55 protein-coding genes and 1 pseudogene (2 of these 56 cut by a window edge) are annotated in these 57,671 nt (G+C 44.3%); 30 read left to right on the plus strand and 26 right to left on the minus strand.

All coding sequences use genetic code 11. The features are described from left to right. On the plus strand, window positions 1-1,875 hold the 3' portion of the coding sequence (locus tag MD535_RS13080; protein ID WP_265675468.1) for a Lon protease family protein. 486 nt of this gene lie to the left of the window's left edge; 1,875 of the gene's 2,361 nt are visible here — the last part of the coding sequence; its start codon lies beyond the left edge, outside the window; it ends in the stop codon at window positions 1,873-1,875. A 96-nt stretch (window positions 1,876-1,971) separates the two neighbouring features. On the opposite strand, the gene MD535_RS13085 is transcribed toward MD535_RS13080, so the two are convergent. Next, the gene (locus tag MD535_RS13085) at window positions 1,972-2,211 is read right to left on the minus strand and encodes an RNA recognition motif domain-containing protein (RefSeq protein WP_265675469.1); all 240 of its coding nucleotides are present in this window, start codon (window positions 2,209-2,211) and stop codon (window positions 1,972-1,974) included. Between the two features lie 198 nt (window positions 2,212-2,409). Between MD535_RS13085 and MD535_RS13090 the strand changes: the two genes are divergently transcribed. The 3 genes from MD535_RS13090 to MD535_RS13100 are packed head-to-tail and all read left to right on the plus strand — an operon-like array spanning window position 2,410 to window position 4,750. After that, window positions 2,410-2,685 (plus strand): hypothetical protein, encoded by a 276-nt coding sequence (locus tag MD535_RS13090; RefSeq protein WP_265675470.1) that lies wholly within the window; start codon window positions 2,410-2,412, stop codon window positions 2,683-2,685. Window positions 2,686-2,725: 40 nt separating this feature from the next. Continuing rightward, window positions 2,726-3,517 (plus strand): metallophosphoesterase family protein, encoded by a 792-nt coding sequence (locus tag MD535_RS13095; RefSeq protein ID WP_265675471.1) that lies wholly within the window; start codon window positions 2,726-2,728, stop codon window positions 3,515-3,517. Between the two features lie 60 nt (window positions 3,518-3,577). After that, window positions 3,578-4,750, plus strand: coding sequence for a winged helix-turn-helix domain-containing protein (locus tag MD535_RS13100; RefSeq protein WP_265675472.1), 1,173 nt, complete (start codon window positions 3,578-3,580; stop codon window positions 4,748-4,750). Window positions 4,751-5,118: 368 nt separating this feature from the next. Here MD535_RS13100 and MD535_RS13105 read toward each other — a convergent pair whose 3' ends face one another. Next, window positions 5,119-6,099 (minus strand): hypothetical protein, encoded by a 981-nt coding sequence (locus tag MD535_RS13105; RefSeq protein ID WP_265675473.1) that lies wholly within the window; start codon window positions 6,097-6,099, stop codon window positions 5,119-5,121. A 282-nt stretch (window positions 6,100-6,381) separates the two neighbouring features. Here MD535_RS13105 and ahpC (MD535_RS13110) point away from each other — a divergent pair, with 282 nt between their 5' ends. Beyond that, window positions 6,382-6,939 carry an alkyl hydroperoxide reductase subunit C gene (ahpC, locus tag MD535_RS13110; protein ID WP_265675474.1) on the plus strand — a complete coding sequence of 186 codons (558 nt, stop codon included), beginning with the start codon at window positions 6,382-6,384 and terminating at the stop codon, window positions 6,937-6,939. Between the two features lie 258 nt (window positions 6,940-7,197). Further along, a pseudogene (locus MD535_RS13115) lies at window positions 7,198-7,536 on the plus strand (HopJ type III effector protein). 511 nt (window positions 7,537-8,047) lie between these two features. On the opposite strand, the gene MD535_RS13120 reads toward MD535_RS13115, so the two are convergent. Continuing rightward, window positions 8,048-8,698, minus strand: coding sequence for a hypothetical protein (locus MD535_RS13120; RefSeq protein ID WP_265675475.1), 651 nt, complete (start codon window positions 8,696-8,698; stop codon window positions 8,048-8,050). A 300-nt stretch (window positions 8,699-8,998) separates the two neighbouring features. Next, the gene (locus tag MD535_RS13125; protein WP_265675476.1) at window positions 8,999-9,619 is read right to left on the minus strand and encodes a hypothetical protein; all 621 of its coding nucleotides are present in this window, start codon (window positions 9,617-9,619) and stop codon (window positions 8,999-9,001) included. A 390-nt stretch (window positions 9,620-10,009) separates the two neighbouring features. On the opposite strand from MD535_RS13125, the gene ahpC (MD535_RS13130) reads away from it, so the two are divergent. Both ahpC (MD535_RS13130) and ahpF read left to right on the plus strand, forming a co-directional pair. Then, window positions 10,010-10,567 carry an alkyl hydroperoxide reductase subunit C gene (gene ahpC / locus MD535_RS13130; protein WP_265675474.1) on the plus strand — a complete coding sequence of 186 codons (558 nt, stop codon included), beginning with the start codon at window positions 10,010-10,012 and terminating at the stop codon, window positions 10,565-10,567. A 260-nt stretch (window positions 10,568-10,827) separates the two neighbouring features. Continuing rightward, window positions 10,828-12,420: an alkyl hydroperoxide reductase subunit F gene (ahpF, locus tag MD535_RS13135; RefSeq protein WP_265675477.1), complete on the plus strand. Its 1,593-nt coding sequence runs from the start codon at window positions 10,828-10,830 to the stop codon at window positions 12,418-12,420. A gap of 89 nt (window positions 12,421-12,509) precedes the next feature. Here the strand turns inward: ahpF and MD535_RS13140 are convergent, their stop codons facing one another. Next, window positions 12,510-13,478, minus strand: a complete 969-nt coding sequence (locus tag MD535_RS13140; RefSeq protein WP_265675478.1) for a chromosome partitioning protein ParA — start codon at window positions 13,476-13,478, stop codon at window positions 12,510-12,512. Beyond that, entirely contained in the window at window positions 13,475-14,803 is a 1,329-nt protein-coding gene (locus tag MD535_RS13145; RefSeq protein WP_265675479.1) for a sphingomyelin phosphodiesterase, read from the minus strand. Before MD535_RS13145 ends, MD535_RS13140 begins: the two co-directional genes overlap by 4 nt. A gap of 384 nt (window positions 14,804-15,187) precedes the next feature. Between MD535_RS13145 and MD535_RS13150 the strand changes: the two genes are divergently transcribed. From MD535_RS13150 to MD535_RS13160, 3 genes are all read left to right on the plus strand, one after another. Then, a complete protein-coding gene (locus MD535_RS13150) occupies window positions 15,188-16,120 on the plus strand; it encodes a lipase family alpha/beta hydrolase (RefSeq protein ID WP_265675480.1) in 933 nt (310 codons plus the stop codon). 3 nt (window positions 16,121-16,123) lie between these two features. Further along, window positions 16,124-16,996, plus strand: a complete 873-nt coding sequence (locus tag MD535_RS13155) for a lipase secretion chaperone (RefSeq protein WP_265675519.1) — start codon at window positions 16,124-16,126, stop codon at window positions 16,994-16,996. A 117-nt stretch (window positions 16,997-17,113) separates the two neighbouring features. Then, window positions 17,114-17,545, plus strand: coding sequence for a DUF3010 family protein (locus tag MD535_RS13160; protein ID WP_265675481.1), 432 nt, complete (start codon window positions 17,114-17,116; stop codon window positions 17,543-17,545). A 168-nt stretch (window positions 17,546-17,713) separates the two neighbouring features. On the opposite strand, the gene MD535_RS13165 is transcribed toward MD535_RS13160, so the two are convergent. From MD535_RS13165 to nagB, 5 genes are all read right to left on the minus strand, one after another. Next, window positions 17,714-18,559, minus strand: coding sequence for a universal stress protein (locus MD535_RS13165; RefSeq protein ID WP_265675482.1), 846 nt, complete (start codon window positions 18,557-18,559; stop codon window positions 17,714-17,716). Window positions 18,560-18,569: 10 nt separating this feature from the next. After that, the gene (locus MD535_RS13170; RefSeq protein WP_265675483.1) at window positions 18,570-20,057 is read right to left on the minus strand and encodes a SulP family inorganic anion transporter; all 1,488 of its coding nucleotides are present in this window, start codon (window positions 20,055-20,057) and stop codon (window positions 18,570-18,572) included. Window positions 20,058-20,550: 493 nt separating this feature from the next. Beyond that, window positions 20,551-22,683: a DNA helicase RecQ gene (gene recQ, locus MD535_RS13175; protein WP_265675484.1), complete on the minus strand. Its 2,133-nt coding sequence runs from the start codon at window positions 22,681-22,683 to the stop codon at window positions 20,551-20,553. A 186-nt stretch (window positions 22,684-22,869) separates the two neighbouring features. After that, window positions 22,870-23,247 carry a hypothetical protein gene (locus tag MD535_RS13180; protein WP_265675485.1) on the minus strand — a complete coding sequence of 126 codons (378 nt, stop codon included), beginning with the start codon at window positions 23,245-23,247 and terminating at the stop codon, window positions 22,870-22,872. 247 nt (window positions 23,248-23,494) lie between these two features. Continuing rightward, window positions 23,495-24,295, minus strand: a complete 801-nt coding sequence (gene nagB / locus MD535_RS13185) for a glucosamine-6-phosphate deaminase (RefSeq protein WP_265675486.1) — start codon at window positions 24,293-24,295, stop codon at window positions 23,495-23,497. A gap of 329 nt (window positions 24,296-24,624) precedes the next feature. Here nagB and MD535_RS13190 point away from each other — a divergent pair, with 329 nt between their 5' ends. Further along, window positions 24,625-25,122, plus strand: a complete 498-nt coding sequence (locus MD535_RS13190; RefSeq protein WP_265675487.1) for a fasciclin domain-containing protein — start codon at window positions 24,625-24,627, stop codon at window positions 25,120-25,122. Window positions 25,123-25,254: 132 nt separating this feature from the next. Here the strand turns inward: MD535_RS13190 and MD535_RS13195 are convergent, their stop codons facing one another. Next, window positions 25,255-25,677: an organic hydroperoxide resistance protein gene (locus MD535_RS13195; RefSeq protein WP_265675488.1), complete on the minus strand. Its 423-nt coding sequence runs from the start codon at window positions 25,675-25,677 to the stop codon at window positions 25,255-25,257. Between the two features lie 124 nt (window positions 25,678-25,801). On the opposite strand from MD535_RS13195, the gene MD535_RS13200 reads away from it, so the two are divergent. The 3 genes from MD535_RS13200 (at window position 25,802) to MD535_RS13210 (ending at window position 28,505) form a co-directional block, all read left to right on the plus strand. Beyond that, a complete protein-coding gene (locus MD535_RS13200; RefSeq protein WP_265675489.1) occupies window positions 25,802-26,245 on the plus strand; it encodes a MarR family winged helix-turn-helix transcriptional regulator in 444 nt (147 codons plus the stop codon). Between the two features lie 3 nt (window positions 26,246-26,248). Beyond that, complete coding sequence (locus MD535_RS13205) at window positions 26,249-27,184, plus strand: LysR family transcriptional regulator (protein WP_265675490.1); 936 nt, start codon at window positions 26,249-26,251, stop codon at window positions 27,182-27,184. A 403-nt stretch (window positions 27,185-27,587) separates the two neighbouring features. Next, window positions 27,588-28,505 carry a DMT family transporter gene (locus tag MD535_RS13210; RefSeq protein WP_265675520.1) on the plus strand — a complete coding sequence of 306 codons (918 nt, stop codon included), beginning with the start codon at window positions 27,588-27,590 and terminating at the stop codon, window positions 28,503-28,505. A 68-nt stretch (window positions 28,506-28,573) separates the two neighbouring features. Here the strand turns inward: MD535_RS13210 and MD535_RS13215 are convergent, their stop codons facing one another. Both MD535_RS13215 and MD535_RS13220 read right to left on the minus strand, forming a co-directional pair. Further along, a complete protein-coding gene (locus tag MD535_RS13215; protein WP_265675491.1) occupies window positions 28,574-29,710 on the minus strand; it encodes a BamA/TamA family outer membrane protein in 1,137 nt (378 codons plus the stop codon). A gap of 247 nt (window positions 29,711-29,957) precedes the next feature. Continuing rightward, the gene (locus tag MD535_RS13220) at window positions 29,958-31,424 is read right to left on the minus strand and encodes an aminotransferase-like domain-containing protein (protein WP_265675492.1); all 1,467 of its coding nucleotides are present in this window, start codon (window positions 31,422-31,424) and stop codon (window positions 29,958-29,960) included. 151 nt (window positions 31,425-31,575) lie between these two features. Between MD535_RS13220 and MD535_RS13225 the strand changes: the two genes are divergently transcribed. The 3 genes from MD535_RS13225 (at window position 31,576) to sigZ (ending at window position 34,286) form a co-directional block, all read left to right on the plus strand. After that, on the plus strand, window positions 31,576-32,529 hold the full coding sequence (locus MD535_RS13225) for a DMT family transporter (protein ID WP_265675493.1): 954 nt from the start codon (window positions 31,576-31,578) through the stop codon (window positions 32,527-32,529). Window positions 32,530-32,566: 37 nt separating this feature from the next. Continuing rightward, complete coding sequence (gene rarD, locus MD535_RS13230) at window positions 32,567-33,502, plus strand: EamA family transporter RarD (RefSeq protein ID WP_265675494.1); 936 nt, start codon at window positions 32,567-32,569, stop codon at window positions 33,500-33,502. A gap of 241 nt (window positions 33,503-33,743) precedes the next feature. Beyond that, a complete protein-coding gene (gene sigZ / locus MD535_RS13235; RefSeq protein ID WP_265675495.1) occupies window positions 33,744-34,286 on the plus strand; it encodes an RNA polymerase sigma factor SigZ in 543 nt (180 codons plus the stop codon). Between the two features lie 158 nt (window positions 34,287-34,444). On the opposite strand, the gene MD535_RS13240 is transcribed toward sigZ, so the two are convergent. The 3 genes from MD535_RS13240 to MD535_RS13250 form a co-directional block, all read right to left on the minus strand. After that, the gene (locus tag MD535_RS13240) at window positions 34,445-35,593 is read right to left on the minus strand and encodes an iron-containing alcohol dehydrogenase (RefSeq protein ID WP_265675496.1); all 1,149 of its coding nucleotides are present in this window, start codon (window positions 35,591-35,593) and stop codon (window positions 34,445-34,447) included. Window positions 35,594-35,807: 214 nt separating this feature from the next. Continuing rightward, the gene (locus tag MD535_RS13245; protein ID WP_265675497.1) at window positions 35,808-36,146 is read right to left on the minus strand and encodes a hypothetical protein; all 339 of its coding nucleotides are present in this window, start codon (window positions 36,144-36,146) and stop codon (window positions 35,808-35,810) included. Between the two features lie 199 nt (window positions 36,147-36,345). After that, window positions 36,346-36,840, minus strand: coding sequence for an NUDIX domain-containing protein (locus MD535_RS13250; protein WP_265675521.1), 495 nt, complete (start codon window positions 36,838-36,840; stop codon window positions 36,346-36,348). 586 nt (window positions 36,841-37,426) lie between these two features. Here MD535_RS13250 and MD535_RS13255 point away from each other — a divergent pair. Next, entirely contained in the window at window positions 37,427-38,281 is an 855-nt protein-coding gene (locus MD535_RS13255; protein ID WP_265675498.1) for an SMP-30/gluconolactonase/LRE family protein, read from the plus strand. Window positions 38,282-38,325: 44 nt separating this feature from the next. On the opposite strand, the gene MD535_RS13260 is transcribed toward MD535_RS13255, so the two are convergent. The 4 genes from MD535_RS13260 to MD535_RS13275 form a co-directional block, all read right to left on the minus strand. Next, the gene (locus MD535_RS13260) at window positions 38,326-38,571 is read right to left on the minus strand and encodes a hypothetical protein (RefSeq protein ID WP_265675499.1); all 246 of its coding nucleotides are present in this window, start codon (window positions 38,569-38,571) and stop codon (window positions 38,326-38,328) included. A 485-nt stretch (window positions 38,572-39,056) separates the two neighbouring features. Further along, a complete protein-coding gene (locus tag MD535_RS13265; RefSeq protein ID WP_265675522.1) occupies window positions 39,057-39,725 on the minus strand; it encodes a carbonic anhydrase in 669 nt (222 codons plus the stop codon). Between the two features lie 381 nt (window positions 39,726-40,106). Beyond that, entirely contained in the window at window positions 40,107-40,604 is a 498-nt protein-coding gene (locus tag MD535_RS13270) for a GNAT family N-acetyltransferase (protein WP_265675500.1), read from the minus strand. A gap of 72 nt (window positions 40,605-40,676) precedes the next feature. Further along, window positions 40,677-41,723, minus strand: coding sequence for an endonuclease/exonuclease/phosphatase family protein (locus MD535_RS13275; protein WP_265675501.1), 1,047 nt, complete (start codon window positions 41,721-41,723; stop codon window positions 40,677-40,679). Between the two features lie 35 nt (window positions 41,724-41,758). Between MD535_RS13275 and MD535_RS13280 the strand changes: the two genes are divergently transcribed. The 3 genes from MD535_RS13280 (at window position 41,759) to MD535_RS13290 (ending at window position 44,904) form a co-directional block, all read left to right on the plus strand. After that, window positions 41,759-42,946 (plus strand): MFS transporter, encoded by a 1,188-nt coding sequence (locus tag MD535_RS13280; RefSeq protein WP_265675502.1) that lies wholly within the window; start codon window positions 41,759-41,761, stop codon window positions 42,944-42,946. Window positions 42,947-43,338: 392 nt separating this feature from the next. Then, on the plus strand, window positions 43,339-44,268 hold the full coding sequence (gene kdgK / locus MD535_RS13285; protein ID WP_265675503.1) for a 2-dehydro-3-deoxygluconokinase: 930 nt from the start codon (window positions 43,339-43,341) through the stop codon (window positions 44,266-44,268). Window positions 44,269-44,280: 12 nt separating this feature from the next. Beyond that, on the plus strand, window positions 44,281-44,904 hold the full coding sequence (locus MD535_RS13290; RefSeq protein ID WP_265675504.1) for a bifunctional 4-hydroxy-2-oxoglutarate aldolase/2-dehydro-3-deoxy-phosphogluconate aldolase: 624 nt from the start codon (window positions 44,281-44,283) through the stop codon (window positions 44,902-44,904). A 199-nt stretch (window positions 44,905-45,103) separates the two neighbouring features. Here the strand turns inward: MD535_RS13290 and kdgR are convergent, their stop codons facing one another. Next, complete coding sequence (gene kdgR / locus MD535_RS13295) at window positions 45,104-45,886, minus strand: DNA-binding transcriptional regulator KdgR (protein ID WP_265675505.1); 783 nt, start codon at window positions 45,884-45,886, stop codon at window positions 45,104-45,106. Window positions 45,887-46,130: 244 nt separating this feature from the next. Here kdgR and kduD point away from each other — a divergent pair, with 244 nt between their 5' ends. From kduD to MD535_RS13310, 3 genes are all read left to right on the plus strand, one after another. Next, entirely contained in the window at window positions 46,131-46,892 is a 762-nt protein-coding gene (gene kduD / locus MD535_RS13300; RefSeq protein ID WP_265675506.1) for a 2-dehydro-3-deoxy-D-gluconate 5-dehydrogenase KduD, read from the plus strand. A gap of 21 nt (window positions 46,893-46,913) precedes the next feature. Continuing rightward, entirely contained in the window at window positions 46,914-47,432 is a 519-nt protein-coding gene (locus MD535_RS13305; RefSeq protein ID WP_265675507.1) for a YgjV family protein, read from the plus strand. A 351-nt stretch (window positions 47,433-47,783) separates the two neighbouring features. Next, on the plus strand, window positions 47,784-48,425 hold the full coding sequence (locus tag MD535_RS13310; protein WP_265675508.1) for an RpiB/LacA/LacB family sugar-phosphate isomerase: 642 nt from the start codon (window positions 47,784-47,786) through the stop codon (window positions 48,423-48,425). A gap of 220 nt (window positions 48,426-48,645) precedes the next feature. Here the strand turns inward: MD535_RS13310 and MD535_RS13315 are convergent, their stop codons facing one another. Together MD535_RS13315 and MD535_RS13320 are read right to left on the minus strand one after the other, a co-directional pair. Continuing rightward, on the minus strand, window positions 48,646-49,776 hold the full coding sequence (locus MD535_RS13315) for an HlyD family secretion protein (protein WP_265675509.1): 1,131 nt from the start codon (window positions 49,774-49,776) through the stop codon (window positions 48,646-48,648). Between the two features lie 3 nt (window positions 49,777-49,779). Beyond that, the gene (locus MD535_RS13320; protein WP_265675510.1) at window positions 49,780-50,154 is read right to left on the minus strand and encodes a DUF3302 domain-containing protein; all 375 of its coding nucleotides are present in this window, start codon (window positions 50,152-50,154) and stop codon (window positions 49,780-49,782) included. Window positions 50,155-50,264: 110 nt separating this feature from the next. Here MD535_RS13320 and MD535_RS13325 point away from each other — a divergent pair, with 110 nt between their 5' ends. Beyond that, window positions 50,265-51,155 (plus strand): DMT family transporter, encoded by an 891-nt coding sequence (locus MD535_RS13325; RefSeq protein WP_265675511.1) that lies wholly within the window; start codon window positions 50,265-50,267, stop codon window positions 51,153-51,155. 28 nt (window positions 51,156-51,183) lie between these two features. On the opposite strand, the gene MD535_RS13330 is transcribed toward MD535_RS13325, so the two are convergent. Both MD535_RS13330 and deoD read right to left on the minus strand, forming a co-directional pair. Then, the gene (locus MD535_RS13330; RefSeq protein ID WP_265675512.1) at window positions 51,184-52,752 is read right to left on the minus strand and encodes a lactate dehydrogenase; all 1,569 of its coding nucleotides are present in this window, start codon (window positions 52,750-52,752) and stop codon (window positions 51,184-51,186) included. 121 nt (window positions 52,753-52,873) lie between these two features. Then, window positions 52,874-53,584: a purine-nucleoside phosphorylase gene (gene deoD, locus MD535_RS13335; RefSeq protein WP_250618054.1), complete on the minus strand. Its 711-nt coding sequence runs from the start codon at window positions 53,582-53,584 to the stop codon at window positions 52,874-52,876. A gap of 328 nt (window positions 53,585-53,912) precedes the next feature. On the opposite strand from deoD, the gene MD535_RS13340 reads away from it, so the two are divergent. The 4 genes in view from MD535_RS13340 to MD535_RS13355 are tightly spaced (at most 20 nt apart) and all read left to right on the plus strand, a layout consistent with a single transcriptional unit that may run on beyond the window. Then, window positions 53,913-54,866 (plus strand): YbgA family protein, encoded by a 954-nt coding sequence (locus tag MD535_RS13340; protein ID WP_265675513.1) that lies wholly within the window; start codon window positions 53,913-53,915, stop codon window positions 54,864-54,866. After that, window positions 54,856-55,671, plus strand: a complete 816-nt coding sequence (locus tag MD535_RS13345; RefSeq protein ID WP_265675514.1) for a MerR family transcriptional regulator — start codon at window positions 54,856-54,858, stop codon at window positions 55,669-55,671. Before MD535_RS13340 ends, MD535_RS13345 begins: the two co-directional genes overlap by 11 nt. 20 nt (window positions 55,672-55,691) lie before the next feature. Continuing rightward, on the plus strand, window positions 55,692-57,116 hold the full coding sequence (gene phrB, locus MD535_RS13350; protein ID WP_265675515.1) for a deoxyribodipyrimidine photo-lyase: 1,425 nt from the start codon (window positions 55,692-55,694) through the stop codon (window positions 57,114-57,116). Continuing rightward, window positions 57,116-57,671: the 5' portion of a L,D-transpeptidase family protein gene (locus tag MD535_RS13355; RefSeq protein ID WP_265675516.1), read on the plus strand. The gene runs 356 nt beyond the window's last position; 556 of the gene's 912 nt are visible here — the first part of the coding sequence; the start codon lies at window positions 57,116-57,118; the stop codon falls past the right edge of the window. Before phrB ends, MD535_RS13355 begins: the two co-directional genes overlap by 1 nt.

Below are 57,671 nucleotides of genomic sequence, written 5' to 3' on the forward strand. Positions count from 1 at the left end.
GCTAAAGCGAAAGGGATTAGCTTAACCATTACTCCGCAAGGTGATTACCAATTTGTCGCTCTGAATGGTGAAGATCTGCATAGTGAAGAGTCATTCGATGAACTGCCTGAAGAGGAGCAGACTCGTTTTGGCGCTAACATCGACGAGCTAGAAATTAGTTTACGTGGTATGGCGCGTGAATTAACAGCGCTTGAAGAGACGTACACCGATAACATTCAGAAATTGAATGACGAGGTGACGCTAGGCGTGATTGCTCATCTCATTAAAAAGTTGAAAAAAGGCTACAATGGTTACACTGAAATCAAGCAGTACCTGACAGAGCTTCAAAAGGATATTTGTGAAAACGTCGATATCTTTCTTGAGGAAGGCAATGAGCAGGGTGAAATTGCTACTGCGTCACTGGATAAAAACTTCCCTCGTCGCTATAAAGTGAATGTGTTAGTGAAGCAGACCAGCGAAGAACTGCCCATCATCGTTGAAGAAAACCCTAACTACCATTCGCTGTTTGGGTATATTGAAACCGCAACGTACAAAGGGACGGTATTCACCGATTTCTCGCTAATTCGCGCAGGTAGCCTACATAAAGCGAATGGTGGTGTATTGTTGATGGACGCAGTAAAAGTGTTAGAACAGCCCTATGTTTGGGATGGTTTGAAGCGAGCATTGCGCTCAAGGCAACTGAGCTTTACTTCATTAGAAAAAGAGGTCACGTTGACGGGCGCGGTGTCATTAGATCCTCAACCAATCCCTCTTGATGTGAAGATCATATTATTTGGTGATTACCGAACTTACCAACTATTGCAACACTATGATCCAGAGTTCAGTGAGCTATTTAAAGTGACCGCGGATTTTGAAGATGAGATGAAGCGAACCGCTGATTCCGAGCTGCATTATGCGCGTTTTATTTCCAGTATTATTCACGACAACAACATGCTGCATTGCGATAGGAAAGCCATCGCGCGGATTATTGAGCACAGCTCTCGCCTATCGGGGGATCAAAAGAAACTGTCGTTGCATTCAGCCCACATCGCCAATCTATTGCGAGAGTCAAATTACGTGGCTCGAAATGCCAAGTCTAACCTGATTCGTGTCGGGCATGTTGAGCAAGCCTTGAGTTATCAGCAAATGCGAGTCAATCGCCTCCAAGATAGCGTAATGGAAGGGTTTACTAACGGTACAACGTTGATTCATACCCAAGGCGAAGCGGTTGGACAAGTCAATGCTTTATCGGTATTGAGTACCAGCGACCATATGTTCGGCGCGCCTAATCGCATTACTGCAACGACATCTTATGGTGAAGGTGATGTGATCGATATAGAACGTAGCGTCGATCTTGGCGGCAGTATTCACTCTAAAGGGGTGATGATCCTTACCGCGTATTTGTCTTCCGTATTCGGCAAAACAGCGAAAGTACCGCTGACCACAACGATTACGTTTGAACAATCATACGGCGGTGTAGACGGGGATAGTGCCAGCATGGCAGAGTTTTGTGCCGTGGTGTCGGCGTTTTCCGGCCAAGCTAACCGACAAGACATTGCCATTACTGGCTCTATGAATCAGTTTGGCGAGTCTCAGCCCATAGGTGGAGTAAATGAGAAAATAGAGGGCTTTTTTGACGTTTGTGAGATTAAGGGGCGACACTCCGAGCAGGGCGTCATCATTCCTCGCTCTAATGTCCATAATCTCATGTTACGCGCTGATATTGTTAAAGCTGTCGAAAAAGGTGAGTTCCATATTTGGGCCATTGACCATGTGACAGAAGCCGTTGAGCTATTTACTGGTAAGCAAGCGGGCACGCCATCGCTGGAAGGAAGCTATCCCATCGATACGGTATTTGGAATTGCCCAAGCACGTCTTAATGCTCTAAGAAAGTAACCGCAATACGTTGATAAAAAATGCCACGTTCTACACGTGGCATTTTTTTGTTTGGTATCTTGCCAACTGTCTTGCTGGCACAAGGTGACCTTAACGTTAACCTTCGGCGCGTTTTACTCGGATTTTGCTTTTGGCTACGTCGCTAAGATTCAGTGCCGCGATAGCTGCTTTCGCTTCATCGTCGTTTGGCATTTCAACAAAAGCAAAGCCCTTCGATTGACCCGTTTCTTGGTCTAGAACGAGTGTGCATTCGCCCACTGAGCCATGAGTTGAAAAAAGAACACGGATTTCATGCTCTGTCGTGGTGCGCGCAAGATTGCGAACTAAAAGTTTCATAATGAACCGTTTGATATAAGGATTACACGAGCGATTGTCTCAGGTTAGCCGGTGCAAACCAAGGGATTATTCATACCCGCCCCGTTTTATTATTCTGACTCTCGAAAGCGGACGGTTATTTTTGAGCAATGGCTTATCTCAGAGTAGACTGTCTCCTATGAGATTTTTGATAAAACGACAGATTCGAAAGGGGAACAGGTGAGTATTCATCGTCATAATATCGTGGGTGGGCTTTTTGCACTGATTGCCCTGTTTTTGAGTGTCTTTTTTATTGTAGAGGGCTCTCAGTTTCCTATTTACCAATGGATCCCAGAGGCGTTTAATGGCTTGGTATTTAGTTTTGTTTGGGGATTTGGCGTGTCGAAGTGGGTAGGCAGTGCTTATGCTGTGATGAGTTTTGTCACCATTGCTGTCGTGAGCTTTGCTTGCGGACATAAAGTCAGTCGTATGCTGAGTTCTGATCAAGTTGAATAGTCCGTGCTAAGGTAGGCGCAGAAACACAAGGAGTGTGTTGTTGAAAAAATTTGCAGTGATATCAGATATACACAGTAATGTGTATGCCTTAAAAGCAGTAGTCGCCGATGCTCGCGCTAAAGGAATAAGCGAGTTTATTAACTTGGGCGATATACTTTATGGGCCTATCGCACCTCGTGAAACGTATGAATATTTACGGACATTGAACGCACTGACAATTTGCGGTAACCAAGATCGTCAGATCTTTCAAGCGACAGACAGTGAAGTGCAAGCCAATCCAACCATGCAGTTTATCTTGGATGACTTAGGGGCAGAGCCATTAGCGTGGATGCAGCAGCTCCCTTTTGATACACATGCTTTTCCTGACACATCAACTCCTCCCAATACCTTCTCCCTGCCCAGTGGCATTTATGCCTGTCATGGCACGCCTAGCGATGATCTTACCTACTTGTTAGAGGACGCTTCTTCTGGACGTGCCGTCGTTCGCGCTGATGGTGACATCATTGAGCTATTGGCTGGTGTGACCGCGCCTATCGTTCTTTGTGGGCATACTCATTTGCCACGATGTGTTCAATTATCGACAGGGCAATGCGTTGTGAATCCGGGAAGTGTCGGTTTGCCTGCTTATGAAGATGATGAGCCCTTTTCTCATGCGATGGAAACGTATTCCTCTATGGCGTCTTACGCAATGCTTACCCAAGCTGAAGATGGGGGCTGGAATGTGTCATTGAATAAAGTGGTTTATGACGTATCGAAAGCCGTCGCCGCTGCTCGTGAACAAGGGCGTATGGACTGGGTTCACTTTCTGACAACAGGGCGTCGTCAGGAGTGAGGGAGGGCTCACTCGCATTATATTTACGTTAACGTCGAGTCCTTGGACTTTGCGGCCACAATGAAAGGAGCACATGTGGTTTATTCTGAGAAATTATCGATATCAGAGGCACAAAAGTTGGTGCTACTGTCACAGTGGCTGCCTGCTAAATATCAAAAGGGTAAAGCGCATGACGCGACTCTGTCAGCGATTGAACATCTAGGTTATGTTCAGATTGATACCATATCGGTAGTTCAACGTGCCCATCACCATACCTTGTGGAACAGAAATCGCCGCTATTTGCCAGAGCATATTGACCAACTCACCCAACAACGCGCGATTTTTGAATACTGGGCTCACGCCGCCGCGTATCTGCCAATGCGTGATTATCGTTTCAGCTTATTTCGCAAACAAGCATTTAAAGAAGGGCGTTTGCGCCATTGGTATAACCACGACCGAGCGTTAATGGAACAGGTACTGGAGAGAATTAGAGAAGAAGGTCCCTTAATGGCAAAGGATTTTTCGGGGGCCAGCAATAACAGCAAAGGTTGGGGGAGTAAGCCTACTAAGCAAGCGCTCGAGTGCTTGTTTATGCAAGGCGATTTGATGGTTAGCGAACGGCGTAATTTTCATAAAGTCTACGATTTGACGGAACGAGTGATCCCCATAGATACTGACGTGAGCGTCCCATCGGAGCAAGAGTATGCGCGCTTTTTGGTCACTCAATATTTGCGGGCTAACGGTCTTGGACGCGTTTCTGAAATGACCTATTTACTCAAAGGATTAAAAACGGCGGTCTGCGGCGTGATTGATGACATGCTCGAAGAGCAAACGCTGGTCACCATTGAGGTAGAAGGACATCATTATGTCGCGTGCCTCGGTGCTATTGACCAATTGAAGCGTCCAATATCACGAACGAAGGCCGTTATTTTATCCCCCTTCGACAATTGCCTTATTCAACGTCAGCGTCTAAAAATGTTATTTAATTTTGATTATCTTCTTGAGTGCTATGTGCCAAAAGAAAAGCGCCAGTTTGGCTATTTTTGTTTACCAATATTGTGGGCGGGAGAGCTGGTGGCAAGAGCGGATTGTAAGGTCAATAAAGCAACCGCAACGCTTGAAGTACTGCATTTAGCCTTAGAGCCAAAGTTAGTAGAAAAAGCGGCCTTTATGGAGGCGATTGAGCAGGAACTACAGCAATTTGCTCGCTTTAATGCGTGTGATACGTTCAAAATCATACGGGTCACTCCGTAAAGCTTATCACTTGAGCACTTTTCAATAGCAAAAAAAAACGCAGCGGGTTAGCGCTGCGGAATATAAAGATAGTAATCAAAACCAGAGGGCTGAGTTTCCGGTTGAATTCTCTATAGGATGATCGGCTACTTTGTGTAGTAGTACTTGGATCTTATCGGGATCCATCAGTTTGAAGAATTAGACTAAAGAGGTATAAATAGTATGATACTTACAAACTTAGATTGCATCTTTGTCGTGTGCTTTTAGTGTAAACAAGTATGTGACGATTATTGATAGGTAGTCGCTTAGGTCCTTAGGGTTATTTCTCCTAGAACGCAACGTTGATCTTGCTCTAAGACTGATATCTGATCACGGTGGTGAAGGTGTCGCTATTGGTCGGTTAATAAGCCGTATTGCTTCAATTCACTTTGGCTCATTGTATGTATACCGTCAAATGGCGCCGCAGAAAGGGTATAAAAATAGAATTTAGGGCCTGTTTCCTTGCCCAACATCTTACTGAAATAGGTAAGTTGGTCATGGTGCGCAGGATCGCTTGTTTTTAATTCACTGGCTGTTTTACCATCATCCGAACAACACCAAGAGTGCACCCCAACGCGCGCGCCGGGTTCTATCGTTCTGATCACACCAGCGCTGAACAGATCGACGCCTCCTGAATAAGCAAACCCATTCTCGGGGATCGTCGTATTCAGGCCTGCATTTCGTAGTAAGTTTCCAGTATGTAAGTTGATATCGTCATTCAATGAGCCTCGAACGGCTTTGATGACAATAGTGTCGACTTGTTGGTGGTTTTGAACAATATCTTTCAGCTGTAAGTAGGTTTTCGTCCCTAGCTCGCCTGTCAGTAATGCTTCGTTAGCATCGAACTTGAATTGGCTGGTGCCTGCATCAATGAGGGAGTCATTAAAGTTGAGTGTAAACTCAGTGCTAGGGTCGCCAGCATGGCTTAATGTGCCGCGGTATCGATAACCATCGTCAGATTCATCAAAGCTGACGTGAGAAGACACCCACACACTGTCTGCGTTATCCATTGGATCGACATTACTGTGTTCGTCATCAAACGCCCCTTTCAGTAAGGTTACGTTTTTTCCGGGACCACTTTCAAAATTAAACGATATGTACACCAATCCTTTTGAGTAACGAGCGACTAATGCGTCTTCGGTAATTGTTGCGAGAGTAAGCGGATAACGCTGTCCGTCGTATTTAATCCACAACTCTTGCTGTTTCTGTTGGAAGGTATGGATATAGCGATTGAGTTGGGATTCCGGTATTGCATTGAGATGAAGTTCTGTAGCCCCTGCAAAGAGAGGAAAAGAGAGAGTGATCAATATTAATTGGCTGAGTGCTTTCATTTTGACATTCCGTTGCTTTTTTAATCAAGTTAGCAAAGGTTCGTGTTGCCGTCTGTACAGGTTTGTTTAGTCGTCTGTACAGGTTTGTCAGAGTTTGAAACCATAAAGAATGGCGTCGACGTATTTCAAACAACAGCATGGTAATGTTTTGATAGGATTTGCCAATCAAATAGATAGGAACAGACGAATTTCCTAAAACTCTCCAATGTTGCAATATACCTCCATCGGCGCAAAACAGCGCTTAACCTTCTAAAAAAGAACACGTTAAGAGAGAGCGATATTATGATTAACACGACTATCAAGCCATTTTCAGCAACGGCATTTAAACAAGGCGACTTCGTAGAAATCACCGAGCAAGACGTGAAAGGTAAGTGGGCAGTGTTCTTCTTCTACCCAGCCGATTTCACATTTGTATGTCCAACAGAGCTTGGTGACCTTGCAGACCATTACGCAGAGCTACAATCGCGTGGCGTAGAAGTGTACTCAGTATCCACAGATACTCACTTTACTCACAAAGCATGGCACGACAGCTCAGACACAATCGGCAAAATCAATTACTACATGGTTGGCGACCAAACGGGCAACATCACCAATAACTTCGGTGTGATGCGTGAAGGCCAAGGTCTTGCAGACCGCGCAACGTTCCTAGTTGACCCAGAAGGCGTGATTCAAGCCATGGAAATCACAGCAGAAGGCATTGGCCGCGACGCAGAAGACCTAATGCGTAAAGTCAAAGCAGCGCAATACGTAGCGGCTAACCCAGGTGAAGTTTGCCCAGCAAAATGGAAAGAAGGTGAAGCGACATTGGCTCCGTCTTTAGATCTAGTTGGCAAAATCTAAGCGAGCATCTTAAGTTAGCGAATACCAACTAACTACGAATGAGTTTAAACGGAAGTTTGAGTCCGTGTTACACGCCCCAATATCGCCTAGCGAATTGGGGCGTGTGCTTTTGTGGCAAAGCAAAGGGGCTGTTCCAGGTGATAAGCTAGCGGCGAGCTCGTAACTGTCCGTCACAAGTTTTTCTGCTTTTGTATCGCCACCTTATATTTATCTGATGATATAGTGCGGTCTCTTATCAATAGAGAGGGACGAGATAATATGGATAAATTTCTAGAGTTGCTGGCGACAAAGCCGAATGAAGTCATGTTTGAGCAGACGATGCAAGTGATTGACGAACATTTTGATTTTAACCCAGTCAGCTTTGTAAACTGAGACACCGAAAACCAAGCAGGCCAAAATAATGGGTCTTGCAAGATTTTTGCTTTTGCTCAGAGACAGGGATTAGATGAGTCATCTACGCTGGCCTGTTTTGGTCAATTCTATCGTGATGACGTTTTAAAGAATCCAAACGGCAGCGACCATGCCAACATTCGCAACTTTATCCAACACGGTTGGGCAGGCATTCGCTTCGATGGTGTTGCGTTAACAGCTAAGTAAGCCGTTGACATGATTTATGTCAAAATACAGGCTCATATACACAACCATCAAACCATCAGTAAACAATACTATCTTGCTCACCTTAGAGGTTAAGTTGAGCGAGATGCTATTATGTAATGACAGACTGAACTTGGTCACTTAGATAGAGGTATAATCTGACTTTAATTCCGTATTTTTGGAATGACTAAATGTAGGTCAAATTATACCTCCGTGAACTGAGTGGCTAATCGGTCGTAGTTCATAATGGTACAAAAATGCGTTAGCTAAGATCGAGTTAGCACACCACACCTTTGGACTATTATTTACCCGTGAGTTTCCTAGATTAGCAATTCATGAATAACTATTAGTATGGAAAGTTGCGTAACTTGGTGTCCAGTATTAATAATACGTAACGGCATCAACGTGAGCTATTTAAAGAGGTAGTTGGTACTTTTGTGAATTTATTAAGAAGAAAAAGATAACCAACTACCAAAATAGGTCAGAGCTATCAATGCGTAAGTCCTATTATTATCTAGAACTGCTCACATTGACCTTGGCGTGTTTTTTCATCAAAAATATACTTGAACTGAGTTACACCCGAAAATACAAGATTCTCTGAACATGTCACGTATTCTGTAGTAGTTTGATCGTAGAAACCTACTTGTTTAATTGTATTGCCATATAAAATACCAATTGATGACAGAAATTTATTATTAGGAGTATATAGCTGACTTTGCTCTTTCTTTAGGAAGCCAAAGATTGAATCGGCAGCATAACCCCATCCCGCATCAAAAGCTGGGTAAATATCATTCAGAGAATCGTTCTGTAAGACGATTCTCTCTGGTGGGCTGTCAAAAAGTGAGGTGCAATTCCCACCGTTTGATTGATATTTTCCATCCTCACTAAACATAAACGTGTAATTACAACCATAGGGTGCGTAAGTACCACGAGACGTAAGCATTTGGTACTCTTCTTGACCTATAATCATTTTAACATTTGATGCTGTCGGCCTGAATGAGTAGCCAATACGCCCGTTTGCATTAGTGTATGGTTTAATATGATTTGTGCCATCATATATCTTTATGTCTTCACCTAAATAATCTTCAATCCATATAGTGTCAGCGAAAGCAGCTGACGTAGATAGTGAAGCAAGGGTTGCTAATAGCGTTATATTAATTTTCATGACCAATTACTCCTAAAGGTATTTGCCCTTTGTTGGGCAGATAAAGTATAGGTGTGCAGGTGCATATTGGTAGAGGAAAGATGTAAAACTATGTGTGTAAGTGGTGGTAAATGTTACGGCATGTGTCTTTTGGGGGTGGGGCATAGGTTTTACTGTGGAAACAAGCCCATTGAAACTCACTTTTGGACAGAGATGAGTTAGCGCTACATGCAGATTTAGCCACTCAACGCGCTTGGATATAATGCCATTTCTCTAGGGAATGGCGACGGACTTTCTTTGGGCATGTGACTCACAATGGAGCTACAATCTTTTTTCATAGCTATGGTCACTGCCTTCCGATTTATTAAAGCCAACTTGTATTAAATAATCGCTATGCTCAGAGGTGCTTGCCGTTGCTTTAAGCACACTTATTCCTCGACTTTTTATTAGTTCAGGGTTGGTTTGATAAAAATAGTAAGCCAGCTTTAAGTCTCGATATTCAGGAGTCACGTAATCTAGTGACACGTTGAATACTCCATTATCTTGCTTAGTCCCGACTAGAAGACCGGCAATGGCGTTATTTCTTAGCAGATAAAATGCTGAGTTTCCTGCTCTCAATTCCTTTACGGTGGTCTGTTTTTCGATATCTTTAGCATTGGTTGAAACAAAATGCTCGAAGTATTCAGAATCGATGGTGGCCGCTACTAGTTTGAATTTATCTTTCGACCCCGCAAGCTGGTAAAGGTAGTAGACATTGATGCAAGCAATACCAAGATTCATCAACATAGTTGGATAAGAGTTAATAAAATAAGCAAATGCTGCAAACAGTAAGCAACCGATGAAGTTAATCACTCTTAGCTTGACTATTGATGTCATCGTTAGCGAGATAAGCACCACGAGCGATGCCAGATAACCAAACCATTCAACCCAATCAAATTCCATAGCACTGTCCTTGTGTCTTGGTTTTTTATAAAGATAGCAAATGACTCATCACTCAGTCAGATCTCGCTAACAGTTATATCAACCTTGTCACAATTAGGCCCAAAAATAGCACGCGACTTTTGTTCTAACGCGGAAGACCGGGAGCAAGTTTTGCTTGTTGCTACTCATATCTTTTATATGCCAAAGTTATCTGACTATCTCTTTTATTCCTTTACGCCTTTCCATTTCGTAAGGGCTTCTCTCTAGCCGCACTCCTTTAATAGGAAACTCCTATCAAATAGATAGGAACAGACGAATTTCTTAAAACTCTCCGATGTTGCAATATACCTCCATCGGCGCAAAACAGCGCTTAACCTTCTAAAAAAGAACACGTTAAGAGAGAGCGATATTATGATTAACACGACTATCAAGCCATTTTCAGCAACGGCATTTAAACAAGGCGACTTCGTAGAAATCACCGAGCAAGACGTGAAAGGTAAGTGGGCAGTCTTCTTCTTCTACCCAGCCGATTTCACATTTGTATGTCCAACAGAGCTTGGTGACCTGGCAGACCATTACGCAGAGCTACAATCGCGTGGTGTAGAAGTGTACTCAGTATCAACAGATACGCATTTTACTCACAAAGCATGGCACGACAGCTCAGACACAATCGGCAAAATCAATTACTACATGGTTGGCGACCAAACAGGCAACATCACCAATAACTTCGGTGTGATGCGTGAAGGCCAAGGCCTTGCAGACCGCGCAACGTTCCTAGTTGACCCAGAAGGCGTGATTCAAGCCATGGAAATCACAGCAGAAGGTATTGGCCGTGATGCTGAAGACCTAATGCGTAAAGTAAAAGCAGCGCAATACGTAGCGGCTAACCCAGGTGAAGTTTGCCCAGCAAAATGGAAAGAAGGTGAAGCGACACTTGCTCCGTCTTTAGACCTAGTTGGCAAAATCTAAGCAGGCGTCTTAAGCCCACCAAGAACTCGCTAACCACAATGAGCGTTAGCAGAAATTCGAGTCCGTGTTGCACGCCCCGCTGTCGCTTTTATTGTCTCTACCATTGGCAGATAAAAGTGGGGGCGTGCAGCCCTTAAACAGTAAATATAGTTATTAACCAAACTATAGTTATTAACCCAACATCAAAAGGGTCTCTTTTTTTATTCATCCCTTTTTACATTCCTTCTGATGTTAAGCAGTCTTATAGAGTAGGTATCGTTATGTTAGATCAAGCAATGAAGCAGCAGCTAAAAGCGTATTTAGAAAACGTAAAAACCCAAGTTCAATTGGTTCTCAGCCTTGATGACAGTGATACAGCAAGCAAGATCCAGTCTCTTGCCGATGACATCGCATCACTAAGCAGCAAAATTGACGTCGTTCGTGACGACGCTGCAAGTCCGCGACAGCCTGTGATGCGCGTTGTTAACCCAGAAAAAGGCACGGCAATTGGCTTTGCTGGCTTGCCAATGGGTCATGAATTTACCTCACTTGTGCTTGCGCTGCTGCATACAGGTGGTCACCCAATCAAACTCGAAGCAGAAACGATTGAGCAAATAGCGCAGCTCAACTCGCCACTTGATGTGGAGATTTTTATCTCGCTATCATGCCAAAACTGCCCAGAAGTGGTGCAATCTTTCAATATGATGGCTGCCATTAACCCACTGATTAATGTCACTATGATTGACGGTGCCGCATTCCAAGATGAAGTGAAGCAGCGCGATATTATGGCGGTGCCAAGTGTCTTCATTAATGGTGAGTTATTTGGTCAGGGCCGCATGTCGCTAAACGAAATCTTGAATAAAGTGGATACTGGTGCCGCTGAAAAGAAAGCCAACCAACTTAATGAAACCGCACCTTTTGATGTTCTGGTTGTTGGTGGTGGTCCTGCGGGTTCATCTGCCGCTATCTATGCGGCGCGTAAAGGCATTCGCACCGGTGTGGTTGCCGATCGCTTTGGTGGTCAAGTCATGGATACCATGGCAATTGAAAACTTTATCTCAATGAAATCCACTACCGGCCCGAGTTTAGTCGCGAGCTTAGAAGAGCATGTAAAAGAGTACGGGGTTGAAGTGATTACAGAGCAACGCGCAGCAACCATTATTGATGCAGAAGATACCGAAGACGGTTACACGCATGTGGTATTGGAAAGTGGCGCAGTACTCAAAGCTCGCTCTGTTATTACCAGTACTGGTGCACGCTGGCGTGAAATGAACGTTCCGGGTGAGCAAGAGTATCGTAATAAAGGTGTGGCTTACTGTCCTCACTGTGATGGCCCACTATTCAAAGGCAAGCGTACTGCGGTTATCGGTGGTGGTAACTCAGGTATTGAAGCCGCTATTGACCTAGCTGGCATCGTTGAGCATGTTACCGTGCTTGAATTTGCCGACACGCTTCGCGCTGACCAAGTCTTGATCGACAAAGCAAACAGCACAGCTAACATTGAGATCATTACGATGGCTCAAACCACGGAAGTACTGGGTGATGGCACGCGGGTTACTGGTCTTGAATATAAAGACCGTAATACGGATGAAATTAAGCGTGTTGAGCTGTCAGGTATCTTCGTTCAAATCGGTTTGGTTCCAAACAGTGAATGGCTAAAAGGATCAAAAGTAGAGCTGTCACCTCGTGGCGAAATCGAAATTGATGCGCATGGCGCGACGAGTATGAAAGGTGTATTTGCGGCGGGTGATGTTACTACAGTGCCATACAAACAAATTATTATTGCGATGGGCGAGGGTGCGAAAGCAAGTTTAGGGGCGTTTGATTTCTTGATTCGTAACCCTGCACCAGTGAAGCAAGCTGAAATCGCGTAACTCTAATCATTGATAAACAAAGCGCTGTCCGTATCGTCGGGCAGCGCTTTATTGTGTTTAGCCAGTTAGCCAGTTAGCCAGTTAGCCAGTTAGTCGGCAAAGAACTCTCGTCGAAAATTGGCTATCTGCTGTTGGTGGTGCTGCTGCCATTGCAATGCCGACAAATTCGCGTAGATAGTCGCTCGTTGTTGCGATAATTCTGATTCGAGTTGCTGTAATTCGCTCTGATAATCCCGAACAAGTGACTGTTGTTGTGTGACTTGATGTTGCCGAGTGTCGATAGCATCACTTTCAGCTGGGGTTAGATAAGTCTGCTTGAGCTTGTTTACTATTGCTTGTCGTTCTGCTTCGTCTATGGCGTTTGGAATCAAAGCAACAGCACGCTCAAACTTAGCTTGATTGCTGTCTAGTCCAAGCGCCTGTTCTTTACCCTGCCATGTTTGCAATAGTTCTTCAAATGATGCTAGGTAATTTTGGATAGGTTCATTGTTAAGCTGTTCGGCTTGTAAACTAAAATCATAGAGTGCAAATTCATCGTCTAAAATCACGCTAGCTAATGGACCCCAAATCCTGTGAGCGTCGGCCTTCAATTGCGCAATTCTAGACGCTAAAGTCTGCTGTTCATCGAACAAGAGGTTACCAATGCTCTGTTGCCATTGGTTGTTTAATTGCTGGAAGTTCTTAACCAGTTCATAGCGATCGTGGGACAAATATGTTTCCAATTCGGATAACAGGTTGTCGCAGTTTTGCTCAGATATGCAGGTACGCCAAAAACCGTCGATTTCTCTGACGAATGCTCGTCCTTTGAGCGTATTCAATTGCTCAGCGAGGGTTGGCATCGTAGCCGATGTCTTGTGCACTGGCTGTTTCATCCCCTTCGCGCCCCCTATCGTAGAAAAAGCTGGGGCGTCATAGTCTGGACGGGGCGGCTCATCCGCTATGATGGCAGTGACGATTTGGTTTTCACTTTGTTGCTTTTTAGTCGAGAACAAACTCATCGACAGCAAAGCTGTGCCCGCCAATACGACGGACACAATGATGAGAGAAAATCGTTTCATGGTTTAATCAAGGCAGTGACAGGAAAGTGATCGGATAGGTTGTAGTGTGTCCACAAACTATCAGCGGTCGAACGCGGTACATCAACGCGGTTATCATTAAACGACTTTTTACCATATTCGTTGCTGACCATGACGTAATCTAAGTATTCGACGTTCTCACCTCCGGATAAGGCTTCACCAGCAAAGTTATTAATACGTGGGTCGAAGGTGGAAGCGGTGTAACCGGAATAGCTAGGTTCTACGGCGCTCAGATTCGCGATCATCTGTTGGTAATCACCGGGGAATTTGAGTTTATTGACGTTAAAATCACCACTGTAGATAACGGCTTCATTGATTGGAATCTTGAGTGATGTTGCCAGTGCTCTTATTTGCTGGAATTGGCGCTGACGGTACTCACGCGCCGTGTCCGTATCAAAGGATGCAGTGTGAGTGGCAAACACGTGGTAAGCCTGACCTCCTTTGATTACCTCAGCGTAATTCACGCCTTTGTCTGCGAAACAGTCGGTGCCTGTGCAGTCTGGGAAGACGTATTGTGCTTCGTTTACGATAGGGTAGCGACTGACGATGATCACGCCTCCGTCATAGATGTTGAAGCCGTCTTTATCGAGCATTTTTGTTTGGTATGGATACTCCTTGGCCAGTTCTCGCAAAAACGCTTCACGGCCGCTTGCAAACACTTCTTGCAGTGCTAATACGTCATAACCTTTGACGTATTCCGGAATCAGTTGGTAACGATCGCCAATATGCGAGGCAATGGCTGGCAGTGCCCAGATATTGTAGGTCATCAACTTAAGATTTTGTTCGTTGTCGTCGACCTTTTCAATGATTTTCGTTGGTGTGATGGTGTAATGCAGATCGTCGTAGCGTGCTGTGCTCGTAGATTTAAACGCCAACTCTGCGCGTCGCGAACCAAATGAGTCGGTACTAGCACGGTGAATATTTCGGTCATCTTTTAAATCTAAGGCAACATCGACGGCTGACATACCGTACTCAATGGTTGAGTTGTACCAGTGGCCCTCCATCAGTTGATTTAACGAAACGCTCTCTCCTTGAGGGTTGGAAACGACGGTTTCAAATCGGTACGTTTGATTGGATTTCACGCCTTCCCAGCGATTAAAACTCAGTACTGATTTGGTTTGCCAAGGCCCAAGCTCTTGCACATGCTGTTGCCACTCATTTCCGTACTGAAGTAAGTCACTGCCTTCATGTGTGACTTGTATTGTTAAAGGCTGGTCTGAATTGTTCGTTAAGTAAACATCGGTGTCTGCCAAAGTTGGCATGGCAACGAAACCACTTAACAAAAGACACCACTGCGAAAATTTCATCTTGTTATCCATAGTTGGTATTAGAGCCATAGTTTGTATTAGCGACATAGTTGGTATTAGCGACATGGTTTGTATTAGAGCAATAAGTCTGATTTACAAATGTTACTCAAGCGTTAAATTTTAATTACGCAAACTTAAATAGTGAATTTTGTTGAATCGATGTGATCTGAGTTCAAATTATTCATTGGTATTGATATGTCTAATAATTAAATAAGCCATAAAACCGAGTGTGAGGGTCCGTTCTTCGACCCTCCACTATGTATGGGAGGTATTGGGAAGACGATATTTTGGCTCGGTATCACATTTATTTAACATTCTTTGGCGATTGAAAAGCGAGCAAACTACGCTCACTTACTCATCAGAGGTCTGACAAGGAGGGGTTAAATGAAAGCGTTATATTCACTTATTTTATGTAGTGTGGTGGCATTTAATGTTCAAGCCATCAGTTTTGGGGCGAGCAAAGGTTACACGGAAACGAAGTACCCAATTGTACTTGTTCACGGTTTATTTGGTTTTGATACATTGGCCGGTTTTGATTATTTTTATGGCATTCCGCAATCGCTAGGGAAAAGTGGTGCCGAGGTTTACGTTGCACAAATATCGGCGACGAATAGCTCAGAAGTAAGAGGTGAACAATTACTGGCACAAGTCGAGAATGTGCTGGCACTGACTGGTGCAAAAAAAGTGAACCTCATTGGGCATAGCCATGGTGCCCCAACTGCGCGATATGTGGCGTCGGTTGCACCAGAAATGGTCGCGTCAGTGACCAGTGTTGGTGGGGTGAATAAAGGATCTCAGGTGGCGGATCTTGTTCGTAAAACGATACCAGAAGGGTCAACCCCCGAAGCAATAGCCGTGCAACTGGCCAATGCATTAACAACGTTAATTGGTCTATTGTCAGGAGGAAGCGATTTGCCGCAGGATGGGCTAAGTTCATTGCAAGCGTTAACGACGGAAGGTTCGTTGGCATTTAATGCGCATTATCCAGAGGGGGTGCCCACTTCTACATGTGGCGACGGTGAATGGCAGGCGGATAATGGCGTATTTTATTATTCGTGGACGGGTATCTCAACGTATACCAATCTTCTTGATCCCATCGATCCTGCGCTGTTGATTCTGGGTTTAACTTTTGATGAGCCAAATGACGGATTGGTTGGACAGTGCAGTAGTCATTTAGGCCGAGTCATTCGTGATGACTATAAGATGAATCATTTAGATGAAATCAACGGGTTGCTTGGTATCCATCACCTGTTTGAAACTGATCCAAAAACCGTTTATCGACAACATGCCAATCGCCTCCAGAGACAAGGATTGTAAGTGATGAGACGGCTGTTAGAAGTTAAGGTGTTGATTGCCGTCATAAGCGTTGTGACCATGGCTATAGCAGCATGGTCTACGTTGACGGATGCGCCAGCAAGTTTGCTACAGGCACCATCACAGCGCGGTACCGTTATTGACCATGCATCAGAGCGAGATACGTTTGAGTATTTTATTTCAGCGTTAGATCAAGAAAATAAGACGATCATTACGCAAAGGTTTGAACGCTATAACCAGCAGTTGCCAAATTCGGAGCAGTTAGAGTTTGAGCTGTTTGAAAAATATATGCGCTACAAAGCGGCATTGGCCAATCTTGAACGATCTGGGGAATCGACCACGGACTTACACGCGTTGCATGAGCAGATGCTATTGATTCAGAAGCAGTTCTTCACGGATACAGAGCAAGAGCGTTTGTTTGGCGAAGAAAACTTACTGCGGCAACTTGCGCTGACCAAAAAAGTAATACAAGCGTCGGCGCAAAGTGGTGAGGAGTTTCAACAGCGATGGCAAAGTGAACTTGAACAGTTATCTCCAAAGCTGCAAAAGAGCTTTTACAATGCGAGCGTGCTGACAGCGTTAAATGATACTAACTCGATGGAAGAACAAAACCAATTTATCGCTAGAGAGGCGCTTGTCGGCAGTGAGGCGACACAAAGATTAGTGATACTCGATGAAAAGCGTGCGGCATTTGATCGACAAGTTCAATCTTATTTGGTTGCCCGAGCGGATATATTGAACAATGAATCGTTTGATGAAAACGAGCGACAATTAGAAATTCAAGCATTGAGAAAGCCTCTATTTGATAGTAATCAATTGCGTCGAATTGAAGCATTAGAACGAATTCACGATCAACAGACTGGGGGAAATGACAACTGAGTGATCCTTGTCGGGATGGGTGGGCTTAATCTCCAAATAGCCATAGTTAAATCTCGTGCTGGTACAGAACGGCAACCCACCGTATAATGGCAGGTTCATCAAAAACAAGGTAATGAAATGAAAATTTGTGGTGTTGAAATTAGTGGTAATGACGCGATTGTAAGTCTGTTGTCACTTTCTGATGGGGTGTTTACCATTCTTGATTGCCGAGTGGCAAAAGTATCGATAGGCGATGCAAACGACACTCAAAAAATGAAAGATTTTCAGTTTTCGTTCGGTAAATTAATGCAAGACTATCAGATTGAAAAGGTGGTCATTCGCCAACGTCAGACTAAAGGCAAGTTTGCTGGTGGTGCGGTTGGTTTTAAACTGGAAGCGGCGATTCAACTTATTGAAGGGATTTCCGTTGATGTTGTACCTGCAACAGAAATCAAAGAGCAGTTGAAACGAAACCCACTTGCGGTTCCGTTTAAAGAAACGGGCCTTAAGCAATATCAAGAGCAAGCCTTCCTTGTGGCTTATGCTTGTGTCATGAATTCAAACGGCTAAGCGTTGTTGGGGAGCGGTTACCCTTACTCGCTCCCCTTTGCAAACACAGTTACTTAGCAAATACAGTTACTTAGAAAGCACAGTTACTTAGAAAACACAGTTACTTTGCAACGTATCCTTTCCCAATTCATTGTTGTTCCCAATTCATTGTTGCCGGTTTAGCGCTCGTTAACGAATGAGCAGCAAAGGAACCTTACTATTTGCCAGTACTTGAGTTGTATTACTACCAACAAATACCTGTCTTAGCTTGGAATGTCCATAGGCTCCCATAACAATCATACCAACCTGATGTTGCAGCTGGTAGTTGAGCAGTGCTTCATCAACGGGTCCATTAAGCCGAGTTGCAGTCACTTTCACGCCTGCGCTTTGTAGCTGTTGTTTCGCCTGCGCAAAGGCCTGACTTTTGTTTCCTGATTCATCGATAGTTGTGAGATGACAGGGCAGTCCCTTTAGCAATGGCGTCTGGGTGGCTTTTTCAATGAGCTTCTGGCTAATAGGGCTACCGTCAAAAGCAATCATATAAGAGGTAGGGGCGGTGAAGTGGTCATTGACCACAAGAATATGCTCGTGGACCGCTCGAATCACGCTCTCTAGTTGGGACCCGATGGTATTGTCAGTGTTGCGCTGTTTTCCCGACTTGCCAATGACTAACACTCGTAATTCGCTGGTGAGGTCGGACAGACTTTCGATTAGGCTGCCATGCCGTTGTAACTTACTGACGTCATTGACCCCGTCTCGGCATGCCCACTCATGGGCAGATTCGAGCATCTTGTGGCTATGTTGTAGCATGATTTTACTGCGCGTTTCGTCAAGCTCCGCCAATTCTTCTAGCAGCTCCTCTTGGCTTCCTAGCCCTATTTGACCAGAAAACTCACTTGCAACAGGACGCGTTGTTTTGTCCAGCGCATGGAAGAGAACGAGAGGGGCAGCAAGTTTCTTTGCGACCCAAGCAGCAGCTTCACAAGTCGAAATGGTTGAGCGAGACCCATCAATACAAGCAATTATGTTATTCATTTTTCTCTCCTTAATGTCCGGCCAATAATTTTTCTACTTCTTCTGGTTTATCGTGCACGCCAAATTTATCCACGATGGTACGTGTTGCTTGGTTCATGCCGATTAAATTGACGTGGGTCCCTTCGCGGCGAAATTTGACAACGACTTTATCTAACGCCGAAACGGACGTGACATCCCAAAAGTGCGCTGAGGATAAGTCGATGGTGACGGTCTCAATCACTTCTTTAAAATCAAAGGATTCGATGAATGTATCTGAAGATGCGAAAAATATCTGTCCTGCCACGGTATAGTTGCGAACATGATCCTCTGTAGGCTGATTTTTTATGATCATCATGCGGCTAATCTTATTAGCAAAGAACAAGGATGCGAGTAAGACACCAACCAATACACCAATGGCTAAGTTATGGGTAGCGACGACAATGCTGACGGTCGCAAGCATAACGATATTAGTGGAAATAGGGTGTTTTTTAAGGTCGGCAATCGAGCGCCAAGAGAAGGTGCCGATTGATACCATGATCATGACTGCGACCAATGCTGCCATGGGTATTTGCTTTAGCCAAGGCCCAAGAAAGACCACCATAATGAGTAGGAATACTCCGGCTGATAGGGTGGATAGACGGCCTCGTCCGCCCGATTTTATATTGATCATCGATTGACCAATCATGGCGCATCCCGCCATCCCTCCTAAGAATCCGGTACAAACATTGGCGATTCCTTGGCCTTTGCATTCTTGGTTTTTGTCACTGTTGGTATCCGTCAAGTCATCCACAATAGTGGCCGTCATCATTGACTCTAAGAGGCCTACAACAGCAAGTCCCACGGCATATGGGAAGGTGATCAGTAGAGTCTCCAAGTTGAGTGGAACATTTGGCCAAAGGAAAATGGGTAAAGTGTCAGGTAAATCGCCCATGTCTCCGACCGTTCGAACATCAATATTAAACATCATGGAGAATAGGGTGAGGGCGACAATGCAGACTAAAGGAGAGGGAAGCAATTTTCCGACAACAGGAAGGTAGGGAAAGAGGTAGATAATCGCTAACCCAGCACCTGTCATAGCGTAGACATGCCAAGTGACGTTAGTGAGTTCAGGGAGTTGAGCCATAAAAATGAGAATGGCTAACGCGTTAACAAAGCCAGTGACGACGGAACTAGAGACAAAACGCATTAGATTACCGAGCTTTAGATAGCCAGCTAAAATTTGTAGCAGGCCCGTTAGAACGGTCACCGCGAGTAGGTACTCTAGGCCGTGCTCTTTAACGAGGGTCACCATTAAGAGCGCCATTGCTCCTGTGGCGGCGGAGATCATGCCAGATCGTGCACCGGTGAACGCGATGACGACGGAAATACTGAAGGAGGCGTATAACCCTACTTTTGGGTCGACTCCCGCAATAATTGAAAAAGCGATGGCTTCAGGGATGAGAGCGAGGGCGACGACGATACCTGCGAGCAGGTCGCCACGGATGTTAGACATCCAGTCAAGTTTGAAGTTTGTATACATTGAGTTCTCAATTTTTGCACGGCAAAACGCACCAGATAATATCTGGGGTGAGTGCTGCTGATCGAATTTTTGGCGCGACAAATTAGCCTAAATTGGCGGATTATGAGTAAGCGCAAAGGTGAGCATGGTACTAAAGGTAGTACAGTGCTTAAGTTAGCAATGAGTGCTATAGAGGGGGGATGGAGCGTTTAAGGCGGCGTAATTAACACGGTGATTAATATCCTCTTACATTTTGAGTGTGGCGAGATCATACGCCGATATCGAGAGAAAGAATACTACAAATCTGATTAATCAGTTTGAGTAATTGGTTGGGTAGGTAGATAGGTAGATGGGTGGATGGTTTTATGAGCGCTGGTACGCGGGCATGGTCTTGAAGAGAGCATTACCTTTCTTCAAGACCATGGCGCTGTCGGAGCTGTTAATGTTCTTATTGTGGTGCGGTTAGTTGTAACGGAGCAGTTTGTAACGGAATAGTTTGTAACGAAACAGTGCGTTACGAAATGGTTTTCTGCGATGTAGCAACCATTTTCGCCAGTACGCATTTTAACTGTCCGTAATCATAACGCTGCTCAAAGTGTTCATACAAGGGCTTGAGTTTTCCTTCTGATAGTATATTGAGCGTGGTGGCTTGTACGATGATGGTGTCGATCTCTGATGAAGACAGATCAAGTACTTGCTCTAGGTCGCACACACCATTCTCGATTGCAATCGCTAAATGTGCGAGCACCGTCGCTGTTTTTATTTGGCGTTGCGCAGCGATGTCCTCAGTAGTTAATCCACGCTTTAGCATCGACAAGGATTCAAGTTCGGTATCCGTGAGCGTATTTTCTTCTTGTGTTTTAGCGACGATAGCGGCCAAAAAGCGGTCACCATACTTTTCAATTTTGGTGTCACCGAATCCAGATATTTGGCTCAATGCTTCTTTAGATTCTGGACGCTCTACTGCTAACGCTTGAAGGGTTGCGTCGTGACAAATCATATACGCCGGGACCTGCTGCTCTGACGCTAAAGCGGCGCGAACTTCCCTTAATGTCTCGAATTGCTTGCTGTCAGCTGATGTTAAACCAAGATGCTTCTGTTTCTTTGTTGTTTTCTTACTCGTCGAGCTATTTCGTAATGTTCTTAGCTGTATAGGGCGTTGACCTTTTAAGAAGGGACGACAAAGCTCAGTGAGTCTTAGGCTGCCATGACTGCCATGCACTTCGAGTAGATTCATCGCCAGTAACTGTCTAAAGACACCTTGCCATTGTTTCGCCGACAGATCGGTGCCAATACCAAAAGTAGACAACGTGTGGTGCTGGTTTTGTTCTATTCTTTGATCAGATTTGCCAAGTAAGATATTGATGAGGTAACTTGCGCCAAAACGCTGTTCGGTCCTGAATACGGTAGACAGGGCTTTTTGCGTCGCTTCAAGACCGTCCCACGTTTCTGGTGGTGAGACACAGTTGTCACAATTTCCACATGGCATCTCTAAGGTCTCACCAAAGTAGGCAAGTAAAGATTGTCTGCGACAGCTAGCCAGATCGCAGTAGCCTAATAAAGCATTGAGCTTTTGCAAAGAGGTGAACTTAAATTGCTCATTTGCTTCAGAATTTTGCACCATCTGTCTTTGCAGTACCATGTCTTGCATGCCATACGCCATCCAAGCGTTAGCTGGTTCGCCATCACGACCCGCGCGCCCGGTTTCTTGATAGTACGCTTCAATACTTTTCGGCAAGCTTAGGTGGGCAACAAAACGAACATCTGGTTTATCGATGCCCATTCCAAATGCGATTGTGGCCACAATGATGATGCCATCTTCACGTAAAAAGCGCTGTTGGTTTTGGGCGCGTTGCTCGTTGGACATGCCCGCATGATAGGCGAGCGCTTGTTTTCCTTGGTCACATAGCCACTTTGTGGTCTCTTCTACTTTTTTACGCGATAAACAATAGACGATACCGGCATCCGAGGCATGGTTCGTTTCAATAAAAGACCACAGCTCTTGCTTAGCGTTACTGAGATCGGAGACATGATAGTGGATATTCGGTCTATCAAAACTATGCACAAAGATTTGGGCATTTTGCAGCCCAAGTTGCTCAATGATCTCATCTTTTGTTCGACTGTCTGCCGTCGCGGTGAGTGCAATTCTTGGCACAGAAGGAAAACGTGCTTTTAGGATGCTGAGTTTTTGGTATTCTGGCCTGAAATCATGACCCCATTGGCTTACACAGTGCGCCTCATCGATAGCGAATAGCGACAAATGAGTTTGCTCTAATAGCGATAATGTTCGCTCCATTAACAGCCGCTCTGGAGCGACATATAGAATCTGAATCTCTCCCGTCAATAGCTGCTGTTCGACCGCTTGCTGATCATAAGGACTCAGAGACGAATTGAGATAAGCCGCTTTTACTCCAATTTGATGCAACGCATCCACTTGATCTTGCATCAATGCGATCAGTGGTGACACCACAATACCAACCCCCTCACGAAGAATGGCGGGGATTTGATAACAAATGGATTTACCTCCACCGGTCGGCATTAATGTCAATGCATCTTGACCCGAAATTAAGGTGTCAATAATCGTAGCTTGTTGATGACGAAAGTCATCGTAACCAAAAAGAGATTTGAGCAGTTGTTTTGGTGTCATTATTGTCAGAGAGAAAAGATTGATAAGGGTAGTTTCTCAACCTAGCTTGTGCTTTTCAAGCCCTCTTCACACAGGCTTGATTTTGATCGCGATACGTTTATGTAAAAATGAAAGAGAAGTTTTAGATTGTAAGAGTCGCGATGACTATCCTGATTAGCACGACTCAATAGGTTTCGTGTCATTTTGCTATACATCAGTATTCGAATTACTTAATGCTTCTACTTTTCTTTCGAGCTCTTTTATTTTTTGTTGTTGCTTTTGTGATTGGATTTTTTGCTGTTTTTCTTCTTCTGCAATCTCATCGGCATATATGCCTCCAACTACAGAACCCGCCGCCGCGCCAGCTGCACCATGAATGAGGGCTCCTTCTGCAGCTCCACCGATGATGTCCCCGTTAAATACGCCACGAATGGCCCCCGCTACACCACCAAACACAGCTCCGTGAGTGGCGCCCATTTTTGCCGTTTCTTTTTGTATTTGCTGCCCTTCAGTGGTTTGAGCACAACCGATAGCCATGATTCCTGCTAGCAGTAGAGTAAGGATTTTTGTTCGTTGTTTTAGCATGTTGAGACCCTTTGATAATATCAAGGAGCTCATGGTAAAAGTATGGAGTTAACGAATATAGAATTGCAGGTGTTTAAAAAGGTTATCAGAGAGGAGGTGTCGGGCCTAGCTTGGCATGTAAGCCCGACATTTACGGAGCTTTGGAATACGCTAGCACTCCATTGCTAGTCACTTTTTGTATCAAGTGACCTCTTTTTAGAACAAAAGGTAACAGAAAAGTTCCGCTACCTATTGTCAAAAAGTCTTGTTATAGACCTTTGATGTTTTCTACTTCAAGTTCGTTGAAGTATTTAACGGTCTTCACTTTTAGCTCTTGTTGTGCTGCTTCATCAGCAACGATGATAGCTTTGCGGTGCATTTGCAGCGCTGTCACGGTCCACATATGGTTAACAGAGCCTTCAACGGCCATCTGTAGTGCAAGTGCTTTGTTGTGACCTAGTGTTAGGATCATGACTTCTTCAGCATCAAGTAGTGTAGCAACACCAATGGTTAGTGCGTATTTAGGAACTTGGTTGATGTCGCCATCAAAGAAACGAGAGTTCGCAATACGAGTATCTTCAGTCAGAGTTTTGATACGAGTGCGAGACGCTAAAGAAGAACCAGGCTCATTGAATGCGATGTGACCGTCAATGCCAACGCCACCCATGAATAGATTGATTTTGCCGTATGAGCGCATTTTTTCTTCGTATGCTGCACAGTGAGCGTCGATATCTTCAGCTTGACCGTCAAGAAGGTTGATGTTTTCTTCTTGGATGTCAACGTGGTTGAAGAAGTTGTTGTACATGAAAGAACGGTATGACTCAGGGTGGTTAGGGTCGATGCCTACGTACTCATCCATGTTAAACGTCACAACGTGTTTGAAACTCACTTCTCCAGCATTATAAAGCGCAATCAGTGCTTTATAAGTAGATAGCGGTGTACCACCAGTCGGCAAACCAAGTACAAATGGCTTGTCAGCCGTTGGTTGGAAAGCGTTGATGCGCTCTGCAATATGACGCGCTGCCCACTTACCTACTTGCTCTGCTTTTTGTAATGGAATAAGTCTCATGTTCTTCCCCTAATAGAAAAATTTGTGTGTGCTGAAACATTAATTCGCATTATAAAATAAGTTTTTCGAGTCGGCTATTACTTTTCTATGAATTTTATGTTTTTTCTTGATCGAGATCGCTAATGTGGCGAAATTCTCATTGTGTGGCATTGGCTGGGTGTCGATTGGGGCGCTAATTTTTGCAAGTGAATAAAGTGACGGGCTAAATCGAATGGATTGTTACGGGACTTAATTTTAAGTAGGGGGGGGGTATAAAAAATGATCGCTGAGTGAGATTGTGACGTAAGCAGGCGGTGAAACCTAACAAAACGACGGAAAAGGAAGACAGCATGTTGAACAAAATGATCACACTTTTATCGGTTGTAGCTGCAAGCTTTCTCTTGATGAGTGGAGCACAAGCCGACGACCATGGTATGAAAAAAGACGTTGTTGATGTCGCTTCAGAAAATGGTTCATTTAACACATTAGTTGCGGCAGTGAAAGCGGCAGGCCTGGTTGAAACATTGAAGGGGGAAGGGCCCTTCACTGTGTTCGCACCGACAGATGATGCATTTTCGAAACTGCCAGCTGGTACGGTTGATATGCTCTTAATGCCGGAAAACAAAGATAAGCTCATCGCCATTCTGACGTACCATGTTGTACCCGGTAAAGTGATGGCGGCAGAGGTTGTTAAATTGGACAGCGCCGTGACAGTAGAGGGGCAGTCGGTCGTTTTTAACGTCGATGGCGGAAATGTGATGGTCAACGATGCCAATATTGTGGCGACGGACGTTGCGGCTAGTAATGGTGTGATTCACGTCATTGATGCCGTTTTGATGCCCAAATAAGACGTCAATTAAGTAGAGATTGTTGATTTGAGTGTGGTTTTGTCCCGCCTCACATTTGCAAAAAAAGAGTGCACCAACAAAGATTGAGTGCGCTCTTTTTTATACGCAATGACGAATGTTATCTGTAAACGATTATAGAGTTTGGCCATTAGCCGTGACTTTAACGTCAACATTACCACGCAAGGCATTTGAATACGGACAAACCTGGTGAGCAACCTTGACAAGTTCAACGGCTGCAGAGATGTCTAATTCAAGTGTTACATCTAACGCTACGTCCAAAACAAACCCACCATTTTCGCTCGCTTTTAGCGCCACGACTGCCGTTGTCGGTGCTTGTTTCAGCGGGATTTTTTGCTGTTGTGCGACATGCAGTATGGCATTAGAAAAGCAAGCGGAATATCCCGCAGCAAACAGTTGTTCAGGATTGGTTGCATTGCCTGTTCCACCAAGTTGTTTTGGATAGGACAGTGCAAGATCGAGCATGCCGTCATCGGTTTTAACTTGTCCATTTCGGCCAGCTAGTGCTGTTGCAGAAGTTGTATATAGAGCGCTCATCGTCAATTCCTTTCATTATGGTAGTGTATTTTAATTGTGATCAATTAAGTTGTGTGCAAACTATATTGATTGTTTATGACATTTGCAAGTATATTGTGCACAACTTAATTTTTTATGGTTCATAATGATGGATGTAAATAGCCCCGATAACTTAGATCTGGATAAGCAGGTTTGCTTTGCATTGTATAGGGCAAGCAACACGTTAATACGCGCATACCGTCCTATTTTGGATGCGTTAGACTTGACGTATTTACAATATATGTCGATGTTAGTGCTGTGGAAAAAGTCGCCAATGAATGTCAAAAATATTAGTCAGGATTTGAATATTGATTCTGGCACCTTGACCCCATTGTTGAAACGATTAGAGCAAAAAGGCCTTGTGCTACGTCGGCGTTGTGAAATGGATGAACGTGCAAGACTGATCTCTTTAACCGATGCCGGTTGGGCGTTAAAAGAGAAAGCAGAGGCTGTACCATCGGCAATTGCGTGTAAAGCAAAACTCTCTACAAAGGATGCCATTGAACTCAAGCGCCTTTGTGATCAATTAACGATAAATCTAATGGAATAGATAATGGACTTTGACGGACTGTCTCGTGTCAGCTTTAAACACTTAACCGCTTTGCATGTGATGTTGGATACCAATAGTGTCACGAAATCAGCAGAAATTTTATCCGTGACACCCTCAAGTGTCAGTAAGACGATCGCTCAACTGCGGGAAATTTTACGAGATGAGCTGTTTTACCGCGATGGAACACAACTTACTCCCACGCGCTACGCATTAAAAATTGCACCATTAGTGCACTCAATGCTAGCGAGTATGAACGGGTTATTGAACCAAACTAACTTTATTCCTAATCGATTTGAAGGGCGGTTTTCTTTGTCGATGCGTGAAAGTACCTTTGAATTATTCGCGAAACCATTAGCTCATTTGACCAATGACTGTATCCCAAACGGCAAGCTTAATATTCTGACTAAGGCAAAGTATGGGTTTGATGCGCTAATGAGCGGACAGGTCGACTTTATTATTTTGCCTCATGATGTGAGCCAGTCACCCACCAATATGAAGGATCTGATTTGGGAGCCTATTTTAGAAGATGAGTTTGTCTGTTTGATGTCGCCAACGCATCCGCTAGCCAATCAAGAACTCACTATTGAAGCCTACCTAGACAGTCAGCATGTCGGTATCACGGATTCTGAGTTAAATCGTCCTTATTTCGAACAAACGTTACGTCAAACCCATCGTGCGCGCGATGTAAAAGTGATGCTACCGGATTTTGGTTCGGCGGCGATTTTGTGTCATCAGTCTGATTTACTGTTTACTTGCTCCAAAAAGTGGGCCGATGTTGCAATGCAAGCAAAAGGGCTGGTGGCAAAACCTGCGCCGTTTGATTATGGCCGCCTGGGTTATAGTCTGGTTTGGAACAAAGCCAGTATTAATGACCATTCTATCCAATGGCTATGTAATTATCTTCGCGGGCTGATAGATAATAACGTAGGTAGATCATAAGGAAGGTAGACCGATAAAAGGTTGTTCGGGGATAGGGTTGATAGTGAATCAATCCGATCATCTCTAGGAATAATGTCATTTTTAGTATGTTATTGATGAGGTTGCATAATCACTGATTTGTCCGTAGTGTAGTTAGTGTTGATTTATGGAGAATCGAATGACACACACAATGACTTACCTCTGGCTTCTGCTGCTTATACCTGTAGTCCGGTAGGTAACGTTGTGCCTGGCTACGAGTGACGTAGTTAGGTTAGCCCTTCTCAATTTCTCGTAGCCCCAAAACATAAGGGAGATGAGAATGACCAACCACGACATAGCGAATGAGAGCAACTCAGACATTCGCCAAGTAAACGTTAGCAATACAGAAAATGACGAAGTGTCTAAGCTAGGCGCGGGAGTCTGCATGGCTGACGCGACTCGCGATTCGTTGCTTTCAAAAAATCTGTTAACGGGAATACTGCTAGCTTTGCTCGGCGCAGCATTATTTTCAATCAAACCTATTTTGATAAAAATTGCCTATCAGTATGGCGGTGACACAACGGCGATAATGTCGCTTCGTGCATTTAGTTCGTTGCCTTTCTATTTGGTCGTGTTGGTGATGCTATGTCGTGATAAACAGCAACGAACAAAAGTCAAAAATCACGGTTTGATGGCGGCAGCACTGGGTATTCTCGGATATTACTGTGCCAGCTATTTGGATATTGAGGCACTAAGTTATATTTCAGCTCAATTGGATCGCTTATTATTGTTTCTATTTCCAAGTTTTGTGGTGCTTATTTCATGGGTTTTCTTAAAGAAGAAACCCAGTGCTAACGTGTTAAAAGCTGTGGTGATTGGGTATACCGGCATTACACTTATTGTGGTACATGATGTGTCTTCATTAGGCAGTGATGTTTGGCGAGGGAGTGCATTGGCGGTGAGTTCGGCGTTGATCTTTGCCTGTTACTTAGTGTTAAGTAAACCCGTTATTACGCAGTTAGGGAGTACCGCGTTTACCAGTATAGGTATGGGCAGTGCAGGTCTGGCTATTTTGTTGCATTTGCAATGGTCGGAAACTGAAATCATGCAATGGAGCGTTGAACTTGTGTCACTTGGTATCGTGCTTGGGGTGTTATGTACAGTTATTCCGTCATATTTAATGGCAGCTGCGATGGCAAGATTAACAGCAACAGAGTTTAGTCTAACTGCGAACATTGGTCCTGTCATTACCGCTATCGCAGCCGTGACCATATTAGGAGAGGCTTTTACGGCTTTCCATGCTTTAGGTATGGTTCTGGTGATCACCTCAGTGTATTGGATGACAAAGCCTAAAACCGTATGATGTGCAGCGCACCAGCCCAGTGTTAGAGATAACTAAGCCTATAACATAGGCTTAGTTAATTCTGTTGGCTACCATGCCCCGCCGAATTGAATATAAGTCGTCCATTCTTCTGGACCCTTCGCGACATCCACACCCATCTTTAACCCTAACTGTCTGGCTAACAAGTAACGGAAGCCACCACCACGGGTATAGTGTAACTTGGTTTGAGCGAGACTCTGATCGTGATCGAATGCCGCCCCTGCCCCGGCAAATGCCAGCACCGTCCAACGGTCATCAATATCATAGCTTAGTTCCACTTCACCAAGCGCAGTGTTGTCTGCTTGGTAGCGCATGGCTGCGATGCCTCGCATTTCCACAAACGGCTTGGCGTAGATAGACGCAGAAAAGTCGACATTATCTGAGATGGATTTGGCATCAGCGCGTAAACCTAGCCCCCAATCTTCTGACAAACGTCGATAATTATGAACGTAGGCATGATATTTTTGATAATTGAATTGCCCACCAAACGCTTTTCGATGGTGATCAACTTGAAATTGTGCTTTGGTGCCTTCACGCGGAGCAAACTGATTATTTCGACTGTCGTAGGAGACTCGCCACCCTAATCGCCCATCTTGAGAGTCTATGTTTAGATCTTTTTGCCCAGCAATAGTCGACTCAGATGACATATAGCTGTAAGACCCCCCAACAAAGAAGTTACTGTCGCCTAAGCGTACATCTAAATCTTGAAAAAAGTAGCTCCCCTTGAGGCTTAGATCCGTTGCTCCTAGTTCCGGGATGGGATAGAACTTTAGGTTGAAAGTTGCACTAAATATTCCGCCTAAGTACCTCACGCGATCATTAAGCCAGTTTCCAGAATGAAAGCCCCCAACCATGTTACTGCCATTGCTGGTTCCTAAGGCCATAACACCCGATACACTAGCAGGAATATCACCCACATGTTCACCGGCGAGACGCTTCGCTTTACGCTCTTCTGATTCATGAAAAAAGAGCAATGCTGCACCGCCGCCAAAACCAACGGCTGGATCGGTGACGGTGAGTGGGATTGGTAAGAACCCTACGGCGTTATCTAGGATGAACTGACTACCATCTATGCGTCCATCGTCGGGATCAATGAATGAATCCATTAGACCTGCGTGTACATAAGGAGCGGAAAAAAGAGCGGTAGCGAGCAGAGAGGTGATTGATGATGTATGGGTTTTGTTCATAGGAAGTATGTTCTTAATTGTGAGGCGAAAAGTGCTCCTTGCATTTAATGTTATTATAAACAGTAACTTTTAATCCTAAAGTCAGCGTGGCGTGTATTATCACTCATTATTCGCCAACTTCAAGTATCGGGTATTATCATAACGAATAGTTTCTGACTTGATATTTATTCGTTGCATTCAAATCGTACTTTGTCGTCTTTTTACTACGCTGTCATGGTGACTTTCTTGCCCATGGTCACGATATTATTCAGACTGTATTCTGAGTTCGCTGTTGCTCAAGAATGGCCACAAAGCGATGAATACCGCTTCTCCACGCTTGATTATCATGAAAATTGGCGACATTAAAACGTAGACAGTGCGAGTATTGTCCCTTACTTCCAAATAATGTTCCGGGCAGTACCGATACCCCTTTTGTTAAGCATTGTTCATAGATTCGCTGACTGTCGTAATGAGTGGGAAGAGTCAACCAGCATAGAAAGGAACCTGCGGGACTCGTGAGCGTGTACTGATCGAGAAAGTGGCTGTCTAAGTGCTGGCGGAGCAAGGCGATAAAATGCGTCAGATTATTTTGGTAGTGGCGTGTCATACGGCGAACATGTTGCTTATATTTTCCAGTGGCGAGAAATTCCCCTACAGCGGATTGAATAAGGTTTTGACTGCCCATGTTGTCACTGATAAGTGAGCGCTCTATATGATGGTGGTACTGACCAGCGATAAGCCAGCCGACCCTAAGGCGAGAGTCCAAGGTTTTAGAGAGTGAGGTGCAGTAAATCACTCGCTTTTGTGTATCGAGTTGCTTGAGCGATGGAATGGCAGCATTGTTGCCTAGCGCGCCGAAGACATCGTCTTCAATAATAGGAATATTGCCGCTATTTTCGAGTAATTGTCGACGAGCCTCTAGCGGCATTAATGCGCCTGTTGGATTGGTATAGTTTGGTGTCACGACGATAGCCGCCACAGGCCATTGCGCAAGAGCGGATTGCAACGAAGGAACATGCAGACCCAATTCCGGTGAACTTGGGATTTCCAATGCTTTAAGACCTAGTGATTCAAGCATTAATAAGATGCCAAAATAGCAAGGTGATTCGACTGCGACGGTATCTCCACATTTGGTCACTGCTCGTAATGCTTGGCTGATGGCTTGTTGCGAGCCGTTAGTGACAAACACTGACTCTCCCTGAAGATCAATACCTTGGTCAATGGATAGTTTTGCTATTTGCTTGAGTAGCTTTTCGTTTCCTGGGGGGAGTTGATAGTGACTAGGGATATGGGATTGCGCCCGGCTGTGGCGACCAATTTCTGCGTACAGGCTACTAATTGCGGGGCCTTCCGTGTTTGGGTGAGCTGAACCTGCTGGCATTAATAATGTGTCTCGAGATTGACCAAGGATTTGCTTGGTCATTGATAGTAAGTCGACCGTAGTGGGGATTGTTTCAACCGGTATTGAAATAGAAAGCGGCGCCGAGCTGTTTAAAAATGAGCGGTGTACGACAAATCCCGAACGGTCACGGGCAGTTATTTTACCAACGGCTTCTAACTCTTGGTATGCCCGAATGACGGTGTTTTTCGCGACTCCTAATCTAGTGCTGGTGGCACGAAGTGACGGAAGCTTATCGCCCACATTTAAACCGCCGCTTTGTATGAGTTTTTCGATATAGTCCTCCACCGCTTTATAGCGAGAGACGGCTTTGGCTTGAGTCGCAGGCATCATCATTCCTTAACATAGCGGCGAAAACATGGCCGCGGACTCTCTGAGTTGTGCGGCGCTAATCTGTACCCACAAAATAAAAGTAAACTGTATCTTACTGTCAATTTTGTACCCTGTTAATTTAGCACCATCATGGAGCGGATGACTAGGCAAAATCATGTTAAAACAAGCTATTCCTTTTATTTTTGTTGTACTTTGGGCATCGGGTTTTGTGGGCGCAAAAATTGGGTTGGTGTATGCCGAACCAGCAACGTTATTAACCATCCGTATGTTGGGTAACGTCGTGTTGTTTTCAGTGCTTATCATCTTGCTCAGACGCTCGATACCTACAGGAAAAGCGCTACTGCATTCTTGTGTCGTTGGTATGCTAATTCATGGTTTCTATTTAGGTGGTACCTATGAAGCCATTAAATATGGGATGCCAGCAGGGTTGAGTGCGCTATTAGTTGGCATTCAGCCTTTGTTGACGGCCATGATTGTGACCAGTTTTGCTAAGCAGGTTTTAAAGCCTTCTCAGTGGTTGGGTTTAGTTATTGGTTTTATCGGCATTGGGTGCGTATTGGTGGGTAACATCCACTGGCAAGAGGGGAGTGACAAGCTTGCCGCCTTTATTTTTGTCTTTGCGGCGTTGTTGGGCATTACTTTTGGGACGCTTTATCAAAAGCGATTTTGTCAGGGCGTCGATATGATTGGTGGAGCGATGACGCAATATATTGCTGCTGCGCTGTTATTTATTCCCGTGGCGGTGATGACTGAGACTCGAGACGTGAATTGGACGTGGGCGTTTTCATTGACCATGCTGTGGCTGGTGGTCGTGTTATCGGGTGTCGCGGTGTTATTACTGCTTTATATGGTAAAGCATGGCGAGTCTTCTAAAGTTGCCTCAGTATTCTATTTAGTTCCTCCGGTTGCCGCTGTCCAAGCATGGCTATTATTTGGCGAATCTTTTGACCAATTTGGTATGTTAGGCTTTGCTCTAGCCTCTGCTTCGGTCTATCTCGTGGCGAAAGCGCCAAGGCTAAAGTTATCGCGTTTTTATCCAGAGAAATTAATTCAAAAAAAATATAAAAATGTCGACAAAGGCATGTCCAAGCAGTATGAAATACGATAATGTCCGAGATTATTGACATCTTATAGTAAGAATCGCCATGTTAACCCGTTTTTTAAGCTCATCCGAATCAACAAAGGGCGTTGTTGCTTCTATCATTGCCTCGTGCTTGTTTGCACTGATGCCAATCTATGTTCAGTTTCAGCCGGAGTTTAGTCACTGGTCTGTGGAGGGGGGAGAAGGGCATTGGATTGCCAGTCAAAGGGTAATATGGAGTGCACTCTTCATGATGATTGTGCTCAGTATTAGTGGGCGCTTTCTCCTTTTTTGGCGCGCGTTTCGTCAAACTCACCGTTGGCATCGATATCTGTTCTCAGCCTTGCTGGTAGGTCCTCAATATTGGATATTTGTATGGGCTCCTTTGTACGGTGAGACACTTTCTGTTGCGCTGGGATACTTTTCTCTTCCGCTGGTATTGGTATTAGTGGGGCGGTTTGTTTATGGAGATCAACTGTCTCCTCTGCAAACCGTAGCCTGTATTGTTGCAGCGGTTGGTGTAGCGTACGCCTATATGATGGCAGATGGTTTATCCTGGATTGTCCTGTTGATTGCTTTAGGCTATCCCGTTTACTTTGTTCACCGTCGTTCACTCAACATTCAAAGTGATGTGGGTTTTACTTTAGACAATGTATTTTTGTTGCCATTTGCACTTAGTGCCGTGTTCTATTTGCAACCGTTGGATGTTATTCGTAACTTAGACCTATCTGTGATGGGCTATTACATTGGTTTGGCGATTACAGGCTCCGTGCCAATGCTGCTGTTCCTCTTCGCCTCGCAGTCATTATCTATGTCGCTATTTGGCCTGCTGGGCTATGTTGAACCGGTATTAGTTTTTGTCGTAGGGTTGCTATTGGGTGAGCGAGTGGCAACGGCAGATTTGCCTACTTATCTATTGGTGATGGCGGCGTTAATGATACTGGCTATAGATGGTGTGCGTCGGGCTCGCTCTCACGGCATGGTGAAAGCCAAGCGATAGTGGGTTTCGTGAGTGAGATAACATCTGGCAGTGGCGTGATGTTTATACGCTAACTTGATTTATACTTAATTTTCAGACGTTTTAATACAGAGGGTTTAACCATGATATCGTGGTTAAGCCCTCTGTCATTTTGCAAGTCAGAGACTGAACTGCACGATTCTTGGAAAGAAACTATTCTTGGGAAGAAACCATTCTTGGGAAGAAACCATGATTGGAAAGAAACAATGACTGAAGCGAAACTATGATTGAAAAAATATGGGCCGAGTATCAAGCTAGCCTGAAACGCTTCTTGTGGACTAAGTTATCGAATTCCGATGATGTAGACGATGTGTTGCAAGAAGTAATGATTAAAACCTATCAAAATTTGGAAAAGCTTGAAAGTCCGAGCAGCGTTAAGGCATGGCTATTTCAGATTGCGAATCGAGCGGTGATTGACTTATATCGTCGCAAAGGGCGAAGTGCAGTATTAGAGGATAATTCGCTTTGGTTTGAACAAGATGAAGAAGATGCCAAAGCGCAACTGGCTCAGTGTATGCAGCCGTTGGTCGACTCATTGCCAGAGGCTTCTGCCGTATTGCTTACCGCCGTGGATTTAAATGGACAATCTCAGAAACAATTGGCGCAAGAAATGGGCATTAGCTATTCAACGTTGAAGTCGCGCATTCAAAAAGGACGCCGTGATTTACGCCATACTCTGGAGCAATGTTGTCAGCTATCTTTTGATGTTAATGGTAATTTGATGGACTTTCAGCCAAGGAAGAAAGGTTGTGGTAAGTGCGAATAGAGTAAGAAAATAAGGGGATAACACAGTTACGACCCTTATTTTCTTCGTAGGTGAGAATGCTCTCAGTGTTCGCTATATCTGGATTTTACATTGTAAATCTTAATTAACCTAAAGATGATTCCGCATTAGAGAATGCATCTCTGGGTTTGGAGTAAGTGTTACATTGCCGTTTCGAATATCGCCATGATTTCTTCTTTTGACGCTTGTTTTGGATTCGTCATACAGCAAACATCGGTCAGTGCACTTTCTGCCAACGCGGAAATATCGGATGCTTTAACGCCAATTTCCGTTAAATTGGCAGGGATACCGACGGTAGTCGCTAAATCAGCCATTGCATCTATAGCACAGAGTGCGGCTTCTTCCACAGCCATTCCTGATACGTCTCTTCCCATCGCGACAGCAATATCACGGAATTTTTCTGGGCAAGCGGTATAGTTAAAGCGCTGCACGTGCGGCAGTAATACCGCATTACAAACGCCGTGCGGCAAGTGGTATGTTGCGCCAAGTTGGTGTGCCATCGCATGGACATAACCTAACAACGCATTATTGAATGCCATACCCGCCATAAATTGTGCGTAAGCCATTTGTTCACGAGCTGCTAGGTTGTCACCATTTTCGATGCACAGCGGTAAATTGGTGTGGATCATTTCTATCGCTTTTAATGCGACGGTGTTAGTGATGGGGTTTGCAGCGGTAGAAACATACGCTTCAATGGCGTGAGTCAGTGCGTCCATACCAGTGGCCGCGGTCAGAGATTTCGGCATCGCAAGCATCAATTGCGGATCATTGACTGAGATAAGCGGTGTGACTTTTTGATCGACAATCGCCATTTTGATTTGGCGGGCTTCGTCAGTGATCACGCTGAACATCGTCATTTCAGAGGCTGTGCCAGCGGTCGTATTGATTGAGATAAGTGGAAATGGCGCTTGAGTCGCTTGGTTGATGCCTTCGTAATCCTGAATTTTACCGCCGTTGGTCGCCACTAATGCAATGCCTTTTGCACAGTCGTGAGGAGAACCACCGCCGACAGAAATAATGAGGTCACAGTCGTTATCGACTAAGTGGCTTAAACCTTGCTCAACATTGTCGATAGTCGGGTTTGGTTGAGTGCCATCATAGACTGCAAATGAGATATCACGCGCTGCCAATAGGTCGGTAATTTGAGCCACAACGCCGATTTTGTTTAGCACTGCGTCAGTGACGATCAATGTTTTCTTAAATCCTTGCTGCTCAATAATATCGATGGCTTGTGTTAAACACCCGTTACCTAACAAGTTTGTAGATGGGAGGATAATAGTACTGCTCATTTGAATGCTCCTTGCTATTCGTCATGATGAATATATGGCGTAAGCTAACACGGAGTTTTTTTGAATTTTATGACTTACGTCAATGAGAGTAATGCAGAACATTTAGTGAGCGGTTTCTATTAATTGAATAAAATCAATAGTTTAAAATGGGCTGCAGCCGAGCTGTCATGTTGGTCGGGTAGTTGGCTCGATCAAGTATAAGGGAATCGGATGGTTAACTGAGACTCAGATCACCTAATGTGACCTTTGATATCGCGTTGTAAGCCATATTCGAGTAGTGAACAATCTGTGCGGCACCTTCGAGTTCAAACCCTAATTCTAAGGATTCTTTCGTGCGTTCATCGACCTTGTTTAATAATTGAATGCAAAACGATACGTCGTCATTGGACCCTTTTATAGAGTCTAATAATTGCAAACTCATTAATTGGTCGGCGAGTTTTCTTACCGTCACTTCTAAATCATAAGCGTCTTCAGTGCGGCAAATATATTGTTGGTACTTGTCTAGTAATTTTAATGTGATGACTAGGTGTTCTTGTAGTGTCAACTGATCCATGTTTTTACTTATCCTAGTTAGAAACGAAAAGGTGTTTAACTATCAATGATAAACACTAGTGTCGTTCATAAAATATTGACACGCAGGAAACAATTAAGTTACGCGATCTACATCCCATTAAATGTCTCTTGTTTCATATTGTGCGCTGGAGTTAATGGATCTATAGCGCGTAACTTGCAAAGTGAAGAATTCATTGAGCTTATGAAACGATGAGCCCTTTAAGCTTTGCCAGCCCCCAAGCGCCAGTTGTGACGATGTCTTGAATGTCACCAGCGATAATCATTGCCTCAAACTCTTCGATGGAAAATGATTGTGTGATTAAATCTTCTTCTTCGATATCAAGTTTACGTTGTGTTTGGGTTAATTCCGTCGCGAGATAGATATGACAAGTCTGTTTTAGAAAACCGTAGGCGATGAGCTGTTGCCCGACCGCCACCATGTTGCCAGCGATTAATCCTGTTTCTTCTTGGAGTTCACCTTTTGCAAGTGTTAATGGATCAACCTTAGGGCTCGACTCCCAAGCGCCTTGTGGAAGTTCCCAGTATCGGGATCCAACGGAGTAGCGGTATTGCTGTACTAAGTGTATCTGACCATCATCTACCGCGATGATTACCGCGCAATCTGGCTTTTCTACCACACCGTAAATCCCTTTTGTGCCACTTTCTCTTTCAATTTGATCTTCTCTGACCGTCATCCACGAGTTTTGATAGACGACTTTTGAACTTAGGGTTTTGATGGACACTGCGTTGGCTCCTTTTCGTTATCATCTAAAACGCCTAGTTATCACATAGAACGTTTGCCAGTATGTTGTTTGTACCGCATAAGCATTGTATTGAATCAGTACGATGTCACAGTTAATGAAGATGCCGTGGCAAATAGGCAGAAAGTATAGGGATTTCTACTCGTTTGCAATCAAGCCGAGTGGGTTGGAGGAATACGTATGAAACCATGGATGATGATGTGGCTCAAATGACAATACCACGCAAGGTCGTAAATGATATGAGCCAGTGATATACGAAGTAAGACGATATAACAGCGTGCGTTGTACCTGTTAATTACTCGCTTTCTGAAGCGAAACCGAAAATGCTGCTAGCTCCAGTCTTAACTTTTTGTTAAAAAGAGCAGATAAAATGAGAGTGCAGCGTCAAATTATCTTCGCAGCATCGTTTGTGTGCTAACCAGCATAGCTAACGTACTAATTAGTATAGTTAGCGTACGAATCTGCATAGCTGGCGTGTACTCAATAACTCCCAATTGAAAAATAGCAAAAGGACATAGGCGTGCAACCCAATATTCAGTTCGAAAAATTTGTAGACCTAGATTTTGACCTTGCCGAATGCCCTCGATGGGATTGGCGTAATGACTCTTGGATGTGGGTAAACATCTGCGATGGTGAGTTATGGCGCAATAAAAACGGTGAAAATGAAAAGCTCGAATTCGGTGAGCCGATTGGCTGTTTTGCTTTGTATGGTGAGCAGGGCTTCATCGTGGCGTTAAAGTCAGGTATGTACCTTGTTGATGGTTGGAGCAGTGAAAAAACTTCGCTAGCGCCGCTGGTTTCCGAGTATCCAAGAATGCGTTACAACGATGGACGTGGTGCACCCGGTGGACGTTTTGTTGCGGGTACACGTAATGGTGCGAAAGTTGGCGACCAAGGTCAGTTTCACCAATTGAATCTTGATGGTAGCATTGAAGCATTACCCATGTTTGCGTGGACGTGTAATGGCCTAGCGTTCTCTCCTGATGGTCAGTGGTTATATTGGGCAGACACAGGGTCAAGTAAAGTCTATAAACATAGCTATAATCCACAAACGGGTGAATACGGCGAGCAAGAATTGCATTGTGATCTTGAAGGTTATGCGGGCCGTCCAGATGGCGCAAGCGTAGACGTAAATGGTCACTATTGGGTTGCCATGTATGCTGGACAATCAGTAGTACAGATTTCACCGCAAGGCGAGGTTATGCAGGTCATTAGCGTAGAATCTGAGAATCCTACCATGGTGGGCTTTGGTGGTGAAACGATGAGTGATCTGATGGTAACGTCTGCTGCGGGTAAGGACGAAAAGGGTCAGCTGCTGATTGCAAAAGGGGTGGTAGAAGGCTTGAAAGAGTCACTGGTTACTATCGCGATCTAAGTGGGTTTGATTGACTTAAACAGCGATATCAAGGGTATCGCTGTTTAAGACGTCATTAATAGCCTTTGTTTTTCCGTTCTGTTCATCTCACTTAAATCTTCTTCCGTGATGTATTTTTTGGCTACCACGTTTCCAGACACAACTAAGTGGGAGATATAGTCATGCCTAGGTGATGACGGCATATTACTCCACAAGAAATCCGCCTTTGTGGTGTCTGAGAATTGGATATTTAGCACAATGGTGTCTTGCTCATCTCTTACGTCATAGACGTTAATCTCGCATTGCCTCATGGACCACCTCTTTATTTAGTGGACTCACTTTGTTTCGTGAACTCACTAACGTTAAATCAAAACAAGTAATAGAAGAATGCGGTTTTGTGTTTCCGTCGTCAGCTTCTCAATACTGCAACATGCTCTCATATTCGTTAACGTTCAGGTTACGCGTAATCCGTACGGTAAACTTTGAATTACTTCTAAATGCTTTAACCTCACCCGTTGGAATTGACAATTTTGGAATAGACCTCTTAAAAAAAGGCGCGCAAATGAGGTTGATTGACAAGATTTAACCAATTAGATTGAAATTTATAAGTCTTGTGATGCATTGGCTAGGGAGATTTCAATATTTGTGTACTAGCACGTGTGAATGTAGCGGTATTACTCGGTGTGAATATTCGCGAAGAAGTCAGATGAGCATGTAGGATGAATTCGGCAAGTGGCGTTGCTGAAAAGCATGAGGAGATATGATTTACCATAAATGGCAAATCATATGTAACTCGCTACTGAAGTACTTTTCTCGCGTGGATAGGTTGCACAGGCCTTGCGTTATTACCCATGATGGTCTTCAGCTGTTTGATTTCTTGTTGATTTGCAGTTTGTTTATCTTTGAGCACAAACCAACGAACGCCTTCGCTGCACGGTGGCGTGGTCAGGGAGCCACTAAAGCGATAATAGCTACGTACTCTAGGAAGGAGTGAATCGAGTGCAATAGACGTTGACGGCTGTATGGTTTGATTATTGTTTGGGATACTAGACAATACTTGTTTTAAGGCACTGTCTTCTCTTAACCCTGCTTGGTAAAAAACACTGATGACGGCTAAGGCGTTATTGCTATTGGCATGAACAAAATGCGCCTCTAACGGAGAATGTTCGCCATTTAGCGTATTTTCTGATGGGGTATGGAAGTGGAATTGCTTTAGCGCAAAGGTATCCCCATCGATACTGAGCGTATTGTCTCCGGTAACATTCACTTGCACGGTATGTCCGTTGTTCACGATATTAGAAACTTGTCCGGAATAATTCATTACTAGATTGCCTAGCGAGGCGTCTATGGTGACGTCGCTATTGATGTCTATGGGGCTCTGGTTTTTGCCGTCAGAACAGGTTGCACTTATTGCCCCCCAGTTATCCACGCCATGTTCGCCTTGATAACCCCATTCTGATGCCATTACGAGGGGTGGGGATAGCAGCGCCCCTACGGTGATGCAAGCCAATAAATGGGCTCGATAGTGTGTTGTTCGTGTTTTCATACGGTCTCCTTATCTTTGCTGAAGGTGATGAGCAAGTAAGCCCAGTCCTTTTGGAGCAACAAGCGTGAGCATGACTTCACGACATGCTGCCCTTTTCAAAGGGAGAAAGACTAAGGGATTTATTGATGTATGCCACCAAGTGACTATGGGTTTGTGAGGCTAGTCCAACTTTATGCAACTGAGTTGTTTGACTAGGCTGAGGTCATTCTTGTCATGGTGACAAGAATGTATGTTCGGGTGATCAGTCCCCATTAAGGAAGGGGACAAGGTTGGTTGTGATTATTAGACGCAGTGTCGCGATTAAAGCTGGTCTTTTAGGCGTGCCATGTAGTAAGTAGAAATGAACTCACCATCACGTAACACGGAGCAGAGTGCTTCCCCTTCAATTTCAAAACCGTACTTGGTATACAGGGCTATTGCTGCTTTATTATCGGCATTGACTTCAATTTGAACGCGCTGCACATTTAACCAATTGTCGGTAAGCTCTAAGACGGTTTCTATTAATCGGCTGCCGATGCCCATACCGTGAAAGTCATCATGAACACCTAGGCCAAAAGTGGCGCAGTGCGCGGTTCTTGGTCGTTGTGAATGCTCAAGACCAATGTTACCAACAATTTTTCCATCCAGTTCGGCGACAAAACTGTAGACACCAACGGGCATGTTTTTTAGCCGCTCTTGCCACATTGTGATAGATGGGAAAGGGAGCTGAAGCGTTTCGCGCTGTGCTTTAGGTTGAGAGTAAAGGTGCGTTAGCCCTTCGGCATCTTTATATTCTGTTGGCCGGATAAGGATATTCATGCTCGCGTCCTAGTATTGGGTGGTAATGATATAACTAATTGATTTTAATTGTTTATGCAATAGATTTGTGCATTATTCACGCTCGCCCCTACGTTTAAGCGTTATACTGACAATAGCGTGATCGGTACTTACATCATCATCACCAAATCTTGGGTCGATAATGTGTTTGTCGATCAGTTGATAGTTTTGAAGCTCAAATAGAGAGTGAGCATGACCAATATCAAACTCAGGGGAAAGTAGAATATGGTCGAGTCGATTCCCTTTTGCACCATAGTAATGAGTGATGGGGCTGGCCGCGTCAGGTGAAGCTTGTTGCTGCTGAAATACAGCCCAGCTATCTAATAATGTATAGGGAAAAATAGCACTAGCCGATAGGGGGTGGCGCCTTAAGTGACTGGATCGTAGAGGACTAAACTCAATAGCATCAAGATTATTATTGAAGTCTCCTAAAAGGACGGCTGGGTTATGTGTGGCTTTTTTACGCGTGACAATGGCGTTGTGAAGTGACAATACTTCGGTTTGTCGTAACTGCGTCGAGGCGCAGGAAGCATGCAGCTCGTTTAGCCACTGATCAACAGTGGATTCAAGCGAGGGATCAAGAATGTCGGATGCAGGACGCTGAGATTTCAGGTGAACATTATAGAGATCGATATTGTGCCCATTACCAATGTCGAGAGTGACATGCAAAGGAGGGCGGCTAAACTCTCCAACGGCCGCCGCTAGAAACGGTAGATGAGCTTGTTGAGTTAATGGAAAGCGTGATGCAAAGGCAAGTGAAGGCTCTGAATAGATATAATCCGCCTCAATATGGCTCTCTTGGTTAAGGTAAAAGTAGTGATAGCCAAGCTTGTTTAAGTGCATGCGTAGCGTATCTGCAGAGAAGACTTCTTGAAATGCGATGATGTCGGCATCTAGCAAGCGAAGCGTTTGTTCTAACCAGCGAGTCTTTTGAGTCCATTGTTGGGCCGTGTAGATATTGTCCATTTCATAGAAGGCAAATGGAGGAGCGGCGAAGTTACATAAGTTAAAAGTCGCGAGTTTTATTGTATTTATATTTTGCAACGGTTTAGACTCCACATTGGCTCGTAAAATCACTCGAATAATAGAACGAGCATCCATCAGATCAATAGTATCAGTACTTCAGGAAAATAATCATGCTATCTAGCCACAAATCATCAGATTGGCGCACACCGCAAAACTTTCTCATTATCATTTCTATTATTGTTCCTATCGCATTTTCCAGTTGGATGGCGTTATTGAATAATTTTGTTATTGAAAGGGCGAATTTTGATGGTGCTGATATTGGTTTGCTACAAAGTGTCCGAGAAATTCCGGGATTTTTGGCCTTTACGGTGGTGTTTGTGCTGCTGTTCATTAAAGAGCAAAAATTTATGGTGCTTTCTCTACTAATGTTAACGTTAGGGACCGCCATTACTGGTTTCTTCCCCTCTGTTACGGGGCTGTTGATCACGACATTTATTATGTCTACTGGTTTCCATTATTTTGAAACGTTAAAACAGTCTTTATCCCTTCAATGGTTGAGTAAAGAAGAAGCGCCAGAAATGCTGGGTAAACTCATCTCTATTGGTGCTCTGGCGTCGTTGCTGACTTATGGCTCGTTATGGGTAATGTTAGAAATATTTGCGTTGGATTACATTTGGGTTTATGGCATTTCAGGTGGCATTGGTTTTGTGTTGGTTTTGGTGATTGCCTTTGCGTTCCCCCAGTTTAAGACTGAGACCCCACAAAACAAGAAATTGGTATTGCGAAAGCGTTATTGGTTGTACTACGCCTTGACCTTTATGAGTGGTGCAAGACGACAAATATTCACCGTTTTTGCCGGTTTTTTAATGGTAGAGAAGTTTGGTTACAGCGTGGCGGATATCACGCTACTTTTCTTAATTAACTACTTGTTCAACTTTTTGTTTGCGAAAAAAATCGGTCGTTTCATTGGTATTGTTGGAGAGCGTAAAGCCCTTATTTTCGAATATATCGGTCTGATTTTTGTTTTTGTCGGTTATGGTCTTGTACAAACCGCGGAGTGGGCCGCTGCTCTGTATGTGGTTGATCACCTGTTTTTTGCGTTGGCGTTGGCAATAAAAACCTATTTCCAAAAGATTGCCGATCCTGCCGACATGGCATCGACCGCAGGGGTGTCATTTACTATTAATCATATAGCAGCCGTGGTGATTCCGGTAACATTTGGCGTTATTTGGCTTGTCTCGCCAGCGAGTGTGTTCTATATCGGTGCGGCGATGGCAATGATATCGCTTGTGTTGTCTCTGAATATTCCAAGAAACCCAGAAGAAGGAAACGAAGTTCGAGTTCTTAAGTGGAACTAATGCGTTTTGGTTTTTATTTGTTTGATGTTGGATTGAATGGTTGGGTTGAATCATACTCGATGTGTGATTGAGCTTAGATAGGGTTCATTAATTCTTATGCATAGGCAGCCTTTGGGCTGCCTTTTTTGATGTTCACTATCACAAGCAATAGGGAAATAAACGCTACAACCGCACTCTGATTACTGGTATGATTATTAAAAATGAACCGCCATTTCATAAAAATAGATTTATTTTTTCGAATTTATGATGAATGGTAGGGAGTGGAGAAGAACACAAGGACTGGTAAAGGTTCTTGCCCATGAAGATTCTGCGACATTTCGCGCTTGAATTACCTTGCTCATCCACACAAACAACACATTACTATTGAATGGAACGCAACTGGACAGTCAACTATGACCCAATACAAAATTGCCATCATTGGCGAATGCATGGTGGAACTGCAACGTAAAGGTGAGCTACTAAAACAGAGTTTTGGTGGCGATACTTTGAATACGGCACTCTATCTTTCGCGTCTTACTCAGCAACATGATCTTACCGTTAGCTATGTGACGGCTTTGGGTGATGACCCTTTTTCTACTGAAATGATGAATGCATGGCAGCAAGAAGGGGTGGATACGCATTTAATCTTAAAGCTGAAGGACAAAATGCCTGGTCTTTATCATATTGAAACGGATCACACCGGTGAGCGGACTTTCTTTTATTGGCGTAGTGACGCCGCAGCGAAATACGTTTTTGACCAACCTGAGTCAGCCAGTCTGTTAGAGACCTTGCTAAGTTATGATGCTGTGTATCTAAGCGGAATCACGTTGGCAATTTTAACGGATCATGGCCGTGGTAAGTTGTTTGAATTCTTGAGTACATTCAAAGCGCGCGGTGGCAAAGTATTTTTCGATAATAATTACCGCCCGAAACTGTGGCGTGATCAAGCGCTCGCAGCTGACACTTATAAAACAATGCTAAGTTACACAGACACGGCGTTATTAACATTTGATGATGATCAAGCCCTATTTGGTGACAAGGTTGTTGAGCAGTGTATCGAACGAACTTATCAAGCGGGCGTTACAGAAATTGCTATCAAACGTGGTGCGGAAGATTGCTTAATATATTGCGATAGTGACACGACAAGTGTGGCACCAAAACCGATTAGCCATGTTGTAGATACAACGGCAGCAGGGGATTCGTTTAGCGCTGGTTACCTTGCCAAGCGACTCACTGGTGGTAGCGCTGTAGCGTCTGCTGCTATGGGTCACAAGGTCGCGGGTGCAGTTATCCAGCACCAAGGCGCAGTAATTCCAAAGAATAAAACACCAGAACTCGATTAGTAGGACAAACAAATGACAACATTGAATGAAAAACTAGCGGACTTAAAAGTCATCCCAGTTATTGCTATCAACAAGGTTGAAGATGCCGTTCCACTAGGTAAGGCGCTGGTTGAAAATGGCATGCCTTGTGCGGAAATTACCTTCCGCACCGCTTGTGCCGTGGACGCGATTGCCGCTATGCGTAAAGCGTTCCCAGATATGCTAATCGGCGCGGGTACGGTGCTAACCAATGAGCAAGTTGATCAGGCTATCAATGCTGGCGTTGACTTCATTGTTAGCCCTGGCTTCAACCCAAGAACGGTTCAATATTGTATCGATAAGAATATCCCAATTGTTCCGGGTGTTAACAACCCGAGCTTGGTTGAGCAAGCAATGGAGATGGGATTGCGTACATTGAAATTCTTCCCTGCAGAGCCATCTGGCGGTGTGGGAATGCTTAAAGCGCTAACGGCGGTGTACCCTGTTAAATTCATGCCGACAGGTGGTGTTAGCCTTAACAATGTGGATGATTATCTCTCTATTCCTTCCGTATTGGCATGTGGTGGGACTTGGATGGTACCGACGGCGCTCATTGACGAAGGCCGATGGGATGAATTAGGCGCGTTAGTTAAAGATGCGGTAGCTCATGTAAACTAATTCAAATCCGCTGCACCGACGGGGCGGTTTTTGATAACGGTTCCAGGTGATAGAAAAAGAAACGCAGCCGCGTCATATCGACGCAGGCTGCTTTTTTGTTGTTGGTAAGTGATGTTGGTGGAAGTTATGTTTTGTGTAATGAACTTTAGTGCCTGGCTATGAACCGACGATGTAACGGAAACGAGACAATGCGCGTTAGTTACACTGGATAATTGGTAAACCCTAAATGCTCCGAGATATTTCGGCCGGCTTGATGCAATAGGTGCACGTAGTGATCTTTCCTATCTTCGTCGAAGCGAATGGTTGGGAAGGAGATTGATACGCCAGCGATGACGGTGCCGAAGCGGTCGTAGACCGGCGCTGCAATACAACGTAGGCCAGGTTCTTGCTCTTCGTTATCTTCACCAAAGTGTTGTTGCTTGACGAGGCTCAGCTCTTGAAGAAGTTGTTCAATACTCTCGAGTGTATTCGGTGTGCTTTTGACAAACTCAGCATCAACTAATGCATGACGAATAGAGGCTTCATCACGCTCTGCCAGTAATACCTTGCCAATTGCGGTTGTGTGTAAAGGGTTACGGCGACCGACTCTAGAATGCATTCTCAATGCATGACTCGAGTCTATTTTATGGATATAGATGATCGAACCATGATCCAGCGCGCCAAGGTGGATGGTTTCATTGGTTTCTTCTGAAATCACACGCATTTCTTTTTCCGCTAGCTCAACGAGATCCACCCATTCTAGCGATTTTGAACCCAGTTCAAACATCTTCAATGTTAATGAATATTTGTCAGCCTCACCTTGCTGGGAGACATAGCCAAGCCCTTTCATCGTTTGTAGAAATCGATAAGTGGTGGCTTTAGACATCATTAGACGCTGTGACAGATCGGAAACGCCGATCTCTTTTTGGTCACCCAATGACTCCAAAATATTGAATACTTTTAATACCGAAGAAACGGCTTCAGGTTGCGTGGATTTCTCCATGATCATTCCTTTCTCATTATGTCCTACATGCGCAAGCTAACACTGTTCACTATTTTTAAAAAGCCTTTTTAGAAAAAATGATTTAATCACGATCTGTCTCACATTTATTTTTAGTTTGAAATAATATTTTTGAAATTGCGTTTTAAAAATATTGCTAAAGGTGTTTTATTGCTTTATTGTAATTCCATATTCAGTCAGCGATACCCATCGCGACGATGACAATCATAAGTTGAGGAAAAGGAACATGATGTTAGATTCATTTAATTTAAGCGGTAAGGTCGCGATTGTTACTGGTTGTGATACAGGCTTAGGTCAAGGTATGGCACTTGGTTTAGCAGAAGCTGGCTGTAAAATTGTGGGCGTTAACTACGTTGAGCCAACGGAAACGATCGAGAAAATGCAGGCCGCTGGCCATACTTTCTTAGATGTCCGTGCAAACTTGCTTAAGCAAGATGACATTCCAACCATTATTGACAAAGCGGTAACTGAATTTGGCCGAATCGATGTGCTAGTAAACAACGCTGGTATTATTCGTCGTGAAGATGCGATTAATTTCTCAGAGCAGGATTGGGATGATGTGATGAACATTAACTCGAAGACGGTTTTCTTTATGTCTCAAGCGGCGTCTAAGCAATTTATTGCTCAAGGCGATGGCGGTAAGATCATTAACATCGCGTCCATGTTGTCTTACCAAGGTGGTGTTCGTGTGCCATCTTACACAGCATCAAAAAGTGCCGTTATGGGTATCACACGTGCGATGGCGAATGAATGGGCAAGTCACAACATTAATGTGAATGCTATTGCACCTGGGTACATGGCAACGAATAACACACAAGCATTGCGTGAAGATGCAGACCGTAACAAAGCGATCCTAGAGCGTATTCCTGCGAACCGTTGGGGTACACCGCGAGATGTTGCTGGACCATGTGTGTTCCTAGCATCTTCAGCTTCTGATTACATCAATGGCTACACTATTGCTGTTGACGGTGGTTGGTTAGCGCGTTAATACCTAAAGAGAATGAGTGAGATGGGGACAGAGGTAACAGCACAATTTTTTGGCTTAATCAGTTTTGTACTGGGTATGTCGACGTTTTATCAAAAAGACGATAAGAAACTCAAAATTCTGATGCTGTTACTTAATCTCAACCATCTTGTTCATTTCATTTTAATGGGTTCGATGGTGTCTGCGGCGAGCGCGTTGCTGTCTACGTTTAGGACAGGAATGGCGATCTACACCCGTTCTTTATGGGTTGCTGCCTTCTTTGTCATAATCAGTGTCGTCGTTGGATTAGCTTTAGCCCAAGATGCGTGGCAATTATGGCCCATCGCTGGCACTGTCATCGGAACCATTTCGATATTTTTATTAAAGGGTATTCCTTTACGCTTAGGATGCCTACTTGGCGCGACGTGTTGGCTTATCAATAATCTTTCGATTGGCTCAATTGGCGGAAGTTTGCTTGAAGCATCGGTCATTATGATGAATATGTTGACGATTGCTCGTTTGTATCGCGATAAACGTAGCTCAGATACGGTCTCTCAAGGTTAGTTTATCAATATCATGGCGTATGACCGTCTGAAAGGCGATACCGCAAGGAGTCATGTTTAGATATTAATAAATGTGACGACGTAACTTTTGGTGTCGCAGATCAGAAAGGGATGGTAGAGAAGTACTGCCATTCATATGAGAAGCTCACATTAGTGCTAACGGGTTGCTTTGAATTTGTATCAAGAGAAGAGACCCAAAGACTTCGTGCAGGTGAAGTCATCATCCATAGGGCATATACACCACACACAGTGACATGTATTGAAGCGGGTATGATTGTTGATAGTTTCATATCAAGTGATAAAGAAATATTTTAGTTATAATTTTTGATTCGCAATATAGCGGGAGAAACAAATGAAAATTGCATTGATGATGGAAAACAGCCAAGCGGGTAAAAACGCAGTGGTTTACAACGAGCTGACTAACGTGGTTGCACCACTAGACCATGCCGTGTTTAACGTGGGTATGAGTGATGAAAATGATCATCACCTTACGTACATCCATCTAGGTATCATGGCGAGCATTCTAGTAAACTCGAAAGCCGTTGATTTTGTTGTGACGGGTTGTGGTACAGGTCAAGGTGCGATGATGTCACTGAATATCCACCCTGGCATTGTTTGTGGTTACTGTCTAGAGCCGTCAGACGCGTTCTTGTTTAACCAAATTAACAACGGTAATGCGTTGTCATTAGCCTTTGCAAAAGGCTACGGTTGGGGTGCGGAACTGAATGTTCGCTATATTTTTGAAAAAGCCTTCACCACGGGTGAACGTGGTCAAGGTTACCCACTTGAGCGTGCTGAGCCACAACAACGCAATGCTGGTATTTTAAATGAAGTTAAAGCGGCAGTGGTTAAAGAAAACTACTTAGACACGCTAAAAGCCATTGATGTTGAATTGGTGAAAACAGCCGTGACAGGTGAACGATTCCAGCAATGTTTCTTCGAGCACTGCCAAGTACCAGAAATCGAGCAATACGTACGCTCACTATTGGATTAATTGTTATCTAGCGATAATACGCGTAGATATCAAGCTAGTAGCTATAAGACTAGTGGCTATAACATTAGTCGCTATGATATTCGTGGCTATAACACCAATAATAGATAGAAAAATGGCAACCTTGGGTTGCCATTTTTATTGCACATTGTTTAACCATTGGGTGTGCTCGTCATTACTATGGTTAAGAACGGCGACGTTACCAACGGTTGGTTACCTCTGCTTAATGATCTAAGTAGAGGTAGTTTTGCCAACTTTTCATGCGGATTAAAACTTTTCGCATAATCGACACATGTTTGAAGCTATCTGAGTAGATGGCAATTTCGGCGTTAGAACCCGTAGGAAGCACGTATTCACTCATATCATCATCGAGTACCAGCTTCACCATAGCACGACCTGAAGTATTGAAGGTTTGTGTACTTCTTAGTGTGCCACTCGCGCTGATCTGACCTTCAGCAATCGTCGGTAAGACTTCCACTATTTTACCTTTGAATACCTTACCCGGTAGCGCGCGGAATAAGAATTCAGCTTCAAAGCCGGGCTTAAGTCGTTGTAATGAGTTCTGTCTGAATGCACCGACAAAGAACTCTTCTTCTTTATGGACAAAGGTCATTAGCGGCACCAAAGGAAGCGGTACTGCCATCATGCCAGGTCTCAGCGCTAATTGAGTGACATAGCCGTCGGTAGGGGCACGGACAACCGTTTCTCTTAGGTTAAATTCGGCTTGAATCAATGCGGCTTTTAACTGAGCTACAGTAGTATTCTCGCCGAATATTTGTGACTCAAAAGCCAGTCTCGCGCTTTCTTCTTTCGCTTCAGAGGCTTCAAATGCAGCTTGGCTTGCTTTGAATGACTGACGGCGTGTGTCGACTTGTTGCTCAGTAAATGCACCTCGTTTGAAGCCTTTTTGATATCGAGCAAATTCGCGCTCTGCTTTGTCACGCTCGGCAGCGGCTTTAATTGTATCGGATTGCGCCGCTTTATAATCACTCTCGAGTTGTAACACATCTTGATTGGCATCGGCGAGTGCGGCTCTGGCTTTAATGACTTCCGCTTCATAAGGAATCGGGTCAATTCTTAGCATGACATCGCCTTTTTTCATCTGTTGGTTAGCTTCTACGTTGACTTCAACGACTTTGCCCCGAACACTCGAAACAATAGGCGTTGTGCTGTAGAACTGCCCACCGACTTGCGTAAACGGATGGTTGTAGTTCATTAACAAGATAAGTGTACCTATGAGTACTACGCCACCAAGCACCGCGGTTGGGACGGTCCATTTATTGAGTGGAATCTTGAAAATTTTAAAGATGGCAATACACAACGCGGCGTAAGTTAGTACGAGTAATAGATCCATGAATTACTTCTCCTCTTCCACAGCTTGAGCTTGCTGTACCACTTGTTTACTTTTTAAATACCTAATCTCTTGTTCCATGTTAGAGACTTGATCAACTAACTTTTCTAGGCGGTGATGCAAATCATGTTGCTCTTCTTCCAGTTTATGAAAGCCCCAACCACGCTCTTTGCGCCAAAGGGTTGCCCAAATCCATAGAAATGGCCAAATGGCATGCAGCGTGAATAAACTGACCCATCCAGCGACATGTATGGCGTCTTGATGAGGGTGATCACGTTCTTTTGCAATTTCAAAAGGAATATCGTGAATAACAATAATGCCGTAAAATATGACGAGGGCGACGAAAACAAGCAGTCCAAGAGCAAAGTAATCAAGAAACATAGTTCATCCTTGCGAGAGTTAAAATAGCGAATTGAAATAGTTCAACTGGTTAAGTATTTGTTATATTTATGTATTACGCAACAGATAAATGATATTTAAAGAGGAATTTGATGACATTTATTGGTGAGGGGGCTGCAATTGGTGCAGCCATGGTTTGGGCGATAGCAACATGGATTTATAGCCAGTTCAGTCATCATTTTAGTTCTATGCAGTTGAATATCATAAAAGGGTCTATTGCGTCGGTCATGATGCTGATGGTGCTGCCTTTTACTCAGATGCCTGATGTCAGTGTAGAGCCTAGGTATTTATGGATTCTTGGCATTTCCGGTGTGATCGGCATCGCTATTGGCGACAGCGCTTATTTCGCGGCTCTTAAACGTATCGGTGCGAATAAAACCTTACTTCTAGAATCTTTGGCTCCTCCACTTTCAGGCATTTTAGCATTGGTATTTTTAGGCAGTGCGTTGCAGCTTCAAAGCTGGCTGGGCGTTGTGATTACCACCATTGCGGTGACCTCTGTAGTGTTTCAGCCAAATGATGGCAACGGAACCGGTTATGATATGAAGGGCATTGCGTTTGGCCTGTTGGCAAGCACCTGTCAGGCGTCAGGCGTGGTGATTTCCCATTTTGCACTGGTGCAAGGGGATTTACCGCCATTACTTGGCGCGCTAATTCGCCTGACTATTGGGGTTGCTGCGGTCGCTATGTTTGTCGTGTTTGCGGAGAAAAAGCCGTTTAATGCGATAAAAAAACAGTGCTTGTCTATGACAAATAATAATTGGATGTGGTTATTGGCGGCCATTTTTGTCGGCACATTTTTGGCATTATGGTTACAGCAGGTGGCGCTAAAATACGCCAACCCAGCTATCGCGCAGACTCTGATTGCAACTAGCCCGTTGTTTATCTTAATTATTTACGCTATTCGTGGTGAGAAAATTAGCCGCCGTAGTGTTGTTGGTACTTTGTTCGCAGTGTTGGGGGTATCGTTATTCTTTCTTTAAAGAGTGCTTGCTTCTAGAGGGAATCCACTCATTCCAATAACTGTTTTAAGGTCATAGGGGCTTCACAAACGTTGAGTCTTTGGGCAGCGGTGAGTCCTTGCTTATCTTGATAACAAAGATTATGCCAAGCCCGAAAGATGTCGAGCAACGGCATAATACCGCCCGGTCTTAACTTTCTTCTTGGCTCATTAATAAAGCTTTCAAACAACAATTGGAAACGGGCTTGGTAAAATTCAACGCTCTCAATAGACGCAACTTGTAACCAATAGTTGGTATCGTCAACATTGTCTGAGGAAGCGTTACTGCCTGACAAGGTGTCATTGGCTGATGATAGGTAACATAACCCTTTGCTGGCCCCACTGGCTTGGTGCGCAATGGCCCAGCGATCACGCCACCAACCCATAAGAGCTATATCCGTCGTTTTTGATAGTCCACTATTATCCCACTTAGGATCTTGCATGACGTACAGGAGGTCGACGTTGTTGCTCTTGATACGTTCAAGATATACGGTTAATGCCGCAGACCGTAGAACCGGATCTTGAGGCATAAAGATAGCGAGTGGCTTTTTCTCACCAATCATCTGAGAGATATGGAGGTAATGGGCATAAGAGGTGTAGGGCGCTCTTATCAGTGTCCCTGTATTCGGATAGTGGAACTTAGAAAAATTACCTAATGGGTCTTCGACATTACTTCTCGCCAGAATATTCTGATAATTGATGTCAATACGTTCTTTGATGTTAGGAGGAGGCGTCCCAAAAGATATGTTATCTCGGTGGCTTTGGGGTCTTCTTTCGCTTTCGGTACGCTTATTGGTGCTGCCATAGTTTTCTGCGACATACTGCTTAGACAAAAATTGTGCATGGTTTTGATAGGCGTCATGGTCAAGATCGCTGTTCGCACAATTTTCTAACGTGTAATTAGTGTGTTGGCAAAGCACATAGCCGGAGTCAGCGTCGCAGGTTGCGAACCAAAAAACGCCGTTGTGACTGTTGGGTTGCAGGCTTTGGTAGTTTGAAGCAAGGGTATATTGGCGAGCATGGTTTAACCACCGCGCGTCAATATGGGCAAGCTTCCTACGACAGCGACTCGCGATTTGGTCGATATTGTCGTAAAAGGTTTTAGGGTTGATATCAAGCTTACGGCAGATTTCTCTGACTGAATAACCCGTAAATAAGAAAGCCAGTAATGCTTCTTGAAACTCAATCTTTTTATTGGCACCGGACCACTTATCGACAAATGTGCCTTGGCATGATTTACATCGATAGCGTTGGCGATCACCGCTAAATCCAAAAGCGTGATAACGCTCTTTATGGGTATCAACCGATAGACCAAAGTTTTCACATTGGCTGTCTTTACATGCAGGTAGTCCATCATCATGAGTAAGTCGCAACCGCTTTAGCTCGCTCAGGACTTCTTGGTTGTTAAGTAGGGGGGGAAACGCACCACATTCTCGGCATACCATCGCAGGTCGCTTAGGATTACTGTGCTGCAAAATATAAAGATTTGCATCACTTCTTCCAAAATTGTCACACGCCAATGTTTTACAAAAATTGAGCTGTAATCCATTTGCGGCCAGCGGCAATTTGCCTTCGGACACGTTCACCCCCTAAGGTTTATATAAATAGGTTTATAGAAACGGGTTTCTTAAATTGGCTTGATATAAATAGCTTCGAAAAAAAAAGCCAGTGTAATTTCAGGCGTTACACTGGCTTTAAAACTTATAGGTTGATGGCTGTTTCTAGTGCGACGGTCATCATTTCGTTAAACGATTTTTGACGGTCTTCAGAACTTAATTTCTCGCCGCGGATAATATGGTCGGAAACCGTAAGAATAGTCAATGCTTTCGCGCCTAAGTCTGCTGCCACGCCGTAGATACCCGCCGCTTCCATATCAACACCTAAAATACCTAAGTGCTTCATTTTGTCGAAGATGTCGGCTTCTGGTGTATAGAAAAGGTCGGCTGAGAAAATATTGCCGACTTTAACAGGAACGTTTTGGCTACGCGCTTGTTTTACGGCTTCCTCTAGAAGACCGAAATCAGCAATGGCAGCAAAGTCATGGTCATTGAAGCGAATACGGTTCACTTTTGAATCTGTTGATGCGCCCATGCCAATAACCACGTCCATTAGGTTAACATCGTCACGTACTGCCCCACAGCTGCCTACACGAATAACGTTTTTAACACCAAAATCTTTGATCAGTTCGTGAACGTAGATACAGCAAGATGGGATACCCATGCCATGACCCATAACTGAAACGCGTTGACCTTTATAGGTACCGGTATAACCAAACATGTTACGTACATCACAAACTTTCTCTACGTCTTCTAAAAACGTATCAGCAATGTATTGAGCACGAAGCGGATCGCCTGGCATCAGGACTGTTTCAGCAAAATCACCCGGGTTTGCATTGATATGAGGGGTAGCCATGGTATTGCTCCTAATATTTTAACGAATTCTGTTGAATGTCATCATTCTTTGTTGAAATGAATCTTAGCGCCAATGATAAGGCTTCTATGAGATTTTAATCACACTTTTCTTTTAATGTTCCAAGGTTACTGGTGATGATAACTAAATCTGTTGAAATCGAAGGCGCAATCGATTGATTGGGTGAATCCTAGATATTGAAGAAAAAATGCCACATGAGTGAACTGTTACACAAAGGCTACGTACTATTGTACATAACAATTTTTTGTATCACTTATTTTAAAGTGCCTTGGTAAGTTCGCGAGCGCATTTTTTACACAAGGAGTATGTCATGGATGAAAAAACTATCAGCATTGGAATCAGTTCTTGCTTATTGGGCGAAAAGGTTCGATTTGACTCTGGCCACAAGCAAAGCAGCTATGTGAACAAAGAGCTGCGGGATTATTTTTCGTTTGTCTCTGTTTGTCCCGAGGTTGGGATGGGGCTACCAGTGCCTCGACCAACAATACGCTTAATGTCGAATGAAGAGCGAATTAGCCTAGTGGAAACGAAGGATGCGACCAAGGATTATACCGATGGAATGCTGTCCTTTACCCACAAAAAAGTCGCTGAGTTGGAAAACACGGAAATGTGTGGGTATATCGTGTGTGCGAAATCTCCAAGTTGTGGGATGGAGAGAGTAAAGGTCTATACAGTCGGTCATGCTAAGGCGAATGGTGTTGGTTTGTATACCGAGCATTTGATGAAAAAAATGCCATGGTTACCTGTAGAGGAAGACGGCAGGCTTAATGATCCTGTGCTTAAAGAGAATTTTATTTCTCGCGTGTTTGGGTTAAATGATTTCTATCAGTCGATGGAAGGTGAGCCCACTCCGGGAAAAATTGTTGATTTTCACTCTCGCTATAAACTGACACTGATGGCACATAACCCGACGTCTTATAAAACACTCGGTAGGTTGGTGGCTCACCAAAATGAGTATGGGCCTGATGAGTTTTATCATGCTTATCGACTTGGATTGATGGAAGGGTTGAAGCACCGTGCGTCTCGTAAGAATGTCACGAATGTACTCATGCACATTCAAGGTTATTTTAAGCGCGTATTGGATGCCGATGAAAAGCGTGAACTGGCACAAGTGATAGACGATTATCGCACTGGGTTACTGCCTTTGCTTTCACCGCTCACGTTGTTAAAGCACTATCTTCGTGCATACCCAGATGACTACCTTGCATCGCAACGATTCTTGCAACCTCATCCAGAAGAGATGCGCCTGCGTTATGGGTTGTAATACTGTTCGCTACGCTATTCGAGACGTTGCAGAGATGACAGGGATAAAACCTGTCACTCTAAGAGCTTGGCAGAGGCGTTATAATCTCGTTCAACCTGAGCGTACTGAGAAAGGTCATCGTTTGTACACTCAAAGAGATGTGGAGACGATTCAGCGCGTTCAAGGTTGGCTTGCCAAAGGCGTGTCCATAGGCAAAGTCAAAGCTTTGTTGGAGTCGAATACTTTACCTACGGAGCATGACTCGTCTCAGCGCCTTGATGAAGCGGAGCAGCTACTTGAAGCATTAAGTGTCCTCGATGGTGATGCGGTGGGAAAGAGCATCCGTTTTGTTCTGAAAGAGTACCCTTTGGATATCGTAGAAACGCGATTTGTCATGCCTGTGTTGACGGCAATAGATTTTGTCAAAATGGGTCAACGGTCCCTGCAATATGCGTTATTTCGCACTTTACTCATTCACCAGTTATTACTCATGATTCAAGCAGAATCGAAAAAAAGCGGGAAACGTAAATATCTTCTGGTCAATTTGGACACGGTAGGGAACCTTTTTGCTTGGCTTTTTTATGCCCGTCTTGTAGAGCAAGGAGGGCGAGTGATATTTTTGGACGGTGTCGATGATATTGGGGCTTTATTCAATAAAGAGGTGATTGCTGGGTATCACGGAATACACTTGTTCGCAGAAAAATCGCTATCGGAAAAGCACCTTTCAGTGATCAGAGAGCAGCGATCCAATGATCTTGTTCCGGTTTACGTTTCACCTGTTATAGAGCATTTAATTGATGTCGAATATGACCGAAAATCGCAGTGAGCACGCATTAGGAGAGAATAATGAAACGATTAGTGTTATTTAATCGTGACTTAAGAACCATCGACAATACGGCTCTAATTCAAGCTATTGATGGTGAGACACCAGTGATCGCTGTATTTATCACTACACCACAGCAGTGGACGCAGCATGACTTAGCGCCGATTCAAGCTGATCTGATTCGCCGACGCTTAGAAGCGCTGAATGCGGAGCTTGAGGCGTTGAATGTACCTTTGCTTTATCGACAGTGTGATGATTTCGAACTGGCTAATGAGTGGTTGTTAGCGTTGTCTATGGAGCTAGGAGTCACCGAGTTATTTACGAATCTAGACTATGAAGTCAATGAAAGAGACAGGACTGCCGCACTATCAGCACAGTTTAAACAGCACGGTAAAAAGGTATTGTCATTTGATGACAAATGCATACTTCGACCGGGCAGTGTATTAAATAAACAGGGTAAAAACTTTAAAGTGTTTACCCCTTTCAAAAATGCTTGGAAAGCACAGTTTGCGTTGGCCACCATTCAAAAGCCGATGGTGTCTGTCCCTACCGATGTTCCGGCACACTATCGGTACGCGTCGAATGTTGCCTTTAGCTACCCACAAGTGTCGAGCTCACCTTGGCCTGTGGACACCAACAGTATTATCGATAGGTTGCGAGTATTTAGTCGCGATAGGGTCGCTCATTATCATCAGGAACGAGACTATCCTGCGGTGGATGGGACGAGCCAACTTAGTGCTTATTTAGCGATAGGGGCACTTTCAGCCAGACAGTGTGTGGCTCGCCTCTATCTCGACTCGATGAGATCTGATGGGTCAGAGTCACTGTTATCAGAAGGTGCAGAAGTATGGTTAAGTGAGCTTATTTGGCGAGAGTTCTATCAGCATTTAGTCTATTTCGAGCCTAAATTAAGCCGTCGTCACGGTTACCTCAGTTGGGAGAGAAATGTGATTTGGCAGGGGAGTGAAGACGCCTTTAAACGATGGTCTAATGGCGAGACTGGCTACCCCATTGTTGATGCGGCAATGCGACAACTCAATGCTACGGGCTGGATGCATAATCGATTACGTATGATTGTGGCAAGTTTCTTAATTAAGGATCTTCACGTGGATTGGCGTTGGGGTGAAGCCTATTTTATGTCCAAACTGGTGGATGGGGATTTCGCTGCAAATAATGGTGGTTGGCAGTGGTGCGCGTCGACAGGGTGTGATGGACAGCCCTATTTTCGTATTTTTAATCCCATTCGCCAGGGAGAGCGCTTTGACGCACAGGGAGAATTTATACGTCAGTGGATCCCTGAATTAGCCGAGGTACCAAAGCGTTATATTCATCAACCATGGAAGTGGGAAGCGTTTCAAAAGTTGCAATATCCTGAACCGATGGTTGATCACAAGACACAAAGAGAGATAACCTTAAGCGTATATAAAGAAGCAAAGGATCAACATTGATGTATCGTAGGACGATTTTAGCGGCTTGTCTGAGCTTCTCACAATGGATAAGTGCTGCCACCTATGCGCTTCCCGAAGATGGCAGTAATCTTGTTGGTACTATCCATTATCATAGCATTGTGGCTGGCGAAACTATGTCTGACATAGCGAAGCAATATGATGTAGGGTTTTTGTCTTTGATGGCAGCGAACAAAGGCGTCGATCCTTTTCTTCCTCCCGAAGACTATGTCTTGACGATCCCTAGTCAGACGATATTGCCAGAGGTTGAATACAAAGGAATTGTCATCAATCTTGCTGAACTAAGACTGTATTATTTTGAGCCGGATAAAGATATCGTCCACATTTTCCCTGTCGGTATTGGTCGAATCGGTCAAGATACGCCTGAAATGACGACCAAAATCAGCCAATTACGGAAGAACCCGACGTGGACCCCACCTGCATCAATACGTAAGGATTATTTAGAGAAAGGGATAGAACTTCCTGACGTGGTTCCGGCAGGGCCAGAAAACCCGCTAGGGGACTACGCTATGCGCCTAGCGTATGGGACAGGGTCAT

Source organism: Vibrio qingdaonensis, assembly GCF_026191675.1.
GTDB classification, from domain to species: domain Bacteria; phylum Pseudomonadota; class Gammaproteobacteria; order Enterobacterales; family Vibrionaceae; genus Vibrio; species Vibrio qingdaonensis.

Coding starts and splice junctions, on each gene's coding strand:
- MD535_RS13165 (WP_265675482.1), bottom strand. CDS start 18,559: ATGAATAACATAATTGCTTGTATTGATGGGTCTCGCTCAACCATTTCG.
- MD535_RS13345 (WP_265675514.1), top strand. CDS start 54,856: ATGGGTTGTAATACTGTTCGCTACGCTATTCGAGACGTTGCAGAGATG.
- ahpC (WP_265675474.1), top strand. CDS start 6,382: ATGATTAACACGACTATCAAGCCATTTTCAGCAACGGCATTTAAACAA.
- rarD (WP_265675494.1), top strand. CDS start 32,567: ATGTTAACCCGTTTTTTAAGCTCATCCGAATCAACAAAGGGCGTTGTT.
- MD535_RS13305 (WP_265675507.1), top strand. CDS start 46,914: ATGGGGACAGAGGTAACAGCACAATTTTTTGGCTTAATCAGTTTTGTA.
- MD535_RS13315 (WP_265675509.1), bottom strand. CDS start 49,776: ATGGATCTATTACTCGTACTAACTTACGCCGCGTTGTGTATTGCCATC.
- MD535_RS13275 (WP_265675501.1), bottom strand. CDS start 41,723: ATGGATGCTCGTTCTATTATTCGAGTGATTTTACGAGCCAATGTGGAG.
- MD535_RS13225 (WP_265675493.1), top strand. CDS start 31,576: ATGTTAAAACAAGCTATTCCTTTTATTTTTGTTGTACTTTGGGCATCG.
- kdgR (WP_265675505.1), bottom strand. CDS start 45,886: ATGGAGAAATCCACGCAACCTGAAGCCGTTTCTTCGGTATTAAAAGTA.
- MD535_RS13180 (WP_265675485.1), bottom strand. CDS start 23,247: ATGCTAAAACAACGAACAAAAATCCTTACTCTACTGCTAGCAGGAATC.
- ahpF (WP_265675477.1), top strand. CDS start 10,828: ATGTTAGATCAAGCAATGAAGCAGCAGCTAAAAGCGTATTTAGAAAAC.
- MD535_RS13140 (WP_265675478.1), bottom strand. CDS start 13,478: ATGAAACGATTTTCTCTCATCATTGTGTCCGTCGTATTGGCGGGCACA.
- MD535_RS13170 (WP_265675483.1), bottom strand. CDS start 20,057: ATGTATACAAACTTCAAACTTGACTGGATGTCTAACATCCGTGGCGAC.
- MD535_RS13150 (WP_265675480.1), top strand. CDS start 15,188: ATGAAAGCGTTATATTCACTTATTTTATGTAGTGTGGTGGCATTTAAT.
- MD535_RS13325 (WP_265675511.1), top strand. CDS start 50,265: ATGACATTTATTGGTGAGGGGGCTGCAATTGGTGCAGCCATGGTTTGG.
- MD535_RS13145 (WP_265675479.1), bottom strand. CDS start 14,803: ATGAAATTTTCGCAGTGGTGTCTTTTGTTAAGTGGTTTCGTTGCCATG.
- MD535_RS13220 (WP_265675492.1), bottom strand. CDS start 31,424: ATGATGATGCCTGCGACTCAAGCCAAAGCCGTCTCTCGCTATAAAGCG.
- nagB (WP_265675486.1), bottom strand. CDS start 24,295: ATGAGACTTATTCCATTACAAAAAGCAGAGCAAGTAGGTAAGTGGGCA.
- sigZ (WP_265675495.1), top strand. CDS start 33,744: ATGATTGAAAAAATATGGGCCGAGTATCAAGCTAGCCTGAAACGCTTC.
- MD535_RS13290 (WP_265675504.1), top strand. CDS start 44,281: ATGACAACATTGAATGAAAAACTAGCGGACTTAAAAGTCATCCCAGTT.
- MD535_RS13250 (WP_265675521.1), bottom strand. CDS start 36,840: ATGACGGTCAGAGAAGATCAAATTGAAAGAGAAAGTGGCACAAAAGGG.
- MD535_RS13260 (WP_265675499.1), bottom strand. CDS start 38,571: ATGAGGCAATGCGAGATTAACGTCTATGACGTAAGAGATGAGCAAGAC.
- MD535_RS13320 (WP_265675510.1), bottom strand. CDS start 50,154: ATGTTTCTTGATTACTTTGCTCTTGGACTGCTTGTTTTCGTCGCCCTC.
- MD535_RS13085 (WP_265675469.1), bottom strand. CDS start 2,211: ATGAAACTTTTAGTTCGCAATCTTGCGCGCACCACGACAGAGCATGAA.
- MD535_RS13160 (WP_265675481.1), top strand. CDS start 17,114: ATGAAAATTTGTGGTGTTGAAATTAGTGGTAATGACGCGATTGTAAGT.
- ahpC (WP_265675474.1), top strand. CDS start 10,010: ATGATTAACACGACTATCAAGCCATTTTCAGCAACGGCATTTAAACAA.
- MD535_RS13120 (WP_265675475.1), bottom strand. CDS start 8,698: ATGAAAATTAATATAACGCTATTAGCAACCCTTGCTTCACTATCTACG.
- MD535_RS13215 (WP_265675491.1), bottom strand. CDS start 29,710: ATGAACAAAACCCATACATCATCAATCACCTCTCTGCTCGCTACCGCT.
- MD535_RS13190 (WP_265675487.1), top strand. CDS start 24,625: ATGTTGAACAAAATGATCACACTTTTATCGGTTGTAGCTGCAAGCTTT.
- MD535_RS13310 (WP_265675508.1), top strand. CDS start 47,784: ATGAAAATTGCATTGATGATGGAAAACAGCCAAGCGGGTAAAAACGCA.
- MD535_RS13155 (WP_265675519.1), top strand. CDS start 16,124: ATGAGACGGCTGTTAGAAGTTAAGGTGTTGATTGCCGTCATAAGCGTT.
- MD535_RS13280 (WP_265675502.1), top strand. CDS start 41,759: ATGCTATCTAGCCACAAATCATCAGATTGGCGCACACCGCAAAACTTT.
- MD535_RS13200 (WP_265675489.1), top strand. CDS start 25,802: ATGATGGATGTAAATAGCCCCGATAACTTAGATCTGGATAAGCAGGTT.
- kdgK (WP_265675503.1), top strand. CDS start 43,339: ATGACCCAATACAAAATTGCCATCATTGGCGAATGCATGGTGGAACTG.
- MD535_RS13210 (WP_265675520.1), top strand. CDS start 27,588: ATGGCTGACGCGACTCGCGATTCGTTGCTTTCAAAAAATCTGTTAACG.
- MD535_RS13240 (WP_265675496.1), bottom strand. CDS start 35,593: ATGAGCAGTACTATTATCCTCCCATCTACAAACTTGTTAGGTAACGGG.
- deoD (WP_250618054.1), bottom strand. CDS start 53,584: ATGGCTACCCCTCATATCAATGCAAACCCGGGTGATTTTGCTGAAACA.
- MD535_RS13125 (WP_265675476.1), bottom strand. CDS start 9,619: ATGGAATTTGATTGGGTTGAATGGTTTGGTTATCTGGCATCGCTCGTG.
- kduD (WP_265675506.1), top strand. CDS start 46,131: ATGATGTTAGATTCATTTAATTTAAGCGGTAAGGTCGCGATTGTTACT.
- MD535_RS13105 (WP_265675473.1), bottom strand. CDS start 6,099: ATGAAAGCACTCAGCCAATTAATATTGATCACTCTCTCTTTTCCTCTC.
- MD535_RS13270 (WP_265675500.1), bottom strand. CDS start 40,604: ATGAATATCCTTATCCGGCCAACAGAATATAAAGATGCCGAAGGGCTA.
- recQ (WP_265675484.1), bottom strand. CDS start 22,683: ATGACACCAAAACAACTGCTCAAATCTCTTTTTGGTTACGATGACTTT.
- MD535_RS13205 (WP_265675490.1), top strand. CDS start 26,249: ATGGACTTTGACGGACTGTCTCGTGTCAGCTTTAAACACTTAACCGCT.
- MD535_RS13245 (WP_265675497.1), bottom strand. CDS start 36,146: ATGGATCAGTTGACACTACAAGAACACCTAGTCATCACATTAAAATTA.
- MD535_RS13340 (WP_265675513.1), top strand. CDS start 53,913: ATGGATGAAAAAACTATCAGCATTGGAATCAGTTCTTGCTTATTGGGC.
- phrB (WP_265675515.1), top strand. CDS start 55,692: ATGAAACGATTAGTGTTATTTAATCGTGACTTAAGAACCATCGACAAT.
- MD535_RS13265 (WP_265675522.1), bottom strand. CDS start 39,725: ATGGCATCAGAATGGGGTTATCAAGGCGAACATGGCGTGGATAACTGG.
- MD535_RS13195 (WP_265675488.1), bottom strand. CDS start 25,677: ATGAGCGCTCTATATACAACTTCTGCAACAGCACTAGCTGGCCGAAAT.
- MD535_RS13100 (WP_265675472.1), top strand. CDS start 3,578: ATGAAAGGAGCACATGTGGTTTATTCTGAGAAATTATCGATATCAGAG.